Origin of the sequence: Streptomyces violens (assembly GCF_000717745.1) — a bacterium.
GTDB lineage: Bacteria > Actinomycetota > Actinomycetes > Streptomycetales > Streptomycetaceae > Streptomyces > Streptomyces violens.
In genome coordinates, this window is sequence record NZ_JOBH01000008.1 from 169,090 (window position 1) to 224,941 (window position 55,852).

At 71.8% G+C, this 55,852-nt stretch carries 53 protein-coding genes (2 of these 53 running past the window's edge); 27 read left to right on the forward strand and 26 right to left on the reverse strand.

Annotated features, from left to right (window positions below; genetic code table 11):
* Positions 1-79 carry the 5' portion of an SDR family NAD(P)-dependent oxidoreductase gene (locus IF04_RS0116925; RefSeq protein WP_030257495.1) on the reverse strand. The gene continues 716 nt to the left of window position 1, outside the view, so only the first 79 of its 795 coding nucleotides appear in the window; its start codon is at positions 77-79; its stop codon lies off the left edge, out of view.
* Between the two features lie 99 nt (positions 80-178).
* Between IF04_RS0116925 and IF04_RS0116930 the strand changes: the two genes are divergently transcribed.
* From IF04_RS0116930 to IF04_RS0116955, 6 genes are all read left to right on the forward strand, one after another.
* Positions 179-760, forward strand: coding sequence for an AAA family ATPase (locus tag IF04_RS0116930; protein ID WP_106975623.1), 582 nt, complete (start codon positions 179-181; stop codon positions 758-760).
* A gap of 81 nt (positions 761-841) precedes the next feature.
* A complete protein-coding gene (locus IF04_RS0116935) occupies positions 842-1,390 on the forward strand; it encodes a DUF2243 domain-containing protein (RefSeq protein WP_030257503.1) in 549 nt (182 codons plus the stop codon).
* Positions 1,390-2,235, forward strand: coding sequence for a cytochrome c oxidase assembly protein (locus IF04_RS0116940; RefSeq protein WP_030257506.1), 846 nt, complete (start codon positions 1,390-1,392; stop codon positions 2,233-2,235). Before IF04_RS0116935 ends, IF04_RS0116940 begins: the two co-directional genes overlap by 1 nt.
* 111 nt (positions 2,236-2,346) lie before the next feature.
* Positions 2,347-3,813 carry an aldehyde dehydrogenase family protein gene (locus IF04_RS0116945; protein ID WP_030257509.1) on the forward strand — a complete coding sequence of 489 codons (1,467 nt, stop codon included), beginning with the start codon at positions 2,347-2,349 and terminating at the stop codon, positions 3,811-3,813.
* Positions 3,814-3,852: 39 nt separating this feature from the next.
* On the forward strand, positions 3,853-5,394 hold the full coding sequence (locus IF04_RS0116950; protein WP_030257512.1) for a GMC family oxidoreductase: 1,542 nt from the start codon (positions 3,853-3,855) through the stop codon (positions 5,392-5,394).
* On the forward strand, positions 5,394-6,869 hold the full coding sequence (locus IF04_RS0116955) for an APC family permease (protein ID WP_030257516.1): 1,476 nt from the start codon (positions 5,394-5,396) through the stop codon (positions 6,867-6,869). Before IF04_RS0116950 ends, IF04_RS0116955 begins: the two co-directional genes overlap by 1 nt.
* On the opposite strand, the gene IF04_RS0116960 is transcribed toward IF04_RS0116955, so the two are convergent.
* Positions 6,802-7,854: an SDR family oxidoreductase gene (locus IF04_RS0116960; protein ID WP_030257520.1), complete on the reverse strand. Its 1,053-nt coding sequence runs from the start codon at positions 7,852-7,854 to the stop codon at positions 6,802-6,804. The genes IF04_RS0116955 and IF04_RS0116960 overlap by 68 nt on opposite strands.
* Positions 7,855-7,987: 133 nt before the next feature.
* Here IF04_RS0116960 and IF04_RS0116965 point away from each other — a divergent pair, with 133 nt between their 5' ends.
* The 11 genes from IF04_RS0116965 (at position 7,988) to IF04_RS0117015 (ending at position 18,916) form a co-directional block, all read left to right on the forward strand.
* On the forward strand, positions 7,988-8,461 hold the full coding sequence (locus IF04_RS0116965) for an SRPBCC family protein (RefSeq protein WP_030257524.1): 474 nt from the start codon (positions 7,988-7,990) through the stop codon (positions 8,459-8,461).
* Position 8,462: 1 nt separating this feature from the next.
* Positions 8,463-10,091, forward strand: coding sequence for a phytoene desaturase family protein (locus IF04_RS0116970; RefSeq protein ID WP_030257527.1), 1,629 nt, complete (start codon positions 8,463-8,465; stop codon positions 10,089-10,091).
* 130 nt (positions 10,092-10,221) lie between these two features.
* Entirely contained in the window at positions 10,222-11,391 is a 1,170-nt protein-coding gene (locus tag IF04_RS0116975; protein WP_078600402.1) for a Gfo/Idh/MocA family protein, read from the forward strand.
* An 8-nt stretch (positions 11,392-11,399) separates the two neighbouring features.
* Positions 11,400-12,335, forward strand: coding sequence for a DUF6807 domain-containing protein (locus IF04_RS0116980; RefSeq protein WP_030257533.1), 936 nt, complete (start codon positions 11,400-11,402; stop codon positions 12,333-12,335).
* Between the two features lie 35 nt (positions 12,336-12,370).
* Positions 12,371-13,117, forward strand: coding sequence for a cupin domain-containing protein (locus IF04_RS0116985; RefSeq protein ID WP_030257536.1), 747 nt, complete (start codon positions 12,371-12,373; stop codon positions 13,115-13,117).
* Between the two features lie 3 nt (positions 13,118-13,120).
* Complete coding sequence (locus IF04_RS0116990) at positions 13,121-14,395, forward strand: ABC transporter substrate-binding protein (RefSeq protein WP_030257540.1); 1,275 nt, start codon at positions 13,121-13,123, stop codon at positions 14,393-14,395.
* A gap of 11 nt (positions 14,396-14,406) precedes the next feature.
* Positions 14,407-15,363, forward strand: coding sequence for a carbohydrate ABC transporter permease (locus IF04_RS0116995; protein WP_030257543.1), 957 nt, complete (start codon positions 14,407-14,409; stop codon positions 15,361-15,363).
* Positions 15,363-16,220: a carbohydrate ABC transporter permease gene (locus IF04_RS0117000; RefSeq protein WP_030257546.1), complete on the forward strand. Its 858-nt coding sequence runs from the start codon at positions 15,363-15,365 to the stop codon at positions 16,218-16,220. Before IF04_RS0116995 ends, IF04_RS0117000 begins: the two co-directional genes overlap by 1 nt.
* Entirely contained in the window at positions 16,217-16,822 is a 606-nt protein-coding gene (locus tag IF04_RS0117005; RefSeq protein WP_030257549.1) for a hypothetical protein, read from the forward strand. Before IF04_RS0117000 ends, IF04_RS0117005 begins: the two co-directional genes overlap by 4 nt.
* A 122-nt stretch (positions 16,823-16,944) precedes the next feature.
* Positions 16,945-17,970 carry a CDP-alcohol phosphatidyltransferase family protein gene (locus IF04_RS0117010; RefSeq protein WP_030257551.1) on the forward strand — a complete coding sequence of 342 codons (1,026 nt, stop codon included), beginning with the start codon at positions 16,945-16,947 and terminating at the stop codon, positions 17,968-17,970.
* A 382-nt stretch (positions 17,971-18,352) separates the two neighbouring features.
* On the forward strand, positions 18,353-18,916 hold the full coding sequence (locus tag IF04_RS0117015) for a hypothetical protein (RefSeq protein ID WP_030257554.1): 564 nt from the start codon (positions 18,353-18,355) through the stop codon (positions 18,914-18,916).
* Between the two features lie 15 nt (positions 18,917-18,931).
* On the opposite strand, the gene IF04_RS0117020 is transcribed toward IF04_RS0117015, so the two are convergent.
* Both IF04_RS0117020 and IF04_RS0117025 read right to left on the reverse strand, forming a co-directional pair.
* Positions 18,932-19,909 carry an aldo/keto reductase gene (locus IF04_RS0117020; RefSeq protein ID WP_030257559.1) on the reverse strand — a complete coding sequence of 326 codons (978 nt, stop codon included), beginning with the start codon at positions 19,907-19,909 and terminating at the stop codon, positions 18,932-18,934.
* A complete protein-coding gene (locus tag IF04_RS0117025; protein WP_030257563.1) occupies positions 19,906-20,673 on the reverse strand; it encodes an SDR family NAD(P)-dependent oxidoreductase in 768 nt (255 codons plus the stop codon). The genes IF04_RS0117020 and IF04_RS0117025 overlap by 4 nt, the downstream gene beginning before the upstream one ends.
* 393 nt (positions 20,674-21,066) lie before the next feature.
* Here IF04_RS0117025 and IF04_RS0117030 point away from each other — a divergent pair, with 393 nt between their 5' ends.
* The 3 genes from IF04_RS0117030 (at position 21,067) to IF04_RS0117040 (ending at position 23,839) form a co-directional block, all read left to right on the forward strand.
* Positions 21,067-22,428, forward strand: a complete 1,362-nt coding sequence (locus tag IF04_RS0117030) for a sugar porter family MFS transporter (protein WP_211259825.1) — start codon at positions 21,067-21,069, stop codon at positions 22,426-22,428.
* Positions 22,429-22,533: 105 nt separating this feature from the next.
* Positions 22,534-23,070 carry a cupin domain-containing protein gene (locus IF04_RS0117035; RefSeq protein WP_030257568.1) on the forward strand — a complete coding sequence of 179 codons (537 nt, stop codon included), beginning with the start codon at positions 22,534-22,536 and terminating at the stop codon, positions 23,068-23,070.
* The gene (locus tag IF04_RS0117040) at positions 23,063-23,839 is read left to right on the forward strand and encodes an SDR family NAD(P)-dependent oxidoreductase (RefSeq protein ID WP_030257571.1); all 777 of its coding nucleotides are present in this window, start codon (positions 23,063-23,065) and stop codon (positions 23,837-23,839) included. The genes IF04_RS0117035 and IF04_RS0117040 overlap by 8 nt, the downstream gene beginning before the upstream one ends.
* Here the strand turns inward: IF04_RS0117040 and IF04_RS36635 are convergent.
* The 8 genes from IF04_RS36635 to IF04_RS0117080 form a co-directional block, all read right to left on the reverse strand.
* Positions 23,817-24,803: a LysR family transcriptional regulator gene (locus IF04_RS36635; protein WP_030257572.1), complete on the reverse strand. Its 987-nt coding sequence runs from the start codon at positions 24,801-24,803 to the stop codon at positions 23,817-23,819. The genes IF04_RS0117040 and IF04_RS36635 overlap by 23 nt on opposite strands.
* Before the next feature lie 111 nt (positions 24,804-24,914).
* Positions 24,915-25,163: a hypothetical protein gene (locus tag IF04_RS0117050; protein WP_157847666.1), complete on the reverse strand. Its 249-nt coding sequence runs from the start codon at positions 25,161-25,163 to the stop codon at positions 24,915-24,917.
* A 172-nt stretch (positions 25,164-25,335) separates the two neighbouring features.
* On the reverse strand, positions 25,336-26,604 hold the full coding sequence (locus tag IF04_RS0117055; protein ID WP_078600406.1) for a cysteine desulfurase: 1,269 nt from the start codon (positions 26,602-26,604) through the stop codon (positions 25,336-25,338).
* Positions 26,591-27,985: a family 2B encapsulin nanocompartment shell protein gene (locus IF04_RS0117060; protein ID WP_030257579.1), complete on the reverse strand. Its 1,395-nt coding sequence runs from the start codon at positions 27,983-27,985 to the stop codon at positions 26,591-26,593. Before IF04_RS0117060 ends, IF04_RS0117055 begins: the two co-directional genes overlap by 14 nt.
* Before the next feature lie 301 nt (positions 27,986-28,286).
* Positions 28,287-29,042 carry a class I SAM-dependent methyltransferase gene (locus IF04_RS0117065; protein ID WP_030257582.1) on the reverse strand — a complete coding sequence of 252 codons (756 nt, stop codon included), beginning with the start codon at positions 29,040-29,042 and terminating at the stop codon, positions 28,287-28,289.
* Positions 29,043-29,084: 42 nt separating this feature from the next.
* Positions 29,085-30,296, reverse strand: a complete 1,212-nt coding sequence (locus tag IF04_RS0117070) for an aminotransferase class V-fold PLP-dependent enzyme (protein ID WP_030257583.1) — start codon at positions 30,294-30,296, stop codon at positions 29,085-29,087.
* 7 nt (positions 30,297-30,303) lie between these two features.
* Positions 30,304-31,623, reverse strand: a complete 1,320-nt coding sequence (locus tag IF04_RS0117075) for a pyridoxal-phosphate dependent enzyme (RefSeq protein WP_030257584.1) — start codon at positions 31,621-31,623, stop codon at positions 30,304-30,306.
* Positions 31,613-33,163, reverse strand: coding sequence for a Y4yA family PLP-dependent enzyme (locus tag IF04_RS0117080; protein WP_051831313.1), 1,551 nt, complete (start codon positions 33,161-33,163; stop codon positions 31,613-31,615). Before IF04_RS0117080 ends, IF04_RS0117075 begins: the two co-directional genes overlap by 11 nt.
* 386 nt (positions 33,164-33,549) lie before the next feature.
* Between IF04_RS0117080 and IF04_RS0117085 the strand changes: the two genes are divergently transcribed.
* The gene (locus IF04_RS0117085; RefSeq protein WP_030257587.1) at positions 33,550-33,849 is read left to right on the forward strand and encodes a hypothetical protein; all 300 of its coding nucleotides are present in this window, start codon (positions 33,550-33,552) and stop codon (positions 33,847-33,849) included.
* Between the two features lie 21 nt (positions 33,850-33,870).
* Here IF04_RS0117085 and IF04_RS0117090 read toward each other — a convergent pair whose 3' ends face one another.
* The 4 genes from IF04_RS0117090 to IF04_RS0117105 form a co-directional block, all read right to left on the reverse strand.
* Entirely contained in the window at positions 33,871-36,168 is a 2,298-nt protein-coding gene (locus IF04_RS0117090; RefSeq protein WP_030257590.1) for a glycoside hydrolase family 3 N-terminal domain-containing protein, read from the reverse strand.
* Between the two features lie 119 nt (positions 36,169-36,287).
* On the reverse strand, positions 36,288-37,928 hold the full coding sequence (locus tag IF04_RS0117095; protein ID WP_030257593.1) for an MDR family MFS transporter: 1,641 nt from the start codon (positions 37,926-37,928) through the stop codon (positions 36,288-36,290).
* Positions 37,925-39,160 carry a glycosyltransferase gene (locus tag IF04_RS0117100; RefSeq protein WP_030257597.1) on the reverse strand — a complete coding sequence of 412 codons (1,236 nt, stop codon included), beginning with the start codon at positions 39,158-39,160 and terminating at the stop codon, positions 37,925-37,927. Before IF04_RS0117100 ends, IF04_RS0117095 begins: the two co-directional genes overlap by 4 nt.
* Before the next feature lie 59 nt (positions 39,161-39,219).
* The gene (locus IF04_RS0117105) at positions 39,220-40,533 is read right to left on the reverse strand and encodes a UDP-glucose dehydrogenase family protein (RefSeq protein ID WP_030257600.1); all 1,314 of its coding nucleotides are present in this window, start codon (positions 40,531-40,533) and stop codon (positions 39,220-39,222) included.
* A gap of 157 nt (positions 40,534-40,690) precedes the next feature.
* On the opposite strand from IF04_RS0117105, the gene IF04_RS0117110 reads away from it, so the two are divergent.
* From IF04_RS0117110 to IF04_RS0117120, 3 genes are all read left to right on the forward strand, one after another.
* Positions 40,691-41,347 carry a TetR/AcrR family transcriptional regulator gene (locus IF04_RS0117110; RefSeq protein ID WP_245654424.1) on the forward strand — a complete coding sequence of 219 codons (657 nt, stop codon included), beginning with the start codon at positions 40,691-40,693 and terminating at the stop codon, positions 41,345-41,347.
* Positions 41,348-41,515: 168 nt separating this feature from the next.
* Positions 41,516-42,646, forward strand: a complete 1,131-nt coding sequence (locus IF04_RS0117115) for an LLM class flavin-dependent oxidoreductase (RefSeq protein ID WP_030257604.1) — start codon at positions 41,516-41,518, stop codon at positions 42,644-42,646.
* Positions 42,646-43,404, forward strand: a complete 759-nt coding sequence (locus IF04_RS0117120) for a glucose 1-dehydrogenase (RefSeq protein WP_030257606.1) — start codon at positions 42,646-42,648, stop codon at positions 43,402-43,404. The genes IF04_RS0117115 and IF04_RS0117120 overlap by 1 nt, the downstream gene beginning before the upstream one ends.
* Positions 43,405-43,469: 65 nt before the next feature.
* Here IF04_RS0117120 and IF04_RS0117125 read toward each other — a convergent pair whose 3' ends face one another.
* The 5 genes from IF04_RS0117125 to hsaA are packed head-to-tail and all read right to left on the reverse strand — an operon-like array spanning position 43,470 to position 48,632.
* Positions 43,470-45,155 carry an FAD-dependent oxidoreductase gene (locus IF04_RS0117125; RefSeq protein WP_030257609.1) on the reverse strand — a complete coding sequence of 562 codons (1,686 nt, stop codon included), beginning with the start codon at positions 45,153-45,155 and terminating at the stop codon, positions 43,470-43,472.
* Positions 45,155-45,655 carry a flavin reductase family protein gene (locus tag IF04_RS0117130; protein ID WP_030257614.1) on the reverse strand — a complete coding sequence of 167 codons (501 nt, stop codon included), beginning with the start codon at positions 45,653-45,655 and terminating at the stop codon, positions 45,155-45,157. Before IF04_RS0117130 ends, IF04_RS0117125 begins: the two co-directional genes overlap by 1 nt.
* Positions 45,643-46,536: a VOC family protein gene (locus tag IF04_RS0117135; RefSeq protein WP_030257617.1), complete on the reverse strand. Its 894-nt coding sequence runs from the start codon at positions 46,534-46,536 to the stop codon at positions 45,643-45,645. The genes IF04_RS0117130 and IF04_RS0117135 overlap by 13 nt, the downstream gene beginning before the upstream one ends.
* Positions 46,537-46,575: 39 nt before the next feature.
* Positions 46,576-47,448 (reverse strand): 4,5:9,10-diseco-3-hydroxy-5,9,17-trioxoandrosta-1(10),2-diene-4-oate hydrolase, encoded by an 873-nt coding sequence (hsaD, locus tag IF04_RS0117140; protein WP_051831315.1) that lies wholly within the window; start codon positions 47,446-47,448, stop codon positions 46,576-46,578.
* Positions 47,448-48,632 carry a 3-hydroxy-9,10-secoandrosta-1,3,5(10)-triene-9,17-dione monooxygenase oxygenase subunit gene (gene hsaA / locus IF04_RS0117145; protein ID WP_030257622.1) on the reverse strand — a complete coding sequence of 395 codons (1,185 nt, stop codon included), beginning with the start codon at positions 48,630-48,632 and terminating at the stop codon, positions 47,448-47,450. Before hsaA ends, hsaD begins: the two co-directional genes overlap by 1 nt.
* A 159-nt stretch (positions 48,633-48,791) precedes the next feature.
* On the opposite strand from hsaA, the gene IF04_RS35770 reads away from it, so the two are divergent.
* Complete coding sequence (locus IF04_RS35770) at positions 48,792-49,643, forward strand: IclR family transcriptional regulator (protein WP_037959706.1); 852 nt, start codon at positions 48,792-48,794, stop codon at positions 49,641-49,643.
* Positions 49,644-49,784: 141 nt separating this feature from the next.
* The gene (locus IF04_RS0117155; protein WP_037959709.1) at positions 49,785-50,768 is read left to right on the forward strand and encodes a TerC family protein; all 984 of its coding nucleotides are present in this window, start codon (positions 49,785-49,787) and stop codon (positions 50,766-50,768) included.
* Between the two features lie 279 nt (positions 50,769-51,047).
* Here IF04_RS0117155 and IF04_RS0117160 read toward each other — a convergent pair whose 3' ends face one another.
* From IF04_RS0117160 to IF04_RS0117180, 5 genes are all read right to left on the reverse strand, one after another.
* The gene (locus IF04_RS0117160) at positions 51,048-52,070 is read right to left on the reverse strand and encodes a ferredoxin--NADP reductase (RefSeq protein ID WP_030257633.1); all 1,023 of its coding nucleotides are present in this window, start codon (positions 52,068-52,070) and stop codon (positions 51,048-51,050) included.
* Positions 52,063-52,305 carry a hypothetical protein gene (locus IF04_RS0117165; protein ID WP_030257637.1) on the reverse strand — a complete coding sequence of 81 codons (243 nt, stop codon included), beginning with the start codon at positions 52,303-52,305 and terminating at the stop codon, positions 52,063-52,065. Before IF04_RS0117165 ends, IF04_RS0117160 begins: the two co-directional genes overlap by 8 nt.
* A gap of 1 nt (position 52,306) precedes the next feature.
* Complete coding sequence (locus IF04_RS0117170) at positions 52,307-53,455, reverse strand: 3-ketosteroid-9-alpha-monooxygenase, oxygenase component (RefSeq protein ID WP_030257640.1); 1,149 nt, start codon at positions 53,453-53,455, stop codon at positions 52,307-52,309.
* 138 nt (positions 53,456-53,593) lie between these two features.
* Positions 53,594-54,508 carry an SDR family oxidoreductase gene (locus IF04_RS0117175; protein ID WP_030257643.1) on the reverse strand — a complete coding sequence of 305 codons (915 nt, stop codon included), beginning with the start codon at positions 54,506-54,508 and terminating at the stop codon, positions 53,594-53,596.
* Positions 54,505-55,302, reverse strand: coding sequence for an SDR family oxidoreductase (locus tag IF04_RS0117180; RefSeq protein ID WP_030257647.1), 798 nt, complete (start codon positions 55,300-55,302; stop codon positions 54,505-54,507). Before IF04_RS0117180 ends, IF04_RS0117175 begins: the two co-directional genes overlap by 4 nt.
* A gap of 89 nt (positions 55,303-55,391) precedes the next feature.
* On the opposite strand from IF04_RS0117180, the gene IF04_RS0117185 reads away from it, so the two are divergent.
* A protein-coding gene (locus IF04_RS0117185; RefSeq protein ID WP_030257650.1) for an enoyl-CoA hydratase family protein crosses the window boundary here: on the forward strand, positions 55,392-55,852 show its 5' portion. It continues 295 nt past the right edge of the window; the window shows 461 of its 756 coding nt (coding positions 1-461); its start codon is at positions 55,392-55,394; the stop codon falls past the right edge of the window.

Sequence of the window (55,852 nt, forward strand, 5' to 3'; positions counted from 1 at the left end):
GCCCCGCGGCGATCGCCGCCCCGATCCCCTGCGTCGATCCGGTGACCAGCGCGGTCCGTCCTGACAGGTCGAGCTGCATGGGTGTGCTCCGTTTCCCGCCGCTTCCTGATCTGCCTGTGCCTTGCAGGCTGCCACGCTCCCCCCTCTCCCACCCATCACCGCACGAAAGGTGTCCGCCATGTCGTCCGTCCCCGCATCCCCCGACTCCGACCGTTTCCTCGTCCTCACCGGCGGCCCCGGCGCCGGGAAGAGCACGCTCATCGAGCGGCTGGCGGCGCTCGGGTACGCCCGGTCGGAGGAGGCGGGCCGGGGTGTGATCCGGGATCAGGTGGCCGTCGGCGGACGGGGGCTGCCCTGGGCCGACCGGGAGCTGTTCGCCGAGCTGATGCTGAGCTGGGAGCTGCGCTCGTACCGGCTCGCCGCGGCCTCCGGGGCTCCGCACGTCTTCTTCGACCGCGGCCTCCCCGACATCGTCGGCTACCTCCGGCTGGAGGGGCTCCCCGTACCCGCCCACGTGCACGCCGCCGCGCAGACGTACCGGTACCACCGCCGCGTGTGCGTCGCGCCCTTCTGGCCGGAGATCTACGCGGCGGACGCCGAGCGGAAGCAGTCGCCGGAGGAGGCGGAGCGGACGTACCGGGTGATGGTCGAGACGTATGCGGAGTACGGCTACGAGCCGGTCGAGCTGGAGCGCGCGCCGGTCGAGGAGCGGGTGCGGTCCGTGCTGCGGATGGTGGACGGGTTCGCGCCGGCCGAGTGAGGGACGGGCGGCCGCGGGAACCGGTACGGGGGCCGGTATCAGGAACCGGGGACGAGGCGTCGGATCGGAAGGAGTGACCGTATGGCCACCACCACGGGCGAGGTACGGGCAGGGCCGGATCCCCGCAGCATCCGGTTGCCGGGGATCGTGCTGGGCGTGGGCCTCGGCGGGTTCGTCGACGGCATTCTGCTGCACCAGCTCCTGCAGTGGCACCACATGCTGACCAGCACCAACACGGACCGGATCGGGGTGAAGTACTACTCGGCCCATACGGTGTCCGGGTTGCGGATGAACACCGTGTGGGACGGCATCTTCCATACCGTGTGCTGGCTCGCGGTGCTCATCGGGCTGGCCCTGCTGTACTCCCGGGTCACGCACGGGCGGCGGCGGGTGTGGGGCTCGCGGGTGCTGTGGGGCTGGGTCCTGGCGGGCTGGGGGCTGTTCAACCTCGTCGAGGGGGTGCTGGACCATCAGATCCTCGGCATCCACCACGTGCACGGAGGGCCGTACCAGGTCTGGTGGGACATCGGCTTCCTGGTGCTGGGGGCGCTGCTGCTCCTCGGGGGCTGGGCGCTCCAGCGCAGCGGCCGGGCCTTCGACCCTGGACGCGCTCCTGAACGGGGTGCCTGATGGGTGGTCATGAGCATCACACCGGGGGCGGGCATCCGCTGCCCGGCGGTCCGCTCCCGACGGTGGTGGCCGTGGGCCTGCTGGTCCTGCTCGCCGCCGCCTATCTGCTGCTCGTACAGCGGACCGCCCGGCGCCCGGCCGCGAAGGCCTGGAGCCCCTGGCGCACCGCGAGCTTTCTGGCGGGCTGCGCGCTGGCCGCCGGGGCGCTGCTGCCGCCGTTGGGGGCGTTCGCGCACGGGGACTTCCGCGGCCATATGGCCCAGCATCTGCTGATCGGGATGTACGCGCCGCTCGCGCTGGTCCTCGGTGCGCCGGTGACGCTGCTGCTGCGGACGCTGCCGCCGCGCCGCGCCCGGCGGCTGACCGGCCTGCTGCACAGCCGCCCGCTGCGGCTGGTGGCCCACCCGGTCACCGCGCTGCTGCTGAGCACCGGCTCGCTGGCCCTCCTGTACGGCACCCCGCTGTACGACGCGACCGCGGCGCGCCCCGCGCTGCACTGGCTCGTGCACGCGCACTTCCTGCTCTCGGGCTGCCTCTTCGCCTGGGTCGTGGCCGGGCCGGACCCCGCTCCGGCGCGGCCGGGCGTGCCGGCCCGGCTGGTCCTGCTGGGCGTGGCCGTTGCCCTCCATGCGACGTTCTCGCAGCTCCTGTACGGCGGCTTCCTCATCGGCGTGCACGCGCCGGTCGAGCAGGTGCGGGGCGGCGCGGAGCTCATGTACTACGGCGGCGACCTCGCCGAGCTGCTGCTGGCCGGCGCATTGGTCGCCACCTGGCGCCCGGCCCGCGGCGTGCGCCGCCCGGCCGCCGCACGGCTTAGCCCGACCGAGTCACTTTCCCCGCCCTAGCCGGGTCCCTTCGGTGCGCCCCGCCGCTCGCCGCCGCCGACTCAGGACGATGGTGCGGGTCCAGGCCCCGGCGTACGGCCCCGGAGTGACGGGGAGCGAGGAGACCAGCAGATGGCTGACCTGTACATCGATGGTGAGTGGACGGGGGCGGCGGCGGGCGGCCGGCGTGACGTGGTCAATCCGTTCGACGCCTCCGTGGTGACGACCGTCGACGACGCGGACGGTACGGACGTCGACCGGGCGGTGCGGGCCGCCCGGCGCGCGTTCGACGAGGGCGAGTGGGCGAACGCCGCGACCCGGAGCCGCGCCGACGTCCTGCACCGGGTGTACGAGCTGCTGCTGCGCGACCTGGAGGACATCGCCCGCACGGAGACGCGGGACACCGGCAAGACGATCGCGGAGTCCCGGCTCGACATCGAGGACATCGCGAACGCCTTCCGGTACTTCGCCGAGATCGCCGACAAGGACGGCGGGCGGGTGGTGGACGTCGGCCCGGACGTGCTGAGCCGGGTGGTGTACCAGCCGGTCGGGGTGTGCGCGCTGATCGCGCCGTGGAACTATCCGCTGCTCCAGGCGACCTGGAAGGTGGCACCGGCGCTCGCGGCGGGCAACACCTTCGTCCTGAAGCCGAGCGAGACGACTCCGCTGACGACGATCATCCTGTTCCGGCTGCTGGAGGAGGCGGGCACGCCGCCCGGAGTGGCGAACCTGGTCCTCGGCCCGGGCTCGACGGTCGGCGCCGCGATGACCCAGCACCCGGACGTGGACATGGTGTCCTTCACCGGCGGGCTGGCCACCGGCCGCACGATCATGGCGGGCGCCGCGGCCGACGTGAAGAACATCGCGCTGGAGCTGGGTGGCAAGAACCCCAATGTGATCTTCGAGGACTGCGACTTCGACGCGGCGGTGGATTACGCGCTGGATGCCTCCTTCCTGCACTCCGGGCAGGTGTGTTCGGCCGGGTCGCGGCTGCTCGTGCAGGAAGGGCTGTACGACCGGTTCGTCGAGGCGCTGGCCGATCGCGCGCGGCGCATCCGGCTCGGCAACGGCATGAACGAGGACACCGAGAGCGGGCCGCTCAGCTCCGCCGAGCACCGCGAGAAGGTGGAGGGCTATCTGGAGGTCGCCCGCAACGAGGGCGCGCGGCTGGTGTGCGGCGGGCGCCGCCCGGACGACCCCGAGCTCTCCCGCGGCTTCTTCGTGCTGCCGACGATCTACGCGGACTGCGACCGGTCGATGCGGATCGTGCAGGAGGAGGTGTTCGGCCCGGTGGTCACGGTCGAGCGGTTCCGGGACGAGGAGGACGCGGTGCGGCTCGCCAATGACACCAAGTACGGGCTGGCGGGCGCGGTGTGGACCAGTGACGCGAGCCGGGCGCAGCGGGTGGCGCAGCGGCTGCGGCACGGCACCGTCTGGATCAACGACTTCCATCCGTACGTGCCGCAGGCCGAGTGGGGCGGGTTTGGCCACTCCGGCGTCGGGCGCGAGCTCGGCCCGACCGGGCTGCGCGAGTACCAGGAGGCCAAGCACATCTACCAGAACCTCAAGCCGGCCCCGTCCGGCTGGTTCAAGGGCTGAGGCGCGGGCGTGGCGACCGGAGGGAGTGAGGAGCGGGGCATGGGCGACGGTACGGAGTTCGACTACGTCATTGTGGGCGGTGGGACGGCGGGTTGCGTGCTGGCGGCGCGGCTGACCGAGGATCCCGAGTGCCGGGTGTGCGTGGTCGAGGGCGGGCCCAGCGATGTGGGCGACGAGAAGATCCTGCGGCTGCGCAACTGGATCAATCTGCTGGACTCGGAGTACGACTACGGCTACACGACCGTGGAGCAGCCGCGCGGCAATTCGCACATCCTGCACTCGCGGGCGCGCGTGCTGGGCGGCTGTTCCTCGCACAACACCCTGATCAGCTTTCTGCCGCTGCCGGAGGACATGGACGAGTGGGCGGCGCTGGGCTGTACCGGCTGGGACGCGGCGACGGTGCTGCCGTACCGCGACCGGCTGCAGAACCGCATCGTCCCGGTGGCGGAGCAGGACCGCAATCCGATCGCGAAGGACTTCGTTACGGCCGCGGCGGCCGCGCTGGGCGTGCCGGTGGTCGAGGACTTCAATGCACGCCCGTTCGCGGACGGGGTGGGCTTCTTCTCGCTGGCGTACGAGGCGGAGGGCAACAAGCGGTCGTCTGCGTCGGTGGCGTACCTCCACCCGGTCCTGGACCGGCCGAACCTCACGTTGAAGCTGGAGACCTGGGCGTACGAGGTGGTGCCGGACGGGGACGGCCGGATGACGTGCGTACGCGTGCGGTCGGCGGGCGGCACGGAGACGACGCTGCGGGCGCAGCGGGAACTGCTGCTGTGCGCGGGCGCGATCGACACGCCGCGGCTGCTGATGCTGTCCGGCATCGGCCCGGCGGACCAGCTGCGCGGGCTGGGCATCAAGGTACGGGCGGATCTGCCGGGCGTGGGCGAGAACCTGCTCGACCACCCGGAGTCGGTGATCCTCTGGGAGACGGAGGGACCGCTGCCGCCCAACTCGGCGATGGATTCCGACGCCGGGCTGTTCCTGCGCCGCGACCCGGACGGCGGACCGCGCCCCGACCTGATGTTCCACTTCTACCAGGTGCCGTTCACCGTCAACACGGAGCGGCTGGGCTATCCGGCGCTGGAGCACGGCGTGTGCATGACGCCGAACGTGCCGCGGGCCCGCTCTGTGGGCCGGATGTGGCTGCGCAGCGCGGACCCGGCGGAGAAACCGGCGCTGGATTTCCAGTACTTCACCGATCCGGACGGGCACGACGAGAAGACGATCGTGGACGGGCTGAAGGTGGCGCGCGAGGTGGCGGCGACTCCTCCGCTGCGGGACTGGCTCAAGCGGGAGGTGGCGCCAGGCCCCGATGTCACCTCGGACGCGGCGCTGTCCGAGTACGGGCGCCGGGCCGCGCACACCGTGTACCACCCGGCGGGCACCTGCAAGATGGGCGGCGACGACGACCCCATGGCCGTCCTCGATCCCCAGCTCCGGGTGCGCGGACTGGACGGCATCCGCGTCGTGGACGCCTCCCTCTTCCCGACGATGCCGACGATCAACCCGATGGTGACGGTCCTGCTGGCGGCCGAACGGGCGGCGGACCTGCTCCGGGGCACGGGCGGAGGCGGTCGGTGATGACGACGGCGAACACCCCGGCCGACGGCGGGAGCGAGAGCGGCGACGGGTCCATCCCCGGCTCGGAATTCCGCAAGGACATGGGCCCGTGGGCGAACTTCGCACTCGGCTTCACCTACCTCTCCCCCGTCGTCAGCACCTACACCCTCTTCGCCACCGCGCTCGGCGAGGGCGGTCCGCCGATGGTGTGGGCGTTCGTGCTGGCCGGCTGCGGACAGTTCCTGGTCGCCCTGGTCTTCGGCGAGGTCGTGGCCCAGTTCCCCATCGCGGGCGGGGTCTACCCGTGGGCCCGGCACCTGTGGGGCAAGCGCTGGGCGTGGATGACCGGCTGGGTCTACATGTGGGCGCTGCTGGTCACGATCACATCCGTGGCGTACGGAGCGGGCCCGTACATCGCCATCCTCATCGGCTTCAAGCCAACGGTCCACACCACCGTCCTGTGCACGGTGGTCCTCATCATCGTCGCCGTGCTCATCAACTACGCCGGTACGAGGGCGCTTTCGGCGGCGGCCGTGATCGGGTTCGGCGCGGAGCTGATCGGCGCGCTGATCGTCGGCATCTACCTGCTGGCCACCCACCGCGAGCACAACCTCGGCGTCATCTTCGACACGTACAACACCGAGGGCGACGGCAGCTATCTGCCGGTGTTCCTGGCGGCCGCGATCATCGGCTTCTACCAGTACTACGGCTTCGAGGCGTGCGGGGACACCGCCGAGGAGGTCGCGCATCCGGGCCGGGTGATTCCGAAGGCGATGCGCCGCACGATCTACGTGGGCGGCGCGGCGGCCACCTTCACCTGTCTTTCCCTCCTGCTCTCCGTCACCGACTACCGCGCGGTGATCTCCGGCAAGGACACCGACCCGGTGGTGAACCTGCTGTACGACGTGCTGGGCGAGGTCGGGGCCCGGCTGGTGATGGCCGTGGTCCTCATCTCCTTCCTCTCCTGCACGATCAGCCTCCAGGCGGCGGCCGGCCGGCTGATCTACTCGTACGCGCGCGACCAGATGATCGTCGGACACCGGCTGCTGCGGAAGTTCGCGCACGCCAGGGCGGTGCCGGGCTGGGCCCTCTTCGTGTCGGCCGTCATCCCGACGATCATCGCCTTCGGCTCCCTGGTGTCGGAGGACGCGCTCACCAAGATCGTGTCGTTCGCGATCCTGGGCATCTACGCCTCGTTCCAGATGGTGGTACTGGCCGCACTGCGCGCCCGGCTGAAGGGCTGGAAGCCGAGCGGCGAGTACCGGCTCGGCCGCTGGGGCCTGGTGGTGAACGCCGGGGCGCTGGCGTACGGCATCTTCGCCATCGTCAACATCTGCTGGGCTCGCACGCCCGAGGCCGCCTGGTACGACAACTACATCGTGCTGCTGTGCGGCGGCGTCGTCGTCCTGGTGGGCCTGGTCTACATGTTCACCACGCACCATTACGGGCGCAGCGACGCACCGTGCGGGGACGCGATCCCGGAGTCGCGGCGCTGAGAGGCGGGCGGCCGGCTGTCACCCGGAGGGCGGCGTAGGCGGCGCCCGTCAGCACCGCCGCCGTGGCCAGGCGGCGGCCCGCCGTGCGGCGGCCGCCGGCCCAGCCGCCGCGGACGGCGCCGCCCGGCAGCGGGTGCGGCACGCTGCCCACCGTGTCCGGGGCCGTTTCGGTGCGGGACAGGTGTGCGCGGTTCATCTGGTACGCCAGGGCCTTCTCCATCAGGCGCGGCGCGAGTTTCGTCTGGAGGGCCAGGAATGCGGCGGCGGGGCCGACGTACGCCTCGCGGCGCGGCGAGCGGGCCAGCCGGAGCGCCTTCCGGGCCGCCCGTTCGGGGGTGTAGACGGGGGCCATCGGGAGGACCTTGCGGCCCGAGTAGTTGGCGGCGCTCTCGAAGAACGGGGTGTCCATGGTGGCGGGCAGCATCGTGCAGACGTGCACGTCACGGTGGCCCTCCAGCCACAGTTCCTGGCGCAGGCTGGTGCCCAGCGCGCGGACGGCGGCCTTGGCCAGCGCGTAGGGCGCGTTGTACGGGACCGGCGAGACGCCGACGACCGAGGAGACGTTGATCAGGGTGCCGCTGCCCTGGCGGCGCATCGCGGTGAGCGCGGCGCGGGCTCCGTACACATAGCCCATGACGTCGGTGTCGATCACCTTGCGGCAGACGTCCGCCGGGATGTCGTCGAGCGCGCCGAAGGCGGCGACGGCGGCGTTGTTGATCCAGACGTCGATCCGGCCGAAGGACGCGACAGCCTCCTCGGCGAGCCGGTCCACGGCGGCCGCGTCGGTCACCTCGGTGGGGACGGGGAGCGCGCGCCCGGCGCCGCGCCGGCGGCAGCGGCGGGCGACCTCGTTCAGCTCCTCGGCGCGCCGCGCGGCCAGTACGACGTGCCAGCCGCGGGCCGCGAACGCCTCGGCGCACGCCCGCCCGACGCCGCTCGACGCGCCGGTGATCACCACGACACCGCCCTCGCCCTGGGTCTTCATGGCCGCCTCCTCCATATGTACGGCCGCGGACCGGGCCGTGGTGGCTGTCGCGCCACACGTACCCGGACGGGCATAATGCACACATATCGGATCATCCACCGACCACCCTCCGTCACCTCGTATGGAGTGCGCCATGGCCGTTCGGCACCAGCTCATCGCCCGGAAGCCGGCCGCCGTTTGGGCGGTCCTGGAGGACTGCACCCAGTACGGCGACTGGGTGGTCGGCCCCTCGCACTCCGACCCGCAGGACGGCCACTGGCCGGACGTCGGCTCCTCCATCTGCTACACGCTGCGGCTGGGCAGCCGGGAGATGGCAGGCCGTACCGTCGTCCGGCGCCACGAGCCGCCGCGGTGGCTGGAGCTGGAGGCGTACTGCGATCCGCTCGGCTCGGCCCGGATCGCGCTGGACATCCGGCCCTGGGGCGAGGAGACGCTGGTCATCCTGGATGAGCACCCGCTGCGCGGCTACGGCGGGCTGCTCCACAACTTCGCCTTCGACGCCCTCCTCCAACTGCGCCACCGCAACATGCTCAAGCGCCTCGCGAAGGTGGTCGAGGAGCTGCCCCGGGACGCGGAGGCCGGGGCCGGGCGGGCGATGGGGCGGTGACATGCCCGACGCGGTGGTGATCGGCGCGGGGCCCAACGGCCTGGTGGCCGCCAACCTCCTCGCCGACGCGGGCTGGAGCGTCACGGTACTGGAGGCGCAGCCCGAGCCCGGCGGCGCCGTCCGCAGCGACCGGGGCGTCCACCCGGACTACATCAGCGACGTCTTCAGCGCGTTCTACCCGCTCGCGGCCGCCTCGCCGGTCGTGCGCGGGCTGGAGCTGTACCGGTCCGGGCTGCGCTGGAGCCACGCGCCGCACGTCCTCGCGCACCCGCTGACCGACGGCCGGTGCGCGGTGCTGGCCCGCGACCGGGCGGCGACCGCGGCCGGACTGGCGGGCTTCGCGGCAGGGGACGGCGAGGCGTGGGAACACCTGTGCCGCATCTGGGACCGGCTCGGCGAGGACATCATGCGGGCGCTGTTCACGCCGTTCCCGCCGGTGCGCGCCGGGGCCCGGCTGGCGGCCCGGCTGCGCGGCGCCGGCGGGCTGCGGCTGGCCCGCAGCCTGGTACTGCCGGTACGCCGGCTGGGTGAGGAGGAGTTCGCGGGCGACGGCGGCCGGCTGCTGCTGGCGGGCAACGCGCTCCACGCGGACCTGGCTCCGGAGGCGGCGGGCAGCGGTGGATACGGCTGGCTGCTGGCCATGCTCGGGCAGGCGGTCGGCTTCCCGGTGCCGGTCGGCGGCTCGGGCGCGCTGACCGAAGCGCTGGTCACCCGGCTGACGGAACGCGGCGTCGCCGTGCGCTGCGGGGAGCGGGTCACCGAGGTCGTCGTGCGGCACGGCCGCGCCGTGGGGGTGCGGACGGTGGGCGGCGAAACGGTGCCGGCCGGCCGGGCGGTACTGGCGGACGTGCCGGCACCGGACCTGTACCGGGAACTGGTCGGCGCCGGGCACCTGCCGGCGCGGATCTTCGACGATCTGCGCCGCTTCCAGTGGGACTTCGCGACGTTCAAGGTCGACTGGGCGCTGGACGGCCCGGTGCCGTGGACCGCGCCGCAGGCCGCCCGCGCCGGCACGGTCCATCTCGCCGACGGCGTCGACGAGTTGACCCGGTTCGCCGCGCAGATCGCGATGGGGCTGGTGCCCGACCGGCCGTTCGCGCTGTTCGGCCAGATGACGACGGCGGACGCCACCCGCTCGCCGGCCGGCACGGAGTCGGCGTGGGCGTACACCCATGTGCCGCAGACCGTGCAGGGGGACGCGGGGCCCGACGATCTGACGGGGCGTTGGGGGCCGGGCGAGCAGGAGGCGATGGCCGACCGTATCGAGGAGCAGGTGGAGCGGTTCGCGCCCGGCTTCCGCGGCCGTGTCCGGGCCCGGCGCATCCTCGCGCCGCCCACCCTGCAGGCCATGAACGGCAGTCTGCACGGCGGCGCGCTCAACGGCGGCACCGCCAACATGCACCAGCAGCTCGTCTTCCGGCCACTGCCCGGCACGGGCCGCCCGGAGACACCGGTGTCCGGCCTCTACCTCGCCTCGGCGTCCGCCCACCCCGGCGGCGGGGTGCACGGCGCGCCCGGCGCGAACGCGGCACGCGCCGCCCTCCGCGCGGGCGGCCCGGCCCGCTTCCTCGCCACGGCGCAGGGCGCGCTCGCCAGGCGGGGACGCGGGGGCGAGAAGGACCGTACGTAAGGCGTTCCAGGATTCGGCCACCGTTCGTCCCGCCGAACTTCCCTTGCTGCAGGGGTCTTGTCGTGACGTGCGGCGCGGGCCTAGTGTCGCCAGCCGGTAAGCGCTTTCTATCCGAGGGAGCTGTCCCGGCATGCCCGTTGCCGAACCGCCCGCCCAGCCATCCACCACCCGCACCACCCCCATCTCCCCCGTCCGCGCCGCAGTCGTCGGCACCGGCGGCATCGTCACCGGCAGCCACCTGCCGGCCCTGCGCGAACTGCACGGCCGCGTACGGCTGGTGGCCGCCGTCGACACCGATCCCGCACGGCTCACCGCCTTCCGCGACCAGGCGGGCGACGAGGTGCACGGCTACGGCGATCTCGACGAGATGCTCGCCGCCGAGCGCCCGGACCTCGTCCTCCTCGGCACCCCGCCCGCCCTGCACGCCGAGCAGGCAACGGCCGCGCTGCGGGCGGGTGCCTGGGTGCTCTGCGAGAAGCCGCTGTGCCTCTCCCTCGCCGAGTACGACGCGATCGCGGCGGCCGAGGGCGACGAGAGCGCGGCGGGCGGCCCGTACGCCTCCGTCGTCTTCCAGCACCGGTACGGATCGGGCGCGGTGCACGCGCGCGAGCTGCTGCGCTCCGGGGAGCTGGGGCGGCCGCTGGTCGCGCACTGCCAGACCACCTGGTACCGGGACCGCGCGTACTACTCCGTCCCCTGGCGCGGCCGCTGGGCCACCGAGGGCGGCGGACCGACCATGGGCCACGGCATCCACCAGATGGATCTGCTGCTGCATCTGCTCGGCGACTGGACCGAGGTACGGGCGATGGCGGGCCGGCTGGTGCACGACGTGGAGAGCGAGGACGTCTCCACCGCGCTCGTCCGGTTCGCCGACGGCACCATGGCCACCGTCGTGAACAGCGTGCTCAGCCCCGACGAGGTGAGCCGCATCCGCATCGACTGCGCGGACGCCACGGTCGAACTGACGCATCTGTACGGGCACTCCAACGACGACTGGGCCTACACCCCGGCCGTGCACGCCCGCGACGACGAGCGGCGCACCACCCACTGGCGCACCCCGGCCGCCGACATCCCCAGCTCGCACGCCGCGCAGCTCGACGGCTTCCTGGACGCCATGGAGAAGGGCGTCCGCCCGCCCGGCAGCGGCACGGAGGCGCGCCGCACGCTGGAATTCCTCGCCGCGCTCTACAAGTCGGCGTTCACCGGGCGGCCGGTCGGCGCGGGCGAGATCGGTCCGGACGACCCGTACTACCACGCCATGCACGGCAACCACCCCGACTGGGCACCGAAGGAGCAGTGACCGCTGCGATGAGCGCACCGACGCCGATCACCGTCACCCACACCCACGGCGAGCGCATCCGGGTCGCCGCCGGCGGCACCGAGCTGCTGTCCTACGTGTACGCGCCCGACCCGGTGGCCTTCGAGGCGCGCAAGCCGTACGTGCACCCGCTGCGCACCCTCGCGGGGCACACGGTCAGCGGCTACCGGCCCAACGACCACCGCTGGCACAAGGGTCTGCAGATGACCGCGAGCCATCTTTCGGGCCAGAACTTCTGGGGCGGCAACTCCTATGTGCACGGGGAGGGTTACCTCCCGCTCCACGAGCGGATCGGCTCCATGCGGCACGACGGTTTCGACACCTTCGAGGCCGCCGAGGACCGGCTGGACTTCACCGAATTGCTCACCTGGGTCGAGAACGGCGGCCAGGAGTGGGCGCGCGAGCGTCGCACGGTCGCGGTGCACTCGGTGGACGCGGAGGCCGGCGCGTACGCGCTGGACTGGTCGATCCAGCTGACCAACGTCCGGGACGAGGCACTGCGCTTCGGTTCGCCGACGACTGCGGGGCGGGAGATGGCGGGCTACACCGGGCTGCAGTGGCGCGGCCCCCGGGCCTTCACCGGTGCGCAGGTGCTGACCCCGGCCGGCCCGAGCACCGACCAGGAGACGATGGGCAAGCCCGCCGCCGAGCACCCGTGGATCGCGGTCGTCGGCGAGCACGACGACGTGGACGGGCACGCCACCCTTGCCTTCGCGCACACCCCGGAGAACGCCGACGCCGTCCATGCCTCGCACTGGTTCGTACGCTCCGAGCCGATCCCGTCCGTCGCGTTCTCCTGGGCGTTCTTCGAGGAGTTCGCGCTGGAACCGGGCGAGTCCTTCGCGTACCGCTACCGAGTGCTGGTCGCCGATGGTGCGTGGGAGCCGCACCGCATCGAAGCCCATCTGAAGTCGCTGGCCTGGTGACGGACGGACCGAGGGACTGAAGAAGGGAGCCGGTCATGGTCATGGACGCGCCGCTGCCGGGCGGTATCGGACTGTCGCACCTCAGCGCCTATGAGTGGGAGGCCGCCGACGGCGTGTGCGGGGGCAGCCCGCATCTGCACCTCGCCTGCACGGAGGCATACGTCGTCACCGGGGGCCGGGGCGCCGTACAGACGCTGAGCGTCGCGGACGGCTACCGCGAGACGCCGCTGGAGCCGGGCGTGATCGCCTGGTTCACGCCGGGGACCGTGCACCGCATGGTCAACGGCGACGGGCTGCGGGTGACGGTACTGATGCAGAACGGCGGGCTGCCGGAGGCCGGGGACGCGGTCTTCACCTTCCCGCCCGAGGTACTGGCCGATCCGGCGGCGTACGCCGCTGCCGCCGCGCTGCCCGCGAAGGAGGGGCCCGAGGCGGAGGCCGGTGCGCGCAAGCGCCGGGACCTCGCCGTCGAGGGGTACCAGACGCTGCGTACCGCCCTGGCGGACGGCGACGACGGGCCGCTGCGCGCCTTCCACGAGGCGGCCGCCCGGCTCGTCGCGCCCAAGGTCGAGGGATGGAAGGTGCGCTGGCGCGAAGGCGCGCTGGCCGCCGCCGAGCGGACGGGGCAGCAGCTCACCGCGCTCGCCGGGGGCGACGCCGCGCATCTGGCCGAGGGCGGCGTCCGGTCCGCGCGGCCGACCCGGCACGGCGGGTACGGCATGTGCGGCCGCCGCGAAGAGTACGAACTGCCCGGCACGACGCTTCCGTACTACGGGGAGTGAGCCGTGCGACGTCTCAGAACTCTCGCGGCCGTGGCGCTCACCCTCTCCCTGGCCCTCGCGGGCTGCGGGGACGGTGAGGCCTCCACCGCCGCCGGCGGCAAGGTCACGCTCCGTTTCACCTGGTGGGGCAACGCGGACCGGGCAGCCCGCACCGAGAAGGCCGTCGCCGCCTTCGAGAAGGCGAACCCCGGCATCGACATCCAGACCTCGTACTCCACGTACGAGTCGTACAAGCAGAAGCTGGCCACCCAGGCGGCGGGCGGCGACGTCCCCGACCTCATCCAGCTCGACTACCGGCAGATCAGCCAGTACGCGGGCTCGGATGTACTGCTCGACCTGGGGACTCAACGCAAGGCGCTGCCCACGAACGACATGGACTCCGGGCTGCTGAAGACCGGGCAGGTGGACGGCGTGCAGTACGCGCTGCCGATGGGCGTTGGCACACAGGCCCTCGCGTACGACAAGGAGGCGTGGCGGAAGGCCGGGCTGCGGGCCCCGAAGGCGGGCTGGACCTGGGAGGACTGGGCGGACGCACTGCGGAAGCTGAAGGCCGCCGGGTACGAGCGGCCGATGACGGACCCGGGCTCGATGGAGGACTGGTTCGAGGTCTGGCTGCGCGGGCAGGGCAAGCGGCTGTACGGCGCTGACGGGCAGGCCGCCTTCAGCGCGGCCGACCTGGCCCGCTTCTGGACCTTCACCTCGAAGCTGCGCAAGGAGGGGCTGGTCAGCCGGGCCGAGGACACCACACAGATGGCGGGCTCGGTCGAGGACTCGCCGATGGGCCGCAAGCGGGCCGTCGCGGAGTTCAACTGGGACGCGCCGTCCGCCGGTTACGAGGCCGTGTACGGGGACCGGCTGGCGCTCGCGCCGATGCCGGCGGGCCCGGACGGCACCCCCGGTCAGTACTACAAGCCGTCGATGCTCCTCGGGGTCGCCGCCGACAGCGCGCACCCGCGCGAGGCGGCCCGCTTCCTCGACTTCCTGCTCAACTCCGACGCGGCCGCTGACATCCTCGGTGTGGACCGCGGCACCCCGGTCAACAGCCGGCAGCGGGACCGGGTCCTGCCGAAGGTGACCGGCTTCCAGCAGCAGGTCGCCGGCCTCCAGGAAGCCCTGGAGGGCAAGCTGAAGGACCCGCCGGCCGCGCCGCCGCGCGGTGACAACGGCCTGCAGTCGACCTTCCAGCGCGACTACGACCAGGTGGCCTTCGAGCAGGCGTCCCCGCGCGAGGTCGCCGAGGACTTCCTGACCGAGGCACGGACGGAGCTGAGGCCGTGAGCACGCGAACGATGGACGAAACGGCCGCGCTCCCCCGGCAGCGTCCGGCCCCTGCGGTACAGGGCGGGAAACGGCGGCCGAAGCGGGAACGGGAGGGCGCCGCCTGGGTGTTCCTCTCCCCCTGGGTGCTGGGCGCGGCGATCCTCACCCTGCTCCCGATGGCGGTCTCCCTCTACCTCTCCTTCACCGACTACAACCTCTTCGACCCGCCGTCCTGGGTCGGTCTGCGCAACTACACGCAGATGTTCACCGAGGACCCGCGGCTGCTCCGCTCGGTGGGGAACACCCTGCTGTACGTCCTGGTGGCCGTGCCCCTGCAACTCGCCCTGGCGCTGGCGGTGGCGGTCGCGCTGAAGTCGATGAAGCGCGGCAAGGGCTTCTACCGGTCCGCCTTCTACGCCCCGTCGCTGCTCGGCGCCTCGATGAGCATCGCGCTCGTCTGGCGGGCGCTGTTCAACGACGGCGGCACCGTCGACAACGTACTGGGCTCCCTGGGCCTGCACACCGGCGGCTGGGTCAACCGGCCCGGCTGGGCGCTGCTCTCCGTGGCTCTGCTGACGGTGTGGCAGTTCGGCGCGCCGATGGTCATCTTCCTGGCGGGGCTGCAGCAGATACCGAAGGAACTGTACGAGGCGGCGTCGGTGGACGGCGCCGGGCGGTGGCGGCAGTTCGTCTCCATCACCCTGCCGATGCTGTCCCCGGTCCTCTTCTTCAACCTCGTCCTGCAGACCATCCAGGCGTTCCAGGTCTTCACCCCGGCGTTCGCGGTGAGCGGCGGCCGGGGCGGCCCGGCGGACTCCACCCTCTTCTACACGCTCTACCTCTACGACCGTGGCTTCACCGGCTCGCACATGGGCTATGCCTCCGCGATGGCGTGGGTACTGCTGATCGCCATCGGCATCGTCACCGCGGTGCTCTTCCGCACCTCCCGCTCCTGGGTCTTCTACGCGAACGAGGAGGGCCGCTGATGACCTTCACACGTACCGCTGTGCGCGCCAACTGGCCGCGTACCGCCCTGCACGCCGGCTGTCTCCTCGTCCTGCTGGTCATGCTGTATCCGCTGGGCTGGCTGGTCGCGACGTCCTTCAAGCCGGCCGACGAGGTGCTCGCCAGCCTCGCGCTGCTGCCGTCCCGGCTGGCCACCGAGAATTACACGACGGCCGCGGCCGGCATCGAGGGCGTCAGCCTGCTGAAGCTCTTCGGCAACTCGCTGACCATCTCGATCGGTGCCGTGCTCGGCAATGTACTGAGCTGCTCGCTGGCCGCGTACGCCTTCGCGCGGCTGCGGTTCAAGCTGCGCGGGCCGCTGTTCGCGTTCATGATCGCCACGATCATGCTGCCGCACCACGCGGTGCTGATCCCGCAGTACATCGTCTTCAACCAGCTCGGCATGGTGAACACCTTCTGGCCGATGGTGCTGCCGAAGTTCCTGGCCACCGACGCGTTCTTCGTCTTCCTCATCGTGCAGTTCATGCGCGGACTGCCGCGCGAGCTGGAGGAGGCGGCGAAGATCGACGGCTGCGGGCCGTTCCGTACCTTCGCGCGGGTCGTGCTGCCGCTCACCCGGCCCGCGCTGATCACCACCGCGATCTTCACCTTCATCTGGACCTGGAACGACTTCTTCACCCAGCTCATCTACCTCTTCGAGCCGGACAAGTACACGCTCACGCTCGCCCTGCGCACCTTCGTGGACACCTCCAGCCAGTCCGCGTACGGCCCGATGTTCGCCATGTCGGTCCTCGCGCTGCTCCCGATCGTGCTCTTCTTCCTCGCCTTCCAGCGCTTCCTGGTGGAGGGCATGGCGAACTCGGGGGTCAAGGGATGAGCGCCCCGACGGACACGGCGTCCGGGCGGCGGGAGCCCGGCGAGCTGTTCGGCCCGCGCTTCGAGCTGTTCGCCGACGTGCTCGCCCTCGGGCTCGCCACGTCGGTGGCCTGCCTGCCGCTGGTGACGGTGCCGGCCGCGCTGGCCACGGCCTGCACGCTGCTGCGCAGGCGGCAGTGGTACGGCGAGCCGTGCACGGCCGGGCGGTACTTCGCCGCGCTGCGCGCCCGGCGGTGGCGCGCCGACCTGGCCGCCGGCAGCCTGCTGCTGGCACTCGGCGTGCTGTTCGCGGCGGACGCGGCACTGGCCGCGGCGGGGCTGCCCGGGGCCGTACCGTTCGCGCTGTTCCTGGCAGCCGTGGGCGCGGTACTGGCAGTGATCGCGCTCCGCGCCTGCGCACAGGAACAAGAGGTCGGGCACTGGCGCGCGGCGCTGCGCACGGCCGCCCTGTGCTCCGTGCGCGATCTGCCCGGCTCCCTCCTGGTCCTGCTCGCGCTGGCCACGGCGGCGGTCTGTGCCTGGGTGCTGCCGCCGCTCCTCTTCCTGGTCCCGGGGCCGTTGGCGGTGGCGCTGACGGCAGTGGAGCGCCGGTCGGGCGGCTGAGCCGGGAGTTTCCGGACCCAGACACTTATCTCGGCAAAAGGTTGCCCCGGGCAAACCTTGTACCTCGCTTCGACACTTCCTTAACTTCAGGTGAAGCCCGTATAAACACCAGGAAGTCGAACATGCGCAGAGACATACCGCCCCTCGCCGAGGTGCGTCGCCTTACCCAGAAGAAGCGGGACGCATGGTGGACCGTGCTGCTGGTCGACCCGGTCGCCACTCCTCTGGTGCGGCAGACCGCGATGCGCACGCGGATCACCCCGAACCAGATCACCTGGGGCGCGCTCCTCCTCGGCCTCGTCTCCGCGGCCTGCTTCACGCAGGGCGACTGGCGCTGGCTCATCGCCGGTGCCGTGGTGTACCACCTGAGCTTCATCCTGGACTGCATGGACGGCAAGGTCGCCCGGCTCACCGGCCAGGGCTCCGTCTTCGGTGCCTGGCTCGACTACATCTTCGACCGCATCCGCGTGATGGCCTGCGCCGTCGCCCTGATGGGTGGTCAGTACCACCGCACCGGCGACACCTTCTACATCTGGCTCGCGGCGGGCGTGGTCGCGCTCGACGGCCTGCGGTACATCAACTCCCTGGAGATCTTCAAGACCCGGCACACGATGCGCAAGCAGATCAAGTCGCGCATCCGGGCGGCGCGGCGGGCCGAGGACACGGCGGAGGTCGCGTTCATGGAGGACCTGCTGCGCGACAACCCCGAGGCGGACATCGAGCAGGACCTCCAGCAGGACCGTGCGGAGGCCGTGGAAAGCACGGTGAACACGGAGAACAAGGAGAACACGGCGAGCACGGCGGACACGCCGATGCTGGTGGCCGTGCCGGCGCCGAAGCGCCGCAAGAAGTCCGACGTCATCGACCTCCAGCGAGAATTCCGCAGCCGCTTCCCCGGCTATCTGCGGGCCCGCTCCTACCTGCTGCGGCACCGCGTCCGTACGCACCTCATCAGCGGCATCGAGTTCCAGATGGGCGTCTTCATCATCGGCCCGCTCTTCGACGCGGTCATCCCCGTCACGGTCGTCTCCGCCATCCTCCTGCTCCTCTTCGAACTCGCCATCGTCTACAAACTCCTGCTCTCCACCCGCGACTTCGCCCGCACCCTCGACTCCTTCGAGAACACGAAGACACCGGCGGCGGCCTGAGTACCGGGGTCCGCACTGCCCGGGTGGGTGCAGCACTCACGGCACACCTGACGGCGCCTCACTGAGGGCGTAGCCGACGCCCGTGTCCAGGTCGGTGTCGTAGCCGGCCTGGAAGGCCTTCTTGTACGCGTCGTCGCCGGGTTTCCCAGACCTGCCGGCCCAGTCCGAGCAGCCGGGCGGCCCGTTCCCACTGGCCGATGGCGACCACAGCTCCGGCAAGCTGGTCGATGACGAGTGCGGTCGGGCCGGTTCAGGGGGTGGGACGCGTCAACCGGGCGGGGCCTCGTTCGCCTTTCCGGGCGGAGCGCGGAGGAACCGGGGAAGATCGCCGGCGCACCGGGGGAGGTCTACTGCGACACGAGGCCCCCCGCGAGGAGCGCACATGGAAAGCGGCCAGAAAATCAACGCCTTCTTCAGCCTGCAGATCCCCCCTGAGCTGGTGGACGGCATGATCACCCTGCAGCGGCAACGCGACGCGGTCCAGCCGCAGGAACGCGAGGAGATCCACATCACGCTGGCCTTCCTCGCCGGTGCCGACGCGGCGAAGATCGCGGACGCGGCAGCGCTGATCAGCGGAAGAACGTGGCCGGTCCCCCGCATCCGCTTCACCGGCGAGGTGCGGCACGGCAGCTGGGACCTCAAGAAGAAGAATCCCGACTACCGCTATGACGACGCCACCATCCAGAAGGGGGAGCAGATCCGGCTGGGCGTCGAGCCCGTACCGGAACTCTGCGGCATCTACTCCGACCTGACGCAGCACCTGGGTGGCGCGGAGGACGGCTACTGGCCCCACGTCACGCTCGGCCTGGCCCGCGCGGACGTCCCCGCCGCCTCGATGGCGGACCTGGACATCCCTTCCGCGAGCGGCCCGGCGCCGAGCCTGGACCTGCGGCAGTCGGGCAGCGCGACGCGCTTCAGGGTCCTGGTGCGCAGAGACCTCACCTGAGGCGTGCCCTCCGGATCATTCCGGGGCGGGGACATGTGCCGGCAGCAGCCCCTCCGCCCGGAGATCCGACCACATGTCCGGTGGTACGGGGCGCCGCAGCAGCTCGCCCGCGTCGGCGGCCTCGGCGGGTGAGCGGGCGCCGATGAGGACGCTTGCGACGGCCGGGTGGCCGAAGGGGAAGTGGAGGGCCGCGGCGCGCAGTGGCACGCCGTGGCGTTCCGTGACGGCCTTGATGCGGAGGGCGCGTTCCAGTACGGGGCGGGGTGCGGGTGCGTAGTCGTAGGTCGCGCCGGGGCGCGGGTCGGCGAGCAGGCCGGAGTTGAGGACGCCGCCGATGATGACGGCGCGGTGGCGCGCGGCGGCCTCGGGCAGGACCTCGTCCAGGCCCGAGGGGTCGAGCAGGGTGTAGCGGCCGGCGAGCAGGACGGCGTCGACGTCGGTGTCGCGGAGGAAGCGGGCGAGCATGGCGGTCTGGTTCATGCCCGCGCCGATCGCCCGGACCACGCCCTCGGCGCGGAGGCGTTCGAGCGCCGGGTACGCCTCGCCGAACGCCTGCTTCGCGTGATCGTCCGGGTCGTGCAGACAGGCCAGGTCGATCCGGTCGAGGCCGAGGCGGTGCAGGCTCTCCTCGATGCTGCGCCGGACGCCGTCCGCGCTGAAGTCCCAGACCCGGCGGTGGGTGGCCGGCACGGCGAAGCCGTGGGCGAGGTCGTCGCCGCCCGGCCCGCCGGGGCGCAGCAGCCGGCCCACCTTGGTGGAGAGCACGTACGCGTCACGCGGCCGGTCGCGCAGCGCGGCACCCAGCCGCCGTTCCGACAGCCCGAGCCCGTAGTGCGGCGCGGTGTCGAACGCACGGATGCCCTCGTCCCAGGCGGCATCGACGGTGGCGGCGGCCTGGTCGGGGGTGACGGCGGTGTAGAGGTTGCCCAGGGCGGCGGCGCCGAAGGACAGGGGGGTGAGGGGGAGGCCGCTGCGGCCGAGGGTACGGCTCACCGCTGCCCTTCCGGGCGCAGTCGCAGCCCCGCCATGCCGCCGTCGACGGCGAGTGAGGTGCCGGTGACCGAGGCGGCGGTGGGCGAGGCCAAGTACGCGATCGCGGCGGCGACTTCCTCGGCGGTGACCAGGCGGCCCATCGGCTGCCGGGCGTTGAGCGCGGCGCGCTCGGCCTCCGGGTCGTCGGCCGCGTCCAGCAGCCGGCCGACCCAGGGGGTGTCGGCGGTGCCGGGGTTGACGCAGTTGACGCGGATGCCCTCGCGGACGTGGTCGGCGGCCATGGCGAGGGTGAGCGAGAGGACGGCGCCCTTGGAGGCCGAGTACAGCGCGCGCTGCGGCAGTCCGGCGGTGGCGGCGATGGAGCAGGTGTTGACGATCGCGGCGTGTGCGGATTCCCGGAGGTACGGGAGTGCCGCGCGGCTGGTGCGGACGATCCCGAGGACGTTGACGTCCAGCACGCGCTGCCACTCGATGTCGGGGTTGTCCTCGACCGTGCCGGCCGCGCCGATGCCCGCGTTGTTGACCAGGATGTCCAGGCCGCCCAGGTCGCGGGCCGCGGCCCCGACCGCCTCGCGTACGGAGTCGTCGTCGCTGACGTCGGCCCGGTAGCCGGTCAGCGGCTCCTCGACCTTGTCGGGTACGAGGTCCAGCACGGCCACCCGGGCACCGCGCGCGGCGAGCAGTTGAGCGGTGGCCAGGCCGATACCCGAGGCCCCGCCGGTGACCAGCGCCTTGAGGCCGTTCATGTCGCCGATGTCGTTCATGCCCGCTCCTCCTGGAGTGCGTCGTCCTTCATCGGTCGTGTGCGCGCCGCGCGCGTCGCTCCCCTACTGTCGGCCGCACTACCGGAATACATCGGATGTATCGACCCGGCGACGTGAACATACGGTCACGCGGAGCCTCGGCACAAGAGGTCAACCGTCGTCGGGCAGGGCGAGTTCGGGTGCGGTGAGGTCCGTCCCACTGGTCCTCCCGGAGCGGGCCGGTGCCGCGTACGGCCGCTGAACTCGTCCTGCGGGCACAGGGGTAACGGATACCTCCGGGGAGCCCGGATGGCAATAGGTCGGACCTCTTGACGATGGATGGTGTGCACACCATTGTCGCCCTCGGACCCGGCCCGTCCGTGTCCTTCCCGTCGGTCCCCTCGGAGGTCACCCGTGGCACAGGTCCAGTCCCCGGCCGGAGCCGCCGCGCAGGGCGGCGAGAAGGTGCCCCGGCGGGTGCATTGGATCGCCGTACTCGGCGGCCTGTCCGGCCTGTTGTACGGCTACGACTCCGGCGCCATCTCCGGCGCGCTGCAACCGCTGACCGACCGGTTCGGCCTGGACGCCACCGGGCAGGGCCTGGTCACCAGCCTGCTGCTGCTCGGCGCGCTGCCCGCCATCGTCGGCGGCTCGCTCGCCGCCCGCCGCTGGGACCGCCGCCATCTGCTGATCCTGGCGGGCGTCATCTTCGTCGTCGGCTCGGTCGCCTGCGGCCTGGCACCCAACGCGGGCACGCTGATGGTCGCGCGGTTCGTCCTCGGCTTCGCCGTCGGCCTGGCCAACATGTTCGGCCTGATCTACCTCAGCGAGCTGGCACCCAAGCAGCTGCGCGGCCGTATCACCGCGCTCTACCAACTCGCGGTGAACGTCGGCATCCTGCTCGCGTACGGGGTCGGTGACGCACTGTCAGCGACCGGCGCGTGGGAGTGGATGCTCGGCCTGGGCGCCTTGCCCGCCGTGGTCTTCCTGGCCGGCATGGTGCTCAGCCCGGCGGGCCCCCGCTGGCTGATGACGCACGGGCGCGAGGAGGAGGCCCGCGGCGTCCTGCGCCGGCTGCGCGCGACACCGGAGACCGCGGAGGCGGAGATCACCGAGATCCGCGACAGCCTGGCCCAACAGCACGCCGGGCTGAGGGAGTTGGCGGGCATCTACCGCCCGGCTCTGCGCATCACCCTGATCCTGACCTTCTTCCAGGTCTTCACCGGCATCAACGCGGTGGTCTACTACGCGCCCGTCATCTTCTCCCACCTCACCGACGGCAACGGCACCCAGGCCGGCACCATCGCGAACTACGGCGTCGGCGCGGCGCTGGTCCTGTCGACCGCGACGTCGCTCCCCTTCATCGAGCGCCTGGGCAGGGTGAAGCTGCTGACCATCTCGCTGGCCGCGCAGGTCCCGCCGATGGTGGCGCTCGCCCTCTTCCCCGATGTCGCCGTGCTCGCCGTGATCTGCGTGTTCGTGTACACCTTCGCGTTCGGCTTCGGGCTGGGGCCGGTGTTCTGGCTGTACTGCCCGGAGGTGCTGCCGCTGCGTGCCCGCGCGCTCGGCATGGGCGTGATCACCTTCACCCAGTACCTGCTCAACTTCGCCTTCGCGCTGGCCTTCCCGGATGTGCTGAAGGCGATCGGCAGCTCCGTCTTCGCCGTCTTCGCCGTACTGTCCGCACTCGCCGCGTGGTACGTCGCCCGACGCGTCCCGGAAACCGCCGGCCGCTCCCTGGAGGAGATCGAGCAGTACTGGCAGCAGCGCGGATGACCCGGCCGTCCACCACGCTTCTGCGCGGAAGAGCCGCCCGCGCCGGTGACGGCCCGTCGGATACGGGTACGCATCACGGCGTCGCGACGACGAGAGGGGCGAGCCGTGCCGGGTACGGAGGGGACGACGGCGGCCGAGATGGCCGAGCGGTACGGGCTGCGGCCGCTGGCCACCGAGGGCGGGCTGTTCCGCCGGACGTGGGCGGGGCCGCCGGACGCCACGGGCCGCCCGGCCGGCTCGGCGATCATGGTGCTGCTCACCACGGACGCCGGTGGCTTCTCCGCCCTGCACCGGCTGCCCTTGGACGAGGTCTGGCACTTCTACCGTGGTGACCCCGCCGAGCTGGTACTTCTCGGGCCGGGCGGCGCCGGACGGACCGTACTCCTCGGCGGCAGCGGCAGCAGCGGCGGGGAGGTGCAGACCGTGGTGCCCGCGGGTACGTGGATGGGCGCCCGGGTGATCCCGGGCGGCAGCTGGTCGCTGTGCGGTACGACGATGGCGCCCGGCTTCCTGCCCTCCGACTACGAAGGCGGCGATGTGAACGTCTTGACCAGGCAGTATCCGGAGTACGCGGAGCGGATCAGGGAGTTGTGCCGGCCCGGTGCGCCGCTGCGGATGCCGGACGGGTCCGGCGATGAGTGAGCGGTGGCAGGCGGGCAGCCTGGCCGGACGGGTCGCCCTGGTCACCGGCGCCAGCGGACTCCTCGGCGGCGGGATCGCCCGGCGGCTCGCGCGGGCCGGGGCTGCCGTGGTGGCCCACTGGTACCGGGGCGAGGAGCAGGCCGCGGCCCTCGTCAAGGAGATCACCGGGGCGGGCGGCAGCGCGCTGGCCGTACGGGCTGATGTGACGCGGGAGGAGGAGTGCCGGCAGCTGGTCGACGCGGCGGCCTCCTGGCGCGGCCGGCTGGACATCCTCGTCAACAACGCCGGGATCCAGCCGGTCCAGCCGCTCGCCGAGATGACGGCGGCCGACTGGCGGCGGCTCTCCGAAGCCAATGTGACCAGCGCGTTCTGCTGCACCCAGGCGGCTGTCGGAGCGATGCGGCGCGGGCGCGGCGGCTCGGTCGTGCACATCGCCTCGATCGAGGGTTCGCAGCCCGCGCCGGGGCATGCGCATTACAGCGCAGCCAAGGCCGCCTTGATCATGTTCGCCCGGTCGGCGGCCCTGGAGTACGGTCCCCTCGGCATCCGCGTGAACACCGTCTCCCCCGGCCTGATCGACCGGCCGGGCCTCGACGCGGACTGGCCGGAGGGCGTCGACCGGTGGACCCGCGCCGCGCCGCTCACCCGGCTCGGCCGCCCCGAGGACGTCGGCGACGCCTGTGTCTTCCTCGCCTCGGACGCGGCCTCCTGGATCACCGGTACCGACCTGGTCGTGGACGGCGGCGTCAGCGCCCGTCCGACGTGGTGACGCCGTCCCGACCGTGCTCCGGTCCGGGTCCCGGCCCGCTCTCCGGTTCGGGTTCGTCGAGGTCGCAGCCGTGATCGCAGATCAGGTCGACGATCGTGCGCAGCAGTTCGGAGTCGTCGTCCGCGCGCCAGACCAGGTGGAAGCGGTGTTCGGGGCCCGGCTCTCTGAGCGGCAGGACGGCGACGCCCGGGCAGGTGATGTTGGCGGGGTCGGAGACGTCGGCGGGGTGGGCGTGCACCAGTCCGGACGCCGTGCCGGCCGCCACCAGCCCGAGGAGCTGCTCCTGTTCGCGCAGCCGGTGGTGCTGCCAGAGCGGGGCCACGCCGTGGTCGGCGAAGAACCGTAGGGTCGCGTCGTGCACGCCGGGCGCGGTGTCCCGCTCGTTGATCAGGAACGGCATGCCCTCGAACGCGCCGAGCGGCACCGGGACCTGCTTGGTCAGCGGCCCGGGCGCGGGCACCGCCACATGGTCGTCGCGGTACCGGCCGACGATCAGGGACGAGGTCCCGTGCGGCGGCAGCGGGTCGCGGACCAGCGCCAGGCCGAGTTCGCCCTGTACGAGGGCGTCCAGTGCCTGCAGGCTCCACATGGGGACGGACACCACGGCCACGTCGGCCCGTGCGCGCGCCACCTTGCCGATCAGTACGTCGACGAGGCGGGCCGCGCCCGGGGCGCAGCCGATGCGCAGCTCCCCCAGCCGGGCGGCGCGCAGGGTGTGCGCCGTGTCCGTGATCTCGGCGGCCGAGTCGAGGGTGCGGCGCGCGGCGGGCAGCAGTTCGCCGCCCGCGGGGGTGAGCTCCACATGGCTGCTCGTCCGGTCGAAGAGGAGGAGGCCCAGCTCCCGTTCCAGGTCGCTGATGCGCCGGCGGACGGCGGCGGGCGCGACGTGCAGCCGGGCCGCGGCGTGGCCGTAATGCAACTCCTCGGCCACCAGGGCGAAGTACTCCAGATCACGTAGTTCCATGTCTCGCTCCCCACCTCGTACATGGCGGACCCCGCCCTCCCGGAGAAGAGCGGGGCTGGTGCTCGGCAGGTCTCAGTGGAAGAGGCCCCGGCCGGCTCTGGAAGCGCCAAATCAGTCGTCGCTGTCTTCGTCGTTCTCGTTGTCGGCGCCGGTCTCCAGCAGCATGGTGTGGGTCTCCGCGCCCGTGGTCGACGCACCGTGGTGCTCGTGGGCGCTGCCGCTCTGGTAACCGGAGTCGGTGGTCGCAATCTTGGTGTTCAGGAACTCGGGGTCGTCGGCCACGGCCGTGCCGCCGGCCGCCAGAACGAGGGCTGCCACGGGAACGACGACGGCGGTCAGGCGCTTCGCAGTGCGGTTCATCTTCGGTTCCTCCATTGGTTGCACAGGGGCGAGGCGGCTTCCTGCGCCGCCCGGCAGTCGATGAGTAACCACACGTCACAGCCGTCACACACGGCGTCACCTGAATGGCAGCGACGGAGTGGCGCGGACGGCTCCGAGGTGCCTGCGGCCGGACTGTGACTGACCCGTCGGTTCACGGCTGCCGCATGTTCTGCAGCGAAGCGACCAGGGTGTCCACCTCCCGCGGCGTGTTGTAGAGGGCGAAGGAGGCCCGGACCGCACTCTCCAGGCCGTAGTGGCGCAGCGCGGGCTGGGCGCAGTGGTGACCGGCCCGGACGGCGATGCCGTCACGGTCCAGACACTCCGCGACCGCCGCCGGGTCGTATCCCGTGAGCGTGAAGGTGAGGACGGAGATCCGCTCGGGGGCCGCGCCGATGAGTTCCAGTCCGGGGACGCCGGCCAGGGCCTGTACGGCGTACTCGGTCAGGGCCTTCTCGTAGGCGGTGACGGCGGTGCGATCCTGGGACGTGAGCCAGTCGATCGCGGAGCGCAGGCCGACGGCACCGGCGATGTTGCCGGTGCCCGCCTCCAGCAGGTGCGGTACGGGGGCGAAGGTGGTCCGGCCGAATTCGACCGAGTCGATCATGTTGCCGCCGCCCTGCCACGGCCGCATGCCCGCGAGCACCTCCGGCTTGCCGTACAGCGCGCCGATCCCCGTGGGGCCGAAGAGCTTGTGCCCCGAGAAGACGTAGAAGTCGGCGTCCAGCGCCTGTACGTCCACCGGGAAGTGGGCGACCGCCTGCGCGCCGTCCACCAGCACCTTCGCGCCGTACCGGTGTGCCAGCGCGGTCATCTCCCGTACGGGCGGGACGGTGCCGAGCACGTTGGACGCGTGGCTGAGGGCCACGAGCTGGGTGCGGAAGGAGAGCAGGTCGGCGAAGGCGTTCTGGTCGATCTGCCCGTCCGGGCCGAGCGGTACGGGCACCACCCGGGCGTGCCGCTCCTTGGCGATCATCTGCCACGGCACGATGTTGGAGTGGTGTTCGAGGACCGGTACGAGGATCTCGTCGCCGGCGCCGAGGTTGGCCCGACCCCAGGTCTGGGCGACGAGGTTGACCGCCTCGGTCGTGCCGCGGACGAAGACGACGCTGTCCGGGGAGGCGGCGCCGAGGAAGGAGGCGACGGCCGCGCGGCTCTCCTCGTACGCCTCCGTGGCCTCGCGGGCCATGGTGTGGGCGCCGCGGTGGATGTTGGAGTTGGCGGAGCCGTAGAAGGCGGCGAGTGCCTCGATGACCTGGCGCGGCTTCTGGGTGGTGGCGCCGTTGTCGAGCCAGACCAGCGGGTGGCCGTTGACCGTCCGGTGCAGGACCGGGAAGTCGCGCCGCGCGGTCTCGGGGTCGAACCCGCGCCCGGGGCTCGCGAACCCCTTGGGCGCCGCCTCCAGAGTCTCAGGAGTAGTCATAGTACTTGGACACCTCGACGTTCTGGAGCACGGCGATGGCGTCCTCGACCAGGACCGCGGTGTTGAAGTACGCGGTCATCAGGTAGGAGGTGATCGCCTTCTTGTCGGTGCCCATGTTCCGCATGGACAGGCCGGGTTCGACCTCGTCGGGCACCTCGGAGGGGCGCAGGCCCACCACGCCCTGCTCGGCCTCGCCGGCCCTGACGAGCAGGATCTCGGTGGTGCCGGCCGCCGCGCCGGAGCCGTTGCTGAACCCGACCTTGTCGGACGGCAGCAGCGGCACACCGCGCCAGGTCAGCAGGGGGCTGCCGAAGCGGGTGTCCATCACCGGGGGCACGCCCCGGCGGGTACATTCCCGGCCGAACGCCGCGATGGCCTTCGGGTGGGCGATGAAGTAACCGGGCTGCTTCCAGACCTTGGTGAGCAGTTCGTCGAGGTCGTCGGGGGTGGGCGCGCCGGTGCGCGCCTGGACCCGCTGGCCCGGGGTGACGTTGTGGAACAGGCCGAATTCGGGGTGGTTGAGCATCAGGGCTTCCTGGCGCTCGCGCAGCGCCTGGATGGTCAGGTCGGCCTGGGCCCGCACCTGGTCGTTGGGCTCGTTGTAGAGGTCGGAGACGCGGGTGTGGACGCGCAGCACGGTCTGGGCGACGGTCATGTGGTACTCGCGCGGCGTGTCCTCGTACTCGACGTAGGTGCCGGGCAGTTCGGGCTCGCCCACGTGGCCGCCGGCGAGCTGGATGGGGGCCTCCTTGCCGGCGAGGGGCGCGCCGCCCTCGCTGTACGCGGTGACCGCGGCGCACAGCGCTTCGTCGCGGTCCGACAGGCGGCCGAGGACGGAACGCTCGACGCACAGCGCGACGCCGGGGGTGAGGGCCTTGACCTGGTACGGCGTGGGCTCGCCGCGGGTCCAGGAGTCCAGGTCGAAGAACTGGCCGTCGCCGACCACTTCGAGCACGGTCTCCTCGCCGTAACGGGTGGTCACGCGCTTCTCCGCACGGCCGTGCGCCAGCACCCACAGCCGGTCGGTGGACTCGCCCTCGTGGACGAGTAACTGGCCGGCGTCGAAGGTGACTTCGGTGAACGCCTGGGCCAGTTCGCCGAGCAGCGCCGGGTCCGCCTCGCGCAGGTAGGGGATCTCCCGCAGGTCCTCGCTGACCACGCGGCGGGTGCCTTCGTGGTCGGTGTCGATGGTGATCCGGTCGTCGCCGAGGAGGAACGTACGGCGCCGGTTGACGCGGAAGACGCCGGAGTCGACGTCCACCCAGGGCAGCGCGCGGAGCAGGTAGCGCGGGGTGATGCCGCGCATCTGGGGCGCGGTCTTGGTGGTGGTCGCGAGTTGCCGTGCGGCATCCGGGCTGAGGGTGAGGCGGTGGTCGTTCATGGGGACTCCTGGAAGTCGGTGGGGGGTTGGACGAGAGTGATCGTCACGGCGGGCACTTATCGACCACAAGACGGCGTTGGATTTGACAGTCCTGAAACAATCGGACCGGTTCTTATGCCAATTGGTCCGGAATACAACCACTTCGCGTGTCAAGAAGGCGTGACCAGCGCTCGGACTCCGGACTTCCGTGGCGCGTGACCGTTCGCACGCCTTCCGGACGCCACCGTCCGATTCCCGGATACGGCGCGATTGCATCCGTACGGCCGTTCGGTACCGGTCAGTTATCAGCGGACCGCGGCTGTCAGCGGACCGCGACGAGCACGAAGTCCGTGCTGCACTGCCAGACGGTGCCCGCGTCGTGGAAGCCCGCCGCGCGGAGCAGGGCGAGGTGGCGGCGCAGGGTGAGGCCGTTGTGGCCGCCGGCGGCGGACTGCTGTACGGGGCGGGGCGCGAGCAGGCCGGCCAGTTCGGGGTCCCGGGCCGCCGCCGCCCACCAGGAGTCCCAGTCCTCGCGGTCAGGGGTGCCCTGCCGCTCGGCCCGGCGGCGCCCCACATGCTGGGCGATCCGCGCCGTACGGCTGCCGTCCGGGCGGAGCATGTCGCTGTTGACGAGGACGCCGCCCGGCCGCAGCAGCGCGGCGAGGTCCTCGTACGTGCGCCGCAGGGCGCCCTCGGAGAGGCAGTGCAGCGCGGTCGCGGAGACGGCTGCGTCCAGCGGGCCCGGCAGCTCCAGCGCCGCTGTCCAGCCGTCCGCGCCGAGGGTCGCGCGGACGAAGCGGGCGGCGTCCGCGTGGTGGGCCCTGCCCAGTTCGAGCAGCAGCGGGTCGCTGTCCACCGCCACGACGGTGGCGTACGGCAGCCGTCCGGCCAGCCGCGCGGCCAGCGATCCGGGCCCACAGCCGAGGTCGGCGACGAGCGGCCGGTCCCGCCCGGCCAGTACATGCTCGACCACGTCGGCGATCACCGTGAACCGCTCCTCGCGGTCGATCGCGTACCGCTGCTGCTGACGCTCCCAGCGCGCCACCCACCGCCCGGCCGTCACCGTCTCCAGTCCCACCGGCCCGAAGATACAGATGAAAACGGTTCCCGTGCGCGCAACTCACTGGAGCGCGGTCAGGACGGCGAGCAAGCGGTCGATCTCCTCCGGGGTGTTGTAGACGTGCAGGCTCACCCGCACCGCGTGTTCGCGCTCGCCGGCGCTGCCCTGACAGAGGCCGTCGGAGCGGACCATGAAGCCGTGGCTGAAGAGGACGAAGCCGAGGTCGCCGGAGCCGATGGCGCGGTGCCGGAAGGTGACGATGCCCTGGCGCCCCTGGACGTCCGAGTCCGCCGCCAGACTGCGCCGGCAGCCGAGCACGTCGTACGCGGGCAGTCGGCGCAGCCCGTCGGTCAGCCGCGCGGACAGCGCGCGGATCCACCGGTCGATCCGGTCCGTTCCCGCGGCGTCCAGCCAGTCCAGCGCCGCCCGCAGGCTCGCCGCGCCGGTGGTGTCGGGGCTGCCGTCCCAGCCGCCGGGCACGAACCGCGGGCCCCGCGCGTTACGTGACCAGACGGCGCCCGTGCCCGGCAGCGCCAGGGCCTTGTGGCCGGAGAAGACGAGGAAGTCCACATCGAGTTCGGCGAGGGAGACGGGGAGGTGGCCGACGCTCTGGGCGGCGTCGAGGCAGATCGCCACGTCCGGGCCGACGGCCCGGCGGACGCGGTGGATGTTCATGTCGCCGCCGTAGACGTGGTGCACATGCGTGGCCGCCACGAAGCGGGTCCGCGGGGTGACCAGCCGGGCCAGGGCCGCCGGGTCGTAGTCGCGGGAGCCCTGCTGGTACGGCATCGGGCGGAGGTGGACGCGGATGCCCTGGCGGGCGAGCAGCTCGCGGGCCTCCACCCACGGCGCGATGTTGGCCTGATGGTCGGCGAACGGCACGACGATCTCGTCCTGGTCGGCGAGGACGCCGGTGAGCCAGTCGCGGGCGACGGTGCGCAGCCCTTCGGTGGTACCGCTGACCAGGTGCACCCCGGAGCGGTCCGGGTCCGGATCGGCCAGGAACTCCTTGATCCGCTCGCGGGTCTCGCGCATGAGCGCGGTGGTGCGGTTGGCCCAGGTGTACGTCCCCCGGCCCGCGTTGGCGTTGCTGGTGGTGAGGTAGGTGTGGACGGCGTCCAGTACGGCCTGCGGCTTCTGGGTGGTCGCCGCGCTGTCGAGGTACGCCAGCTCGGGGTGGGCCGCGATGATCGGGAACTGTGCGCGGCGGGCGGCCTGCCAGTCGCGCAGCTCGTGGAGGACCGCCGCTGCCGGGGCGCGGGTACCGGTCACGGCGGCCTCATTCCCGTACGAGCGGGGCACCCGCGTCCCGCCAGGCGATGATGCCGCCGGAGAGGCTGCGGACGTCGGGGTGGCCCATGCGGGTCAGCAGCGCGGCGTACCGGGCGGACTGCTCCCCCACCGGGCAGGCCAGCAGCACGGGCCGGCTCTTGCTGAACGGCAGGCCGCCCTCGATGAGTTCGGCGCACAGCTCGTCGACGATGTTCACCGAGCCGGCGATGTGCAGCGCGGCGTAGGAGAAGGGGCTCCGCAGGTCGACGACGAGGGGCCGGTCCTCGGCGATCCACCGCTCGGCCGCGGCGACGTCGATGCCGGTGGCGGCCGCCACCTCCGCGTCGGTGAGGGTGGCGACGGAGTTGCGGTGCACCGGCCGGCCCAGGAGGTCGGGCCGCCGCCGGCGTACATAGCTCAGATAGCCCTCGATCCGGTCGCACACGATGAACACCGCGGTGCGACGCTCCGTCAACTCGGCGTCCAGCGCGCGCAGATGGCGTACCGCGCCGGAGTACGCGGCGCCGCCGGTCGGCCCGGCCGGCATCCCGCACCGCCGGGCCAGCGTCACCATGCCCTCGATGGCGTCGTCGGCGGTGACGGTCGCAATGGTGTCGTACGTCGCCGGGTCGAACAGGCCGACGCCCTGCACCTCGTCGATGGTGCGGATGCCCGGGATGAAGTCCGCCTTGTGCGCCACCAGCCCGAGGACGTGCACGGCGGGGTCGTGGGCGCGCAGCACCCGTGCGACACCGGTGGAGGAGCCGGCGGTGCCCACGCACGCGATGAAGTGGTCCGGGGCCCGGCCGCCGAGGTCGGCGACGATCTCCGGCCCGGTGCCCGTCAGGTGCGCCTCGGTGTTGCGCGCGTTGTAATACTGATCGGTGTAGACGTACGGGCTGTCCGATCCGCTGAGCTCCTGGTGGAAGAGGGTCAGCGGGTCGTCCGTACTGCTGGGGTCCAGGCACTCCGTCTGCCCCGGCAGCTCCTCGACCTCGGCGCCCAGCAACAGCAGCAGGTCCCGCATCTCCGGGATGCGGATGCGGTTGGTCACGGTCTTGAAGGACACGCCGTGCATTCCCGCGAGCAGGGACAGGGCCTTGGCGGTGTTTCCGCTGGACAGCTCGACGACCGTGTGGCGGCCCTCGGCGGCGGCCTTCAGGCCCGGCCGGACCATGTTCCAGGCCGCCCGGTCCTTGACCGAACCGAAGGGGTTCAGCATCTCCAGCTTGGCGTACAGGTCGATGTGGCGCAGGCCGTGCACGGCCGGATCGACGCGGACGAGCGGAGTGTCGCCGATGGCATCGGTGATGCTGTCAAGCCTCATCCGCGTCCTCCCCGCCACCATGCTGCCGCGTGCGGTGCTGCTGAACGACCGGCCAGTACTCCTCGTCCAGGCACCAGCGCCACGGCCCCGCACCGGAGCCCTCCGGCCCCTCCGCTGCGTCCCCGTCCCGCCAGACCGCGACCTTGCGGGCGACGGGCTGCCGCTGGGCCTCGCCGGCCCGGAAGTCCATGCAGTAGCCCGCGGTGTTGACGAAGGCGAGCAGGTCGCCTTCGCGCGGTGGCGACGGCAGGAAGACCGTCCGCCGCGTGATCATGTCGGCCTCCAGGCAGAGGTTGCCGGCGAGATGGACGCCCACCGGGCCGCCCGCGTCCACTGGGCCGCCCGCGTCCGGCGCCGCCTGTCTCCCGTCGCGCGGGACGAGTACCGGGTCCATCAGGACCCCGTGCTCCTCCAGCGCCACGTCGTCGGCGCCCGCCGCCAGCCGTACCAGCCGCTCCCCCGACGCGGTGTCCCGCACCTCGACGACGCGCGCCAGCGTGAGCCCGCACTGGTCGGCCAGCGCCCGCCCCGGCTCGATGTGCAGCTCGTACAGGCCCTCCAGGAGCAGCGTGGCGAGCGGCCGGCCCAGGGTCGGCGCGGCGTGGGACAGCAGTGCGTCGAGGTACTTCTCGGCGGCGACGGGGCGGTGCGCGGGATACAGCGCGAGGGTGCCGCGCAGCGTCCCGGCCTCGTGCGAGAGGCCGTAACCGTGCCGGCGCCAGGTCAGCGCGGGACGCCGCCCCATCACCGCCTGGGTGAGCTCCGTGGTGTACCGCTCCCACTGCTCGCCGTCGGCGAGGTAGCTGACGCCGAAGCCGCCTCCGATGTCCACGGCACGGGGATCGAGGCCCCGGGCGCGGAATGCGTCCATGGCGCGGACGCAGCCTTCGAGCGCCACGGCCTTCTCGGCGAGGCTGGTGGTGTCGAGGTGGTACCCGACGCCGGCCGGCCGGACGGCGTCTGCGCACCGCTCCACGGTGGTGAGCAGCGCGTCGAGCTCCGCGACCGGCGTCCCGAACCGGCTGGGCCGGGTCAGCACCCGGGACCCTTCGGAGGTGAACTCCGAGAGCCGTAACAGCACGTCGGCGCGCGGCAGTCCGTACCGCCGCACGAGGGCCGCGAGCTGCTCCAGTTCGGCGCGCCCGTCGACGTGTACGACGACGCCGGTGCGGGCCGCGAGCCAGAGGAACTCCGGGGTCTTCGGACCGGTCGCCACGATGCGGTCCGGGGTGAAACCCGCACCGAGGGCGTGCTGCAGCTCGCCCAGTGACGCGACGTCGATGCCCGCGTCCGTCGCCGCGAGCCGCCGGACGAGGGCGCTGGACCGGTTCGCCTTGTGCGCGAAGAAGATCCGGCCGGTCAGCCGGTGCGTACGGTAGACGGCACGGAAGCGCGCGAGGTTGTCGGCGAGCTGGTCGGGGAGCAGGACGTTGAGCGGCGACCCCAGCCCGTCGGCGAGCGCGTGCAGGAACCGGCCGGAGGCCAGCAGCGACGCCGCCCGAGGCGCCAGCCGTGGCTCCAGGTACAAGGGGACGCCCATCCCGAGGCTCCTCCTGTCCTGATTCCTGTCCCGATGCGGACCGCATCGTGCGTGCCCCGTTCGGCGGCATCCGGCCACCGACGGAAAATGCCGCAGGTGTTCGACGGACCCATTTCCCGGCAGCGGACGCGCTACGCCCCTCGCCGCCCGATCTCATGCCGCATGTGGACGCGGCGGGCCCGCCCGGCGTACCGCACGTACCGCCGCCCGCCGAGCCCCGCTCCCCCACGCCGGGCATTCGCGGCTGGGCCTGCTGCCACACGCGCAGACGAACCAGACATCGGCGATAAAATGCGGTGACTGATCTAGCATTCGGGACACACTGGCGCACTTTTCCAATATCGCGCAAAGATCATCCACAGTACGGCAGATCAGGAGGAAGAGTCATGGCGACGGCCACGCACACCACCCACCAGGGGCACACGCATCAGCACGGAGCCGGCTGCGGTCACGTGGCGGTGCCGCACGGCGACCACGTCGACTATGTGCACGACGGCTGCCTGCACCGCCCCCACGAGGGCCACGTCGACGAGTGCGAGCCCACCGCGCACACCGAGCACCAGAACCACACCCACCAGCACCAGGAGGGCTGCGGCCACGTCGCGGTCCCGCACGGCGACCACATGGACTACGTCCACGACGGTCACCGCCACGCCCAGCACGACGGCCACTGGGACGACCACTGACCGCAGCCCTGGCGGCCCGGGTCAGTCCACCGTGAGCCCGAGCTTCGCGGTGGCTGCCGAGCTGGTGCCCACATAGAGGTCGAACGCGCCCGCCTCCACGGTGAAGTGGCCGTGGCTGTCGTTCGTCCAGAAGCCCAGGTCCGCGGCGCCGAGACGGAAGCGCACCGTGGTGTGCTTCCCCGGCGCCAGGGTCACCCGGCGGAAGCCGCGGAGCCTGCGGACCGGCTGGGTGAGGGAGGCGGCGCGGTCGTGGACATAGAGCTGTACGACCTCGTCGCCGGCCCGCTTGCCAGTGTTCCGCACCTCGACCGACACCTCCAGGGTGTCGCCCTTGCGCAGTGCGTCGGCCGCGACACTCGACCGGCTGAGCTTCGGATCGCCGAGCGTGAAGTCGGTGTAGCTGAGCCCGAAGCCGAACGGGAACTGCGGGCCGTCGGGCAGGTCCAGGTACTTCGAGGTGTACTTGTTGTCCGCGTCGTAGGGGCGGCCGGTGGACTCGTGGTTGTAGTGGATCGGGATCTGGCCGACCGTACGGGGGAAGGAGGCCGGGAGCTTGCCGCCCGGGTTCACGGCACCGAAGAGGACGTCCGCGATGGCGTGACCGGCCTCGATGCCGGGGTGCCAGGCTTCCAGTACGGCGGGGGCCTGCGCGAGCCAGTCGCCCACGGTCAGCGGGCGGCCGTTCACGAGCACCACCACGAACGGCTTGCCGGTGGCCGCGACCGCCTCGATCAGCTTCTCCTGCGCGCCCGGCAGCGAGATGTCGCTGCGCGCGGCGGCCTCGCCGCTGATCGCCGGAGGCTCGCCCACTACGACCACGGTCACCTCGGCGGCCTTGGCTGCGGCGACGGCCTCGCCGATACCACTGGTGTCCTTGCCCGCCGCGTCGACGCCCTTCGCGTACGTGACCTTCGCCCCCGGCGCGGCCTTCTTGACCGCGTCCAGCACCTTCCCCGCCGGGAACTTCTTCTCGGAGGCCGGGATCACCCAGGTGCCCAGGAGATCGGCGGAGTCGGCGAAGGGGCCGACGACCGCGATGGAGGACGCCTTGGCGGACAGCGGCAGTACCGACTTCTCGTTCTTGAGCAGCACCATGGAGCGGGCCGCTGCCGCACGGGCCGCCTTGCGGGCGTCCGCCGACGGCTCCGTGATCTCGCCCTTCTCCTCGACGTAGGGCTGGTCGAAGAGACCGAGCTGGTACTTGAGCTGGAGCACCCGGTACACCGCGTCGTCCAGCCGCTGCTGTTCGATCTTCCCGGCGCGCAGCAGCTTCTTGCCGTTCTCGACGAAGTGGGTGCTGGTCATCTCCATGTCGACGCCCGCGTTCAGCGACAGCCGTGCCGCGTCGGCGCCGTCCTCGGCGAAGCCGTGCGCGATCAGCTCCTTCACACCGGTGAAGTCGCTGACCACCAGCCCGTCGAAGCCCCACTCCTTCTTGAGGATGTCGGTGAGGGTGTGCGGGTTGGCGTGCGCGGGGACGCCGCTGATGGTGTTGAAGGACGCCATGACGGTCGCCACGCCGGCGTCCAGGGCGGCCTTGAACGGCGGCAGGTAGAGGTTGCGCAGCCGGGATTCGGAAACGTCGACCGTGTTGTAGTCGCGGCCGCCCTCCGCGCCGCCGTAGGCGACGAAGTGCTTGGCGCAGGCCGCCACCCGGTCCTTCGCCTTGAGGTCCTTCGGATCCTCACCCTGGTAGCCGCGTACCTTGGCGGCGGCGAACGCCGAGGTGAGGTACGGGTCCTCGCCGCTGCCCTCCGCGATACGGCCCCAGCGCGGCTCGTGGGTGACGTCCATCATGGGTGCGAAGGTCCAGTGCACGCCGTTCGAGCGGGCCTCCTTGGCCGAGACCTCGGCGTCCGCCACGGTGACCGCCGGGTCGAAGCTGGCCGCCTGGGCGAGCGGAATGGGGAAGTTGGTCCACATGCCATGGATCACGTCCAGCCCGAAGACCAGCGGGATGCCGAGCCGGGACTCCTCGACGGCGATCTTCTGCAGGGCGTTGGTGGTCTTCGCCCCGAAGATGGAGAAGACCGAGCCGAGCATGCCCTTGCGCGCGGCGTCCTCGACCGCCTTGGTCTCGCCGCCGCCGGGGCCGGTGTCCCAGGTCCACGGCAGCTGCTGGAGCTGGCCGAACTTCTCGTCGACCGTCATCCGGCCCATCAGTTGCTTGATCTTCTGATCGTACGGACCGGAAGCACGGGGAACGCTTCGTGCGGCCGGTGCGGCGGCGGCCTGCGCGTTCCCCACCCCCAGGAGCCCGCCGGCCATGGCCGTACCACCGGCCGCACTCAGAAGCGTGCGTCGTCGCATCCCCTGCATGTGTTCACCTTTTCGGCAATGGGCAGGCGGCATTGCCTGCTCCGAATTCAGAAGGTGAATGGACGTTAAGTTTTCCCTGACTGGTGGGTCAAGAGGCGCGACACCGCTCCCCGTACGTGTCACTCGTCCGAGAGCTTGAGGTTCGGCACCCGCCACGCCGCGACGAGGAAGGCCAGCAGGGTCACGGCCGCACCCGCCAGGAACACGACGCGCATGGCGGCGACATAGCCCTCCAGGAAGGGCAGTGCCAGGCGCGGGTCGAGGGTGTGCAGGAAGGCGGAGTCCTCCAGATTCAGGCCGCCGTGCGGGCGCAGCACTCCGCTCAGCACCCGCGCGTTGCCGGGCTCTTCGGCGAGCCGGCGCAGTTCGGGATCGCGGAACGCACCGGACAGCCGCTCGGCGATCCGCGAGCCGGCCAGGGAGAAGAGGATCGAGAGGAACGCGGCGGCGCCGACCGTGCCGCCGTTGGAGCGGAAGAAGTTCACCGAGGCGGTCGCGGCGCCCATGTCCGTACGCGGCACCTCCGACTGGGCCAGCGTCGTCATGGTCTGCATCGCCGCGCCCAGCCCGGCGCCCATGAAGAGCATGCCGATCGAGACGTACCACAGCGGGCTGTCGACGCTGAGCGTCGCGTAGACGAGCATGGCGGCGGTGAAGCAGCCGATGCCCGTTACGAGGTGGACCTTGAGCCGTCCGGTGCGGGAGATCAGCCGCCCGACCGTCAGTGTGACGGCGACGTTGGCGACCGTGGTGGGCAGCATGGCCAGCCCCGCCGCCATCGGGCTCATGCCCTGCGCGAGTTGCAGGTACAGCGGCAGCGTGGTCATCGCACCGAACATGCCGATGCCCACGATGAAGTGCAGCAGGGTACCGAGGCGGAAGCTGCGGACGCGGAAGAGGCGGAGGGGCAGCAGCGCCGCCTCGCCCATCCGCCGCTCGATGAGGACGAAGCCCGCCAGCCCCACGGCGCCGGTCGCGTACAGGGCGAGCGCGGCCGGTGACGCCCAGCCCCAGCTGCGGCCCTGCTCGGCGATGACGAGGAGGGGGACGACGCCGACGGCGAGGGCGAGCGCGCCGCCGTAGTCCAGGCGGTGCCGTACGGGCTGGTGCGGCACGCGGCGCAGCACGCGCGTGATCACGGCCAGGGCCACCGCTGCCAGCGGCACGTTGATGAGGAAGATCCAGCGCCAGCCGGTGATGCCGAGCAGGGTGCCGCTGCCCGCGAACACGCCGCCGACCACCGGCCCGATGATGCTGGACCCGGCAAAAACGGCCATGAACCAGCCCTGGTAGCGGCCTCGTTCGCGCGGCGAGGTGATGTCCGCGATCACGGTCATCGCCAGCGACATCAACCCGCCGCCACCGAGGCCCTGGAGCGCGCGGAACGCGGCGAGCTGGTGGATGGACGTGGCGCAGCCGCACAGCAGCGACCCGGCGGCGAAGAGCAGGATCGCGACCAGGTAGACGGGGCGGCGGCCGTGGATGTCGGAGAGCTTGCCGTACAGCGGTGTGGCGATGGTGCCGGTGACGAGGTACGCGGTGGTCACCCATGCCTGCGCGGTCAGTCCGTGCAGGTCGTCGGCGATGGTGCGGAGCGCTGAGGAGACCACGGTCTGGTCGAGCGCGCCGAGGAACATGCCGAGCATCAGGCCGGACAGGACGGTGACGACCTCGCGGTGGGACAGCCGCGCGGGCGGCCCGGCCTCGTCGGCCGGGCCGCCCGCGGGCTCCTGCTTCCGGAGCGCGTCGGAGGAGGTCACGCGTGCTCTCCGACGAGCCTCTCCAGGTCGGCCACCGCGCTCTCGATCTCCGGCAGCGCCAGCATCGCCAGCCGCGCACGGCGCGCGGTCGCGGCGGCGCCGGGGTCGGCCAGCACCTGCCTGCAGACCGCGGCGATGCCGTCGGGGGTCAGGTCTGTGATCCGGCGGCCCAGGCCCAGCTCCTCGACGCGCTCCGCGTTGGCGGGCTGGTCGCCGAACTGCGGGAGGACCGCCAGCGGCGTGGCCGTGCGCAGCGCTTCGCGGATGCTGTTGAAGCCGCCGTGGGTGAGGAAGAGGTCGACGCACTCCAGGAGCAGCGGCTGCGGCAGCCGGTCGGTGACGTGGACGTGCGGCGGCAGCGCCGTGGTGTCCACCGGTACGCCGGAGGTGGCGATGATCACCGTGCACTCGTCCAGCTTCGCCGCGGCCTCGACGATGCTCTGCAGCGTCTTGGCGGGGTCGGGCATCTCGAAGGGCATCTCCGGAAGCTGCTGCCCCTCTTCCATCCGCTTCTGGAGCATGGGCAGCGCCGTGCCGAGGGCGGCCCACACCAGCGGCCGGTCGGTGGGCAGTTCGGCGACCCACTGGGGCAGTACGGAGCTGCGGTCCACGTCCACCGTCTGGCGGTACGCCCAGGGGCCCGGCAGGTGGCGGGCGAAGGAGAAGTCCGCAGGTACGTAGTCGACGCGCCCGTGCCGGACGATCGAGAGCGGGTCCTCCTGGGTGGGCAGCCCGAGTTCGGCGCGCAGGGCGTTCAGGCCGGGGTGGATCTCCGCCGGGTCGAGGACGTTGCTCGCGCCCGAGGGCGTGGGGAGCTGCGGGATGCCCAGTTCCTCGGCGATGAGGCAGGAGCTGAAATCCATGCCGTCGCGGAGGATGACGTGCGGGCGGAATTCCAGTGCCACGGGGCGCAGGGCCTCGCGGAGCCGCTTGGCCATCGGGCCGGACAGGACCCGGATCATGAAGCGCACGACGGCGGCCTGCTGCTGTTCCGGGCCGAGAGCCGCGGCGTCCGAGATGCCGGCCAGGTCCTGTGCCGGGTCGGCGAACTCCTGCGGCGAGAAGCGCGGCAGGCAGGTCAGCACGTGGTGGTCGTCCTGCTGGAAGAGCGGGGCGAGCTCCTCGGTGGTCGCCACCCGTACCTCGTGTCCCGCGGCCACGAGGGCCCGGAGCAGGGGAAGCTGGGCGCGGCCGTGCGAGGGACTGCCGGTGGTCGTGCACAAGACTCGCATGAAAGGGGCCTTTCGTTCGGTCCGTAGTGGGGGGTGGGGCGCAGGCCCCGGGCCGGTGCTCAGCCGGCCATCGTGTACGGGCTGCCGATGCTCTGCCGGACGAGTCCGGCGCGCTCCAGCCGCTCCTGGTCGAGTACGTTGCGGAAGTCGTGAACGATGCGGCCGTCGAGGCGGGCGGCGACCGCCTCCCAGTCCAGTTCGAGGAAGTCCGGCCATTCGGTGAGTACGAGGACGGCCTCGGCTCCCTCGGCCGCCTTCACCGGGTCGTCCACGAGGGTGACCAGGTCGCTCAGATCGGGCCGGGTCTCGCTCAGCGCGGGGTCGTAGGCGTACAGCTCGGCGCCGCGCTCCCGCAGCTGCCGGGCGATGGCCAGCGCGGGCGAGTCGCGCAGGTCGGCGGTGCCGGCCTTGAACACCAGGCCGTACAGGGCCAGCCGAACGCCCGCCAGCGAGCCGTCGCCGCGCGAGGACTGGGCCGCGACGCGCTCCACGAGGCGGGCCTGGTGCTCGACGTTGGTCTCGATGGTGGCGCGCAGCAGCGGGAAGTCGATCCCGGCGGCCTCGCAGACGGACAGCAGCGCGTGGGTGTCCTTGGGGAGGCAGGAGCCGCCCCAGCCGGGGCCCGGCTGGAGGAAGGCGGCGCCGATGCGCGGATCGTGGCCGATGCCCGCCGTGACGTCGCCGATGTCCGCGCCGAAGCGCTCGCACAGCGTCGCCAGGTTGTTGGCGAAGGACAGCTTCATGGCGAGGAAGAAGTTGGCGGCGTACTTGGTGAGTTCGGCGCTGGCGGCGTCGGTGACCACGAGCGGTGCCGCCAGGTCGGTGTACAGCTCCGCCACCCGCCGCGCGGCCTCGGCGTCCGCTCCCCCGACCACGATCCGGTCCGGGTGCAGGAAGTCGTGCACGGCGCGCCCCTCGCGGAGGAACTCCGGGTTGCTGACCACCGTCACATCCGGCCGTCCGACCAGCGCGGCGACCCGGTCCGCCGTGCCGACGGGCACCGTGGACTTGTTGACCACGACGGCGCCGTGCGGCAGTTCGGTACGGATCTCCCCGGCGACGGCCTCGACGGCGGCCAGGTCGGCGGCGCCGCCCGCGCCCATGGGCGTCGGGAGGCAGAGGAAGACCACGTCCGCGTCGCGCACGGCGGCCCGGGTGTCCCCCACGAATTCCAGAAGGTCCGATTCCAGCCCCTCTTGGACCAGTTCCGGCAGTCCGGGCTCCAGGATGTCGACCTCGGCCCTCCGCAGCCGCTCGACCTTGCCCGGGTCGGCGTCCGCACACACCACCCGGTGCCCGAGGGAGGCAAGGCAGGCGCCGGTGGTCAGGCCCACATAGCCGGTACCGATGACGGCAACACGTCTCACAGCCACTGAAAATCACCTTTTCGAATGATCGTCGGCGGACCGACCTTAAGCCACCCGACCCGGCGTGGGTCAACGATCGATGACAACGAGCGATGACTTCCGGACACAGTTCGGATGCTGGAGCATGTGCTGCTGAACGACGAGCCGAAGAAGGTGCGCACACGTGGACGGATCGACAGTGAAGGCGAAGGACGACATCAAGGACGACACCGGTGAACGGCCCGCGCGGGCGCGCAAGAACAACGCGGCGGAGACCCGCAGCGCCCTGATGGCCGCCGCGGCACTGCGCTTCGGGAGGTACGGCTACGACGGCGCCAGCATCCGCGACATCGCCGGGGACGCGGGGGTCGACGCCGCACTCGTGTACCGCTATTTCGGCTCCAAGGAAGCCCTGTTCGCCTCGGTGGCCATGGACACCGCGATCTTCGACTCGCTCCTGGAGGTGCCGCTCGACGAGGTCGCCGCCTGGGTCTCCGACTTCGTCACCACCGGCCCGCCGGACGAGGAGATACCGCACCCGGTGCTGTCCGTACTCCGCTCCTCCAGCCGCGAGGAGGCCGTCCGGCAGTTCCGCGACAGCGTCGCCGAGGTGTTCTCCGGCCGGTTCGCCGAGCGCCTGGAGGGCCCCGACGCGGAACTGCGCGCCGAGCTGCTCGCCGCCTGGCTCCTCGGTACGAGCCTGATGCGCAAGGCGTTCCGCACCCCGGCCCTGGACGCGGCCACGGCCGCCACCCTGGAGTCCCATCTCCGCGCCGGCATCACCGGACTCGTCAACCCCCGCACCTGCGACTGCGGTTGCACTTGCCCGTGCGGCGTCTGAGCCCGCACTCCTGAACCGACTCCGCAAGGGGGCACGGTCGGCCCGCCCGACCGTGCCCCCTTTTGCGTGCGCGCGCATCCGGCACCCTTCCCTCCCTTCCATAGACCTGGTAGGAGTATTTCTATTAGGCATAGTCGGAACAGAAACAGTCGAGCGAAGGAGCCCGTCGTGAAGTTCTCGATGATCTTCGAGGCGCAGATGGCCGATCCGTCTCCCGCATCCGAGCGGCAGGTGATCCAGGACTGTGTCGAACAGGCCGTGTTCGCCGAGGAGATGGGATTCGACCGGATCTGGGCGGTCGAGCACCACTCGCTGACGCAGTACGCACACATGAGTGCGTCCGAGGTGTTCCTGTCCTGGGTGGCGGCGAAGACCTCCGGGATCCGGATCGGCCACGGCGTGGTGACCATGCCGTTCGGCTACCAGCACCCGGTACGGGTCGCCGAGCGGTCCGCCATGCTCGACGTGCTCTCCGGCGGCCGCGTCGACATCGGCTCCGGACGCGGCGCCACCAAGCAGGAGATGTCCATGTTCGGGGTGCGCCCCGAGGACACCAATCCCCAGATGGAGGAGGCGCTGCGGATCGTCAGCAACGCCTGGCGCGAGGAGACTTTCGAGTGGCACGGGTCGCTCGACATAGGCCCCGGCGCCGTGCTCCCCCGCCCCGTACAGGCCCCGCACCCGCCGCTGTTCATGGCCTGCAGCAAGCACGACACCCTCAAGCTCGCCGCCGAACTGGGCGTCGGCGCACTCGTGCTGGGCTTCGCCGGCGCCGACGACATCCGCGAGATGCGCAAGGTCTACGACGAGGCCATCTCCGTACGCGGCACCGAGCGCTTCGTCTCCACCGAGGTCAACGACCACTTCTCCGCACTGTGCCCGACGATCGTCCTGGACGACGCCGACGCCGCCTACCGCATCGGCACCCGCGGCCAGCGCTTCTTCGCCGAATCCATCGCGCACTGGTACGGGAACGGCCCGAAGCCCACCGTGTACGCGGAGGACGAGGACCACGTCGCCGCGATGGGCCGCCGCCGCGACGAGCTCGTCGCCAAGCTGCACGAGGCGGACATCCCGGCCCGCCCCGCCGACACCGGTACCTACAACGCCGAGCACGCCTACGGCACCGCCGAGACCGCCATCGACTACGTCGAGCAGCTCCGCAGGATCGGCGTCGACGAGGTGATGTGCCTGATCCAGATGGGTACCGTGCCGCAGGACGTGTGCATGGAGACCATCCGGCAGTGGGGCGAGACGGTCATCCCGCACTTCCGCGCCCTCGAAGGGAACGCGGGCTGATGGCCTCGGACACGGTGGGGCGGCTGGCCGGCAAGGTCGTACTCGTCACCGGGGCCGGACGTGGCCAAGGCGCCGCCGAGGCACGGCTGTTCGCGGAGCACGGGGCGCGCGTCGTCCTCACGGACGTCCAGGAGGACGCGGGCCGTGAGGTGGCCTCGGCGCTCGGGAAACAGGCGGTGTTCGTACCGCACGATGTGACCGACGCGGCGGGCTGGCAGCGCGTGACCGAGGCCGCGCTCGACGCCTTCGGCCGGATCGACGCGCTGGTGAACAACGCGGCGCTGTGGCGCACCGCGCCCATCGAGGAGGAGAGCGAGGCGAATCTGCAGCGGCTGCTCCAAGTGAACCTCGTCGGGCCGTTCCTCGGTCTGCAGGCGGTGGTGCCGGCGATGCGTGCGACGGGCGAAGGCGGGTCGGTGGTGAACATCTCTTCCACGGCCGGGCTGGTCGGCATCCAGGGACATGCCTCGTACGGGGCGACGAAGTTCGGGCTGCGCGGGCTCACCAAGTCCGCGGCGCTCGACCTCGCCCGGCACCGCATCCGGGTCAACTCCGTGCACCCCGGCATGGTGGACACCCCGATGGTCGCGGGCGTGCTCGGCGCGGACGCCGGGGAGCGGGAGTGGCCGAACGTGCCGCTGCGCCGGATGGGCCGCCCGGAGGAGGTCGCGGAGCTGGTGCTGTATTTGGTGTCGGACGCGTCTGCGTACGTCACGGGGGCCGAGTTCGCCATCGACGGCGGGCTGACCGCTCAGTAAGGGCGTACGCACAGAGGAAGCCCGCCGGTTCGGTACCGGCGGGCTTCCCTGATGGGGCCGTGCGGTCAGCGGGCCCCGAGGTCGGCAGCGATGGCGTTGACCGCGGTCCAACTGAACGTCATCGCCGGGCCGATGGTCGCGCCCGGCCCCGGGTACGTCTCGCCCATCACCGCGGCCGAGGCGTTCCCGGAGGCGTACAGCCCCTCGATGACCGAGCCGTCCTCGCGCAGCACACGGGCCGTCGCGTCGGTGACCGGGCCGCCCTTGGTGCCGATGTCGCCGGGGTGGACGGGGACGGCATAGAAGGGGGGCTTGGTCAGTGGGGCGAGGTTGGGCGCGGGCAGGGTGGGGTCGCCGTAGTAGCGGTCGTACACGCTGTCGCCGCGCCCGAAGTCCTCGTCGCGGCCCGCGCGGGCGAAGCCGTTGAAGCGGTCCAGGGTCGCCCGCAGCCGGTCGGCCGGCAGGCCGGTCCGCGCGGCCAGCTCCTCGACCGTGCCGGCCTGCTTCACGAAGCCGCTCGCCGTCCACTTCTTCGGGAACGGCTGTCCCGGCAGCAGCCCCATGAAGACGTACCGGGCCTTGGAGGTGGCGTCGAGGATCAGCCAGGACGGCACCGTGGAGGCGCCGGGCCGGTCGTGCGCGTACATCGCGTCGACGAACTCGTGGTACGGCGCGGCCTCGTTGGCGTACCGGGCGCCGGACTGGTCGACGATCACCATGCCCGGGATGCCGCGGTCCGCGACCAGGAAGAACGGCTTCTCGCCGGGCGCCACCACGGACGGCGCGCCCCACACCTTGTCCATCAGGTCGGTCGCCGCGCCCGCCGCGACGGCCGCTTCGAGGGCGTCCCCGGTCTGCCCCTCGGCCGCCGACGACCAGGCGGTGGAGGTGGGCGCGGGGAGGTACTTCTCGCGCAGCCGGCTGCTGTGCGAGAAGCCGCCGGAGGCCAGCACGACGCCGCCGGCGGCCCGTACGGTGATCTCCTCGCCGGCCCGGTCGAGCCGGACGCCGGTGACCCGGCCGTCCTCGGTGACCAGGCCGGTGAGCGGCGCGGAGAGCCACAGGTCGCCGCCCAGCCGGTCCATCGAGTACCGCATCCGGGCGACCAGCGCCTCGCCGAGCGCCAGCGGCCGGCGGCCGGTGGCCAGGGCGGCGAGCGCGCGCAGCCCAAGCTTCACCGACGTGCGTTTGCCGGCCCAGGTGCGCGCGGCCATGTTGAGGTGGCGGAAGTCGCGGGAGGTGATGGTGAGTCCGTACGTGGGCAGGCCCGCGCGGCGCATGGTGGCGCGCAGTTCGGGGCGCAGCTTCGTGAAGTCGAAGACCTCGGGCTCGACGGACCGGCCCTGTGCGAAGCCGCCGAGCCGCTCCGGGTAGTAGTCGCTGTAGCCGGGGGTGTACGCGAAGCGGACGGCGGTCCGGTCGTGGAATTCGCGGACCATGGCCGGTCCGTGGGCGAGGTAGGCGTCCTTGCGCGCGGCCGGCACCCGGTCGCCGACGGTCGCGTCGAGGTAGGCGCGGGCCTTCTCGACGGTGTCGCCGAGGCCCGCGGCGTCGAGGTGGAAGTTGCCCGGTACCCAGATGGCACCGCCGGAGAGCGCGGTCGAGCCGCCGTACCGGTCGGTCTTCTCGGCCACGAGGACGGTGAGCCCGCGCAGCCGGGCGGTGAGGGCCGCGGCCATTCCGGCGGCGCCGGAGCCGATCACCACGACGTCGTAGGTGTGGTCCCAGGAAGGCGTGCGGTGCTCCGGCATCAGAAGGCCCCCACTGCGTAGCGGCTGCGGAAGTAGAGGAGCGGGCGACCGTCCTCGCGGGCGTCGAGGGCGAGGACTTCGGCGGTGACGAGGTAATGGTCACCGGCCTCGTGCACGGTGCTCAGTGCGCACTCGATGTGTGCCAGGGCGCCGTCGATACGTACGGTGCCGTGCTCCCCGGCGGTCCAGGGCACGCCGGCGAACTTGTCGGGGCCGCTGCGGCCGAGCGCGGCGCAGATCTCCCGCTGGTGCTCGGCGAGGATGTTGACGCAGAAACGGCCGGTCCGTTCGATGCGCGGCCAACTCGTGGACGCCTTGCCGACGGCCAGCATGACCAGCGGCGGGTCGAGGGAGAGCGAGGCGAAGGACTGGCAGGCGAAGCCCGCCGGGCGGCCGTCGTCGTCCAGTCCCGCGACGACGGTGATGCCGGTGGCGAACCGGCCCAGGACGTCCCTGAATCCGGCCGGGTCCACCTCTGTACGCCCGATCAGCCGTTCCACCGGTGCCCCCAGAAGCTGTCGGCGGTGATCTCCTTGGCGACCCAGGTGGCGGGGTCGACGATCAGCCCGTCCCAGCCGTACTCGACCTGGAAGCCGCCGGGCGCCTGGGCGTAGAAGGAGACCATCCGGTCGTTGGTGTGCCGGCCGAGGGTCGAGGCGATGGGAATGCCCGCGTCGTGCATGCGGTCCAGGCCGCGCCCCACGTCGTCGAGGGTCTCCAGCTCGACCATGAAGTGCACGATGCCGGGCGGAAGTTCACCCGGGTAGAGGCCGAGGCTGTGGTGGCGGCGGTTGGGGCTGAGGAAGTGCATCAGATGGAAGTCGCGCTGCTCCTTGGCGGTGGGGACGGCCTGCGGGGGCAGCTTCATGGAGTCGCGCAGCTGGAAGCCGAGGAGGCCCTCGTAGAAGTCCAGGGCCTCCTCGATGTCCGGTACGGGCAGCACGACGTGCCCCAGGCCGAGGTCACCCGTCACGAACCGGTTGCCGTACGGCGTGCCGAGCGGCGTGTGGTCCTGCGCCTGGCCCCAGAAGATCTCCAGGGGGTTGCCGCAGGGGTCGGTGAACTGGATCAGGCCCTGGACGCGGCGCTCGGCGAGTGTGGCGGCATCGGCGGACTTCACGGCGACGCCCGCCGCTTCCAGTTCCCGCGCCGCGTCCGCGAGCGCGGTGGCGTTCGCCACCTCCCAGCCGGCCGCCTGCAGCCGGTCGGCGCTGCCGCGGACGATGGCGATGCGGTGGGCACGGTCGTCGATGCGCAGGTAGAGCGTGTCGTCGTCGGTGCCGGTGGCCGTCACCATGCCGAGGAGGTCCAGCGCGTACGTACGCCACTCCTCGAAGCGGGTGGTCTCCACGCGCAGATAGCCGAGAGCACGGATGTCCATGGTCGGTCTCCTTCGGGCGTCAGTGGGAAAAGCTGCTGTTCATTGAGAAAAGAAGGCGATCGCGAGGCGGTTGAACTCGTCGGCCTGCTCGGTCTGTGCCCAGTGGCCGCAGTGCGGGAAGACGTGCAGCCGGGCGTCGGGGATGGTCTTCAGGGCCACCAGCGCGCCGTCGAGCGGATTGGTACGGTCCTCGCGGCCCCAGGTGAGCAGGACGGGCTGGGTGATCCGGTGGGCCTCGCGCCAGAGCATCCAGTCCTGTGCCCAGGCGGGGTTGGCGAAGGCGGCCGCCATCCGGGCGTTGCCGAGCTTCGTCTCGGGGTCGGTGGCCGAGGCCCAGCGCTCCTCGACCAGTTCGTCGGTGACGATGGACTGGTCGTACGCCATGACGCTCAGGAACGCGCGGAGCTGTTCCTTGGTCGGCTCGGGCGACGCCTGGAACTCGAAGAGCCGCTTGATGCCTTCGGTCGGGTCCGGCGCGAAGAGGTTGAGGGAGATGCCGCCGGGACCCATCAGCAGCAGCTTGCCGACCTTGTCCGGGTGGTCCAGTGCCATGCGGACGGAGGTGCCGCCGCCGAGCGAGTTGCCGATGAAGTGCGCCTGGGCGATGCCGAGTTCGTCCATCAGGGCCGCGACGGCGCCGGCGCTGTAGCTGAAGTAGTCCCTGTCCGGCTCGGGCTTGGCGGAGCGGCCGAAGCAGGGCTGGTCGATCAGGAGGGTGCGGAAGGTACGGGCGAAGACGGGCAGGTTGCCGCCGAAGTTGCTCCAGCCCGAGGCGCCGGGCCCGCCGCCGTGCAGCATGATCACCACAGGCGCTCCGGCCGGGCCCGCCTCGTGGAAATGCAGCTCGATGCCGCCCGCCTTGACCGTACGGGACGTCGACTCGTAGGTATGCGCCACTATCTGATCCCCCATCAGAGCATCGTGTCCTGGATGTCGAGGCCGAGCGCCGCCTGCCCGAAGAGCACCAGCGCGCGCTCGGGGTCGTTGGCGGCGTGCCCGCGGCCGGTGTGCGCGTCGCGCCAGGCGCGCTGGACGGGGTTGGGGCCGTTGCGCATCGCGCTGCCGCCGGCGTTCTCCACCAGCAGGTCCACCGCCGCCACCGCGCGTTCCGTGGCGAGCACCTGGTCGCGGCGGACGCGGGCGCGCAGCTCCGCCGACGGGTCCTCGCCGCGCTCCGCGCCCGCGTAGAGCTCGCTCATGTTGCGGCGCAGCTGCAGCCAGCAGGCGTCGATGTCGCTGGCCGCGCGGGCGATGCGGACCTGCGCGAACGGGTCCTCGGCGACCTTCTGGCCGTAGGAGACCCGGATGCGTTCCCTGGTGGCCGCCGCGTACGCCTCGTACGCGCCCTCGGCGATGCCGACGATCGGGGTGGAGATGGTGGTGGTGAAGACCGAGGCGTACGGCAGCCGGTACAGCGGCTCGGGGTTCAGCTCCTGGCCCGGCGTCCGCAGCGCGCTGACCGGGCCGAAGCTCAGCGCCCGGTACTCGGGCACGAAGGCGTCCTTGATGACGATGTCGTTGCTGCCGGTGCCGCGCAGGCCCACGGTGTCCCAGACCCGGTCGATCGTGTACTGGGTCCGGGGCACGAGGAAGGTGCGCATGTCGACCGGCGCGCCGTCCTCGCCGAGGACGAGGCCGCCGAGCAGCGCCCAGTCGGCGTGGTCGCAGCCGGAGGAGAAGTGCCAGCGGCCGGAGATCCGGAAGCCCCCGTCGGCCACGGTGACCTTGCCGGTCGGGGCGTACGAGGAGGCGATCCGGGTGGTCCGGTCCACGCCCCAGACCTCCTCCTGCGCACGCGGATCGTACAGGCCGACGTGCCAGGGGTGGACGCCGACCACGGAGGCGACCCAGCCGGTGGAGCCGCACGCCTTGGCGATCTCCTTGACCGCCTCGTAGAAGACCACCGGGTCGGCCGCAAAGCCGCCGTACGCCTTGGGCTGCAGCAGCCGGAAGAAGCCGGTGCCCTCGATGTCCTTGACCGAGGCGTCGGGCACCCGGCACAGCTCCTCGGCCTCGGCGGCGCGTTCGCGGAGCACGGGGGCCAGCTCCCGGACGGCGGCGAGGACCTCGTGCGCGCTCATGGCGTCTTCGCTCATGGCGACCCCTCTCAGGTCGTGAATATGGCCGTGTGACGCGGAGATGCGAAGTGCCGCGAATCTACGCCTGACTATTTCGATTCGAAATAGTGGGTTCCCGCTGAGCGGGAACCGTGGCAGGCTCTCGGCACCCCTCCCCGCTCCTCGCAGGAGTCGCCGATGTCAGTGCATCCGCCGTCACTTCTGGAGAAGGCCGCGCTCGTCCTGGGCGCCTTCCAGGGCGCCACGCCCCGGCTGACGCTCACCGAGGTGGTACGCCGCTCCGGGCTGCCCCGCTCGTCCGTGCACCGCATCCTCGACCAGTTGGTACAGCTGGGCTGGCTGGACCGCGACGGCCGGGACTACCGCCTGGGGATGCGGATGCTGGAGCTGGGCGCGATGGCCGCACACCACAACCGGCTGCGCCGGGCCGCGCTGCCGCACCTGCACGCGCTGCACGAGAAGACCGGGCACGTCGTGCATCTCGCCGTGCTCGACGGACCCGAGGTGGTGTACCTGGAGCGGCTCGGCGGCATCGCGGACGCGTCGGTGCCGTCCCGGATCGGCGGTCGACAGCCGGCGTACTGCACGGCCACCGGCAAGGCGATCCTGGCGTTCGGCGAGGCGACGCTGGTCGCGGAGGTGCTGCGGGCCGGGCTGCGGCCGCGCACGGCGTACACCCTCACCCGACCGGGCCCCTTCCGCGCGGAGCTGGCGCGCATCCGCGAGCGCGGCGTGGCCTTCGACCGGGAGGAGAGCTTCCGCGGCGTGGCGTGCGTGGCGGCGCCGCTACGGGGCGCCGGGCGCGCGATCGCCGCGGTGTCGGTCTGCGGCAACGGCCTCCACCGCGAGCTGGAACGGCTGGCCCCGGCGGTGCGGGGGACCTCGCGGGCGATCTGGGCGTCGCTGTACGGCCCGGGGCGGGCGGCGGCCGTCCCCCGTACGGCCGCGGCGCCGGCCCCGGAACCGGCCCTGGAGCCGGCCCAGATGGACACGATGATGTCGTGGATGCGGTTCGCGGAGTGGATGTGAGGGGAGTGGATGTGAGGGGTCCGCCCGGCCGGATTCCGGCCCTGGCCGGGGGCCACGCGCGGGCGCGGGCGACAAGCCGGCGCCGCTGGGTCAGACTTCTTATGAGGCAGGTTTTCGCCCCGCTCGCGTGAGGGGTCCTTCGTGCTCGATGTGCCGTTCTGGCTGTGGGCGACGTTCGTCGTCATCGTGGTCGTGTCGCTGGCCGTGGACCTGCTGGCGCACCGGAAGGCGCATGTCATCGGGTTCAAGGAGGCCGCCGCCTGGAGCGGGGTGTGGGTCGGCCTCGCCATCGTCTTCGGCGGGGTCGTCTTCCTGGTTCTGGGGGTGACACCAGGGGTGGAGTACACCACCGCCTGGTTGCTGGAGAAGAGTCTGTCGGTCGACAACCTCTTCGTCTTCGCGCTGATCTTCGCCTACTTCAAGGTGCCGCGCGCCTACCAGCACCGCGTGCTGTTCTTCGGCGTCATGGGCGCGCTCGTGTTCCGGGGCGTCTTCCTGGCCGCCGGAGTGGCCGTGGTCAGCCGGTTCACCGCGGTGCTGTTCGTCTTCGCGGCCATCCTCTTCTACAGCACCTACAAGATCCTCAAGGAGGAAGAGGACAGCTTCGACCCGGGCAGGAGCATCGCCGTGCGGCTGCTGCGCAAGGTCATGCCGGTCCGGGACGAGTACGCCGGGATGAAGTTCTTCGTGAAGGAGGCCGGCAAGCGGGTCGCCACCCCGCTGCTCGCGGTCGTCGCCGCGATCGAGGCGGCCGACCTGGTCTTCGCCGTGGACAGCGTGCCCGCCGTCCTCGCGGTCAGCGATGACGCCTTCATCGTCTACACCAGCAACGCCTTCGCCATCCTCGGCCTGCGGGCGCTGTACTTCCTGCTCGCCGGGCTGCTGGACCGGTTCCACTACCTCAGCAAGGGCCTGGCGCTGATCCTCTCCTTCATCGGCGTGAAGCTGATCCTGCAGGCCTCCCACAAGCTGTTCAGCAGCAGCATCCCGGAGATTCCGTCGCCGATCAGCCTGGGAGTCATCGTCACGGTCCTGGCGGTGTCCGTCGTACTGAGCATTCGGCGTCCCCGGCCGGCTGAGCGGGAAGGCCCGGCCGACCGGGAAGACCGAGCTGAAGACCGCTGAGCCTTCTCACTTTGTTACCCTCGCAAAATTTCTCCCATGATTTCGCAAAGTGTCCTATTCTGAGGGTATGCGCAGAGACGAGCGTGCGACGGCATCGCAGGCCGGACATGTCTGCCCCGCCTGCCAGCAACCCGTGCCCGCGGAAGTCACGCGGCACAAGTCGATGGGAATCTTCGTTCCCACGTGGAAGCCGGGCTCCTGCCGCAATCCGAACTGCCCGACGAACGCGCGAGCAGAGCGAGCAGAGCACAGCCCGGCGAGCAGTGCAGGTAAGTCGACTCAGGAGTAGGTGATCCGGACCCGGTCGGTGAGGGGCACGGCCTGGCAGGCCAGTACGTACCCCTCGGCGAGGTCCTGTTCGTCCAGTACGTCGTTGCGGAGCAGCTTCGCCTCGCCGGACAGGACCCGGCAGGCGCATGCGCCGCAGGAGCCCTCGCGGCAGGAGTACGGCGCGTCGACGCCCGCCGCGAGCAGTGCGTCCAGCAGCGGGGTGCGGGCGGGCCAGCGGACCGTATGGGTCTCGCCGTCCAGCTCCACCTCCGCTGTGCCGCCGCCCTCCGCCGCCGGGACGTCCGGCGTTTCCGGCGCCTCGAAGACGTCGGCGCCGAGGGAGAAGAACCGCTCGCGATGGATCCGGCGGCCGCCCATCGCTTCCTCGGCCGCGTCCATCAGGGGCGCGGGCCCGCAGACGTACGTCTCCCGGTCCGCGTACGGCGCGAGCACGGCTGCCAGCCGGTCCGCGGCGGGCAGCCCCTGGACCGACTCCAGCCAGTGCAGCACGACGAGCCGGTCGGGGAAGTCCTCGGTCAGCTCCCGCAGCTCGTCGCGGAAGATCACCGAGGACTCGTCACGGTTGGCGTACAGCAGCGCGACCCGGCCCGTCCCCCGTACGAGTGCCGACTTGGCGAGGGAGACGACCGGCGTGATGCCGCTGCCGCCGGCGACGAGCAGCAGGTCGCGGTCGAGGGAGTCCAGTGTGAAGGTGCCGCCCGGCGGCAGTACCTCCAGCTCGTCCCCGGCTGCCACGTGATCGCAGATCCAGTGGGAGCCGTACCCGCCCGCCACCCGCTTGACGGTGATCTTCAAGGGCTCGCCGGTCTCCGGTGAGCTGGACAGGGAGTAGCAGCGGGCGGCGGCCGTTCCGCCGTCCGCGCCCGGCAGCTTCACGGTGAGGAACTGCCCGGCGCGGTAGGCGAACCGCTCGGCGCTCTCCGGCGGCACCCGCAGGACGAGCGACCGCGCTTCGGCCGTCTCCTCGATCACCTCGAGGACCCGCAGCCGGTACGTACGCGGCTCAGGCATCGGCGGCCTCCAGCGTGGTGACGCGCAGGGTCCCCTCGGCCGTGGCCCGGTCGATGCTGCCGCGCAGCGCCGTGCAGGTCCGGATCCGGGCGGCGGTCTCCCCCGCGGCCACCAGGGCGCCGAACTCCGGGCAGACGGCCGCCGCTTCGGCCGTCCACTGCACGGAGGTGTGGGCGGGGCTGAACTTCTCGCACAGGACCTGATTGCCGCAGGCCGCGCACTCCACCGGCTGCATGTCAGGCCCCGGCTCCCGTCCCCGCCGCCCGGCGGGCCAGGTTCGCGTCGACCTCGGCGCGCCATGCCTTGTTGGCCCGCTCGGTGTCGATCTCGAACTCGAACCGCCGCGTCATCTCCTCCGGCACCTCGGCCGCGTCCCGGTAGAACTGCTCGTACCAGCGGCGCAGTTGGTAGACCGGGCCGTCCTCCTCGGTCAGCAGCGGATTGTCGATCCGGGTCTTGTGCCGCCAGATCTCGACGTCCTGCTCGAAGCCGGCCGCGAGGCCGCGGGAGGTGAGCTGCGCGGTCTCGGCGGCCTCCGCGTCGGTCATGCCGGGCAGCTTCTTCACGATCGCGCCGTACTGCAGCAGGAAGCTGTTCTCGTCGATCGGGTAATGGCAGTTGATCAGCACCATCTCCATGTCGAGACCCTCAGCGCCGGCCACCGGCGACCAGAGGTGGTCGATCATGTAGGACGGGCCGTAGTACGAGGCGTCGGAGCGCAGCGGGGCGCTGAGGGTGCCCAGGTCCACGTCCTCGCGCGGGGTGCTCTCCATGTACTGGGTGGCGATGTGCCCTTCGAAGACGTTCTTGAAGTACGTCGGGAAGGAGTAGTGGACGTAGTAGAAGTGCGCCATGTCGACGATGTTGTCGACGATCTCCCGGCAGTTGGCGCCCTCCACCCGGAGGGTGTGCCAGGTCCAGTCGCTCCACTCGTCGCTGAACACGCCCTCGATACGCGGGATGGTCACGTCCGGGGGCGGCGGGTTGCCCTCGGGGTCGTGCCAGACGAAGAGCTGGCGGTTCTCCTCCAGCGTGGTCCATGCGCGGGTGCGGGCGCGCGGGGGGACGCGGCGGGCGTACGGGACGTCCGCGCACCGGCCGTTGCCGGACCAGCGCCAGTCGTGGAACGGGCACGCGAGGGTGTCGCCCTTGACGGAGCCGTGCGCGAGATTGCCGCCCATGTGCGGGCAGTAGGCGTTCAGTACGTGCAGTACGCCGTCGTGCTCCCCCTGGAAGACCACCAGCTTGGTGCCGAACGCCTCGACCTCGTGCGGCTTCCCGTCCTTGAAGCTGTCGGCGAGGCCGAGGCAGTGCCAGCCGCGGGCGAAGCGGGCGGGCGGCCGGCCCGCGTCGATGACGCGGACCTGGTCATGGAGAGCACTCATCTTGTCTCGTCCTCCTCCGGGCAAGGGGCTGTCCGGGGAGGCTAGGGCGGGCCCGGACCGCGGTGGGAGACGGAATTCCCGGTGAGCGGGAAAGCGCCCCGGGCCGGGCGAGGCGGTCGCGCGCAGGCCATCGCCGGGTCACCGCGCCCCGTACACCGGCTGCGGCGGCTCGGCGGCCGCGAGCAGTTTCCGCGCGGCCTCGCCCGCCTCGGCCGGGGTCCACCGGGCGCCCCTGTCGGCGGTGGGGCCGGGGCGCCAGCCCTCCATGACGGTGATCCGCCCGCCCTCCGCCTCGAAGACCCGGCCGCTCACCCCGTCGGAGGCGGCGGAGGCCAGCCAGACGACGAGCGGGGAGACGTTCTCGGGGGCCATCGCGTCGAACGCGCCGTCGCCCGGCGCCGCCATCGTCCCGGCGAAGGTCTCCTCGGTCATCCGCGTACGCGCTGCCGGGGCGATCGCGTTGACCTGGACCCCGTATCGGGCCAGTTCAGCAGCAGCGACGAGGGTGAGGCCGACGATGCCCGCCTTGGCGGCGGAGTAATTGCCCTGGCCGACACTGCCGAGCAGCCCCGCGCCCGAGCTGGTGTTGATCACCCGGGCCTCGGGCGTCCGGCCGGCCTTCGCCTCCGCGCGCCAGTGCGCCGCGGCGTGCTTCAGCAGCAGGAAGTGGCCCTTGAGGTGGACGCGCAGTACGTCGTCCCAGTCGTCCTCGTCGAGGTTGACGAGCATCCGGTCGCGGAGGAAGCCCGCGTTGTTGACCAGGACGTCCAGCCGGCCGTACGTGCCGAGCGCGGTGCTGATCAGCGAGGCCGCGCCGGCCGCCGTGGCGATGTCGCCGCCGTGCGCGACCGCCTCGCCGCCGGCGGCCCGGATCTCCTCGACGACCTGCTGGGCGGGCCCGGCGGCGGCCGCACCGCTGCCGTCCAGGCCTACGCCGAGGTCGTTGACGACGACCTTGGCACCCTCGGCGGCGAGGGCGAGGGCGTGCGCGCGGCCCAGCCCACGGCCCGCTCCGGTGACGACGGCGACCCGTTCACTGCACAGACCAGTCATGGCGTGTCATTCCCTTCGGTGTGGTTGACGGTGGCGGCGTCGAGGAACGCCGGGCGCTCCCCTCCCCCGTGTACGAGCAGCGAGGCGCCGCTGATGTACGTGGCGCGGCCGGAGGCGAGGAAGACGCAGGCGTCGCCGATATCGGTGGGCTCGGCGAGCCTGCCCAGCGGTACCGTGCGGCCCACCGCGGCGACGCCCGCCTCGTCCCCGTAGTGCAGATGGGACAGTTCGGTGCGGACCATGCCGAGGGTCACGGTGTTGACGCGTACCGTCGGGGCCCATTCCACGGCCATCGAGCGGGCCAGGTTGTCCAGGCCCGCCTTGGCCGCTCCATAGGCCGCGGTGCCCGGTGACGGGCGGGTGCCGCTGACGCTGCCGATCATGGTGATCGAGCCGCCCGTGGGCCCCTCGCGCAGCAGGTCGTACGCGGCGAGCGAGGCGTTCAGCGGGGCGAGCAGGTTGAGTTCGACGACCCGGGCCGCGTGCCGGCTGCCGCCGTCGGCGAGCATGCGGTACGGAGTGCCGCCCGCGTTGTTGACGAGCGTGTCCAGCCGCCCGTACTCGCTCCGTACCGTGGTGAAGAACGCGCCGACCGCGTCCGGGGCGCGGAGATCCACGGGGTGGAAACGGGCGGTGCGTCCCGCCGCCTCGACGGGCTGGTCAGGGGGCCGTCGTGCGCAGGTCACCACCTCGGCCCCGGCTTCCAGCAGGGCGCGCGCGATGCCCGCGCCGACGCCCCGCGTGCCGCCCGTGACGACGGCGACGTATCCCGACAGATCGATGATCGCTGGCATTGAGCACCTCCCGCGGCGCGCCGTCCGCTGCTACCTTGCCTGCAACACGCGCCTAACAAACGTTTGGTGGAAAGGTAGCTGATCTGCTCATGGGTGTCTCCACCTCCGTGCCCGAAGAGGGCGTCGCGGTCGTCACCGTGGACTTCCCACCGGTGAACGCCCTGCCGGTGAACGGCTGGTACGAGCTGGCCGCCGCACTCCGCGCCGCCGGCGCCGATCCGAAGGTGCGCTGCGTCGTCCTCGCCGCCGCCGGCCGCGGCTTCAACGCCGGCGTGGACATCAAGGAGATGCAACGCACCCCCGGCCACGACGCGCTCATCGGCGCCAACCGCGGCTGCTTCGAGGCGTTCGCCGCCGTGTACGACTGCGAAGTCCCGGTGATCGCCGTGGTGCAGGGCTTCTGCCTGGGCGGCGGCATCGGGCTGGTCGGCAACGCGGACGCGATCGTGGCGAGCGAGGACGCGACCTTCGGCCTGCCCGAGCTGGACCGGGGCGCGCTGGGCGCGGCCACCCATCTCGCCCGGCTGGTCCCGCAGCACCTGATGCGGAC

Coding starts and splice junctions, on each gene's coding strand:
- IF04_RS0116930 (WP_106975623.1), top strand. CDS start 179: ATGTCGTCCGTCCCCGCATCCCCCGACTCCGACCGTTTCCTCGTCCTC.
- IF04_RS0116935 (WP_030257503.1), top strand. CDS start 842: ATGGCCACCACCACGGGCGAGGTACGGGCAGGGCCGGATCCCCGCAGC.
- IF04_RS0116940 (WP_030257506.1), top strand. CDS start 1,390: ATGGGTGGTCATGAGCATCACACCGGGGGCGGGCATCCGCTGCCCGGC.
- IF04_RS0116945 (WP_030257509.1), top strand. CDS start 2,347: ATGGCTGACCTGTACATCGATGGTGAGTGGACGGGGGCGGCGGCGGGC.
- IF04_RS0116950 (WP_030257512.1), top strand. CDS start 3,853: ATGGGCGACGGTACGGAGTTCGACTACGTCATTGTGGGCGGTGGGACG.
- IF04_RS0116955 (WP_030257516.1), top strand. CDS start 5,394: ATGACGACGGCGAACACCCCGGCCGACGGCGGGAGCGAGAGCGGCGAC.
- IF04_RS0116960 (WP_030257520.1), bottom strand. CDS start 7,854: ATGAAGACCCAGGGCGAGGGCGGTGTCGTGGTGATCACCGGCGCGTCG.
- IF04_RS0116965 (WP_030257524.1), top strand. CDS start 7,988: ATGGCCGTTCGGCACCAGCTCATCGCCCGGAAGCCGGCCGCCGTTTGG.
- IF04_RS0116970 (WP_030257527.1), top strand. CDS start 8,463: ATGCCCGACGCGGTGGTGATCGGCGCGGGGCCCAACGGCCTGGTGGCC.
- IF04_RS0116975 (WP_078600402.1), top strand. CDS start 10,222: ATGCCCGTTGCCGAACCGCCCGCCCAGCCATCCACCACCCGCACCACC.
- IF04_RS0116980 (WP_030257533.1), top strand. CDS start 11,400: ATGAGCGCACCGACGCCGATCACCGTCACCCACACCCACGGCGAGCGC.
- IF04_RS0116985 (WP_030257536.1), top strand. CDS start 12,371: ATGGTCATGGACGCGCCGCTGCCGGGCGGTATCGGACTGTCGCACCTC.
- IF04_RS0116995 (WP_030257543.1), top strand. CDS start 14,407: ATGGACGAAACGGCCGCGCTCCCCCGGCAGCGTCCGGCCCCTGCGGTA.
- IF04_RS0117000 (WP_030257546.1), top strand. CDS start 15,363: ATGACCTTCACACGTACCGCTGTGCGCGCCAACTGGCCGCGTACCGCC.
- IF04_RS0117005 (WP_030257549.1), top strand. CDS start 16,217: ATGAGCGCCCCGACGGACACGGCGTCCGGGCGGCGGGAGCCCGGCGAG.
- IF04_RS0117010 (WP_030257551.1), top strand. CDS start 16,945: ATGCGCAGAGACATACCGCCCCTCGCCGAGGTGCGTCGCCTTACCCAG.
- IF04_RS0117015 (WP_030257554.1), top strand. CDS start 18,353: ATGGAAAGCGGCCAGAAAATCAACGCCTTCTTCAGCCTGCAGATCCCC.
- IF04_RS0117025 (WP_030257563.1), bottom strand. CDS start 20,673: ATGAACGACATCGGCGACATGAACGGCCTCAAGGCGCTGGTCACCGGC.
- IF04_RS0117040 (WP_030257571.1), top strand. CDS start 23,063: ATGAGTGAGCGGTGGCAGGCGGGCAGCCTGGCCGGACGGGTCGCCCTG.
- IF04_RS36635 (WP_030257572.1), bottom strand. CDS start 24,803: ATGGAACTACGTGATCTGGAGTACTTCGCCCTGGTGGCCGAGGAGTTG.
- IF04_RS0117050 (WP_157847666.1), bottom strand. CDS start 25,163: ATGAACCGCACTGCGAAGCGCCTGACCGCCGTCGTCGTTCCCGTGGCA.
- IF04_RS0117055 (WP_078600406.1), bottom strand. CDS start 26,604: ATGACTACTCCTGAGACTCTGGAGGCGGCGCCCAAGGGGTTCGCGAGC.
- IF04_RS0117060 (WP_030257579.1), bottom strand. CDS start 27,985: ATGAACGACCACCGCCTCACCCTCAGCCCGGATGCCGCACGGCAACTC.
- IF04_RS0117075 (WP_030257584.1), bottom strand. CDS start 31,623: ATGAGGCTTGACAGCATCACCGATGCCATCGGCGACACTCCGCTCGTC.
- IF04_RS0117080 (WP_051831313.1), bottom strand. CDS start 33,163: ATGGGCGTCCCCTTGTACCTGGAGCCACGGCTGGCGCCTCGGGCGGCG.
- IF04_RS0117085 (WP_030257587.1), top strand. CDS start 33,550: ATGGCGACGGCCACGCACACCACCCACCAGGGGCACACGCATCAGCAC.
- IF04_RS0117090 (WP_030257590.1), bottom strand. CDS start 36,168: ATGCAGGGGATGCGACGACGCACGCTTCTGAGTGCGGCCGGTGGTACG.
- IF04_RS0117100 (WP_030257597.1), bottom strand. CDS start 39,160: ATGCGAGTCTTGTGCACGACCACCGGCAGTCCCTCGCACGGCCGCGCC.
- IF04_RS0117120 (WP_030257606.1), top strand. CDS start 42,646: ATGGCCTCGGACACGGTGGGGCGGCTGGCCGGCAAGGTCGTACTCGTC.
- IF04_RS0117125 (WP_030257609.1), bottom strand. CDS start 45,155: ATGCCGGAGCACCGCACGCCTTCCTGGGACCACACCTACGACGTCGTG.
- IF04_RS0117135 (WP_030257617.1), bottom strand. CDS start 46,536: ATGGACATCCGTGCTCTCGGCTATCTGCGCGTGGAGACCACCCGCTTC.
- hsaD (WP_051831315.1), bottom strand. CDS start 47,448: ATGGGGGATCAGATAGTGGCGCATACCTACGAGTCGACGTCCCGTACG.
- hsaA (WP_030257622.1), bottom strand. CDS start 48,632: ATGAGCGAAGACGCCATGAGCGCGCACGAGGTCCTCGCCGCCGTCCGG.
- IF04_RS35770 (WP_037959706.1), top strand. CDS start 48,792: ATGTCAGTGCATCCGCCGTCACTTCTGGAGAAGGCCGCGCTCGTCCTG.
- IF04_RS0117160 (WP_030257633.1), bottom strand. CDS start 52,070: ATGCCTGAGCCGCGTACGTACCGGCTGCGGGTCCTCGAGGTGATCGAG.
- IF04_RS0117165 (WP_030257637.1), bottom strand. CDS start 52,305: ATGCAGCCGGTGGAGTGCGCGGCCTGCGGCAATCAGGTCCTGTGCGAG.
- IF04_RS0117170 (WP_030257640.1), bottom strand. CDS start 53,455: ATGAGTGCTCTCCATGACCAGGTCCGCGTCATCGACGCGGGCCGGCCG.
- IF04_RS0117175 (WP_030257643.1), bottom strand. CDS start 54,508: ATGACTGGTCTGTGCAGTGAACGGGTCGCCGTCGTCACCGGAGCGGGC.
- IF04_RS0117180 (WP_030257647.1), bottom strand. CDS start 55,302: ATGCCAGCGATCATCGATCTGTCGGGATACGTCGCCGTCGTCACGGGC.